The organism is Mongoliitalea lutea, assembly GCF_014652135.1.
Lineage (GTDB): Bacteria > Bacteroidota > Bacteroidia > Cytophagales > Cyclobacteriaceae > Mongoliitalea > Mongoliitalea lutea.
This window is the reverse complement of the sequence record NZ_BMYF01000012.1, coordinates 1-57,671: the sequence shown is the minus strand read 5'-3', so window position 1 is coordinate 57,671 and position 57,671 is coordinate 1. Positions and strand designations below refer to the sequence as shown.

The 57,671-nt window shown below is 39.8% G+C and carries 52 protein-coding genes and 2 pseudogenes (1 of these 54 running past the window's edge); 38 read left to right on the top strand and 16 right to left on the bottom strand.

Features of this window, described 5'->3' with window-relative positions; all coding sequences use genetic code 11:
• Together IE080_RS10825 and IE080_RS10820 are read right to left on the bottom strand one after the other, a co-directional pair.
• On the bottom strand, window positions 1-2,136 hold the 5' portion of the coding sequence (locus tag IE080_RS10825; RefSeq protein ID WP_189582020.1) for a S9 family peptidase. It extends 288 nt beyond the left edge of the window; 2,136 of the gene's 2,424 nt are visible here — the first part of the coding sequence; the start codon lies at window positions 2,134-2,136; its stop codon lies off the left edge, out of view.
• 155 nt (window positions 2,137-2,291) lie between these two features.
• A complete protein-coding gene (locus IE080_RS10820) occupies window positions 2,292-2,489 on the bottom strand; it encodes a CsbD family protein (RefSeq protein ID WP_189582017.1) in 198 nt (65 codons plus the stop codon).
• Window positions 2,490-2,711: 222 nt separating this feature from the next.
• Here IE080_RS10820 and recQ point away from each other — a divergent pair, with 222 nt between their 5' ends.
• Complete coding sequence (gene recQ / locus IE080_RS10815) at window positions 2,712-4,850, top strand: DNA helicase RecQ (protein ID WP_189582015.1); 2,139 nt, start codon at window positions 2,712-2,714, stop codon at window positions 4,848-4,850.
• Window positions 4,851-4,901: 51 nt separating this feature from the next.
• On the opposite strand, the gene gldJ is transcribed toward recQ, so the two are convergent.
• Entirely contained in the window at window positions 4,902-6,125 is a 1,224-nt protein-coding gene (gldJ, locus tag IE080_RS10810) for a gliding motility lipoprotein GldJ (RefSeq protein ID WP_189582012.1), read from the bottom strand.
• 172 nt (window positions 6,126-6,297) lie between these two features.
• A complete protein-coding gene (gene mfd / locus IE080_RS10805) occupies window positions 6,298-9,579 on the bottom strand; it encodes a transcription-repair coupling factor (RefSeq protein WP_189582009.1) in 3,282 nt (1,093 codons plus the stop codon).
• 132 nt (window positions 9,580-9,711) lie between these two features.
• On the opposite strand from mfd, the gene IE080_RS10800 reads away from it, so the two are divergent.
• Together IE080_RS10800 and IE080_RS10795 are read left to right on the top strand one after the other, a co-directional pair.
• A complete protein-coding gene (locus IE080_RS10800) occupies window positions 9,712-10,320 on the top strand; it encodes a cytochrome c oxidase subunit 3 (protein WP_189582006.1) in 609 nt (202 codons plus the stop codon).
• Window positions 10,321-10,327: 7 nt separating this feature from the next.
• Window positions 10,328-10,771, top strand: coding sequence for an SRPBCC family protein (locus IE080_RS10795; protein WP_189582003.1), 444 nt, complete (start codon window positions 10,328-10,330; stop codon window positions 10,769-10,771).
• Between the two features lie 13 nt (window positions 10,772-10,784).
• On the opposite strand, the gene IE080_RS10790 is transcribed toward IE080_RS10795, so the two are convergent.
• Window positions 10,785-11,255, bottom strand: coding sequence for a Fur family transcriptional regulator (locus IE080_RS10790; protein WP_189582000.1), 471 nt, complete (start codon window positions 11,253-11,255; stop codon window positions 10,785-10,787).
• Between the two features lie 198 nt (window positions 11,256-11,453).
• Here IE080_RS10790 and IE080_RS10785 point away from each other — a divergent pair, with 198 nt between their 5' ends.
• From IE080_RS10785 to IE080_RS10770, 4 genes are all read left to right on the top strand, one after another.
• The gene (locus IE080_RS10785; RefSeq protein WP_189581997.1) at window positions 11,454-12,701 is read left to right on the top strand and encodes an aspartyl protease family protein; all 1,248 of its coding nucleotides are present in this window, start codon (window positions 11,454-11,456) and stop codon (window positions 12,699-12,701) included.
• A 179-nt stretch (window positions 12,702-12,880) separates the two neighbouring features.
• A complete protein-coding gene (locus IE080_RS10780; protein WP_189581994.1) occupies window positions 12,881-13,471 on the top strand; it encodes a LemA family protein in 591 nt (196 codons plus the stop codon).
• A 9-nt stretch (window positions 13,472-13,480) separates the two neighbouring features.
• The gene (locus IE080_RS10775; RefSeq protein WP_189581991.1) at window positions 13,481-13,915 is read left to right on the top strand and encodes a TPM domain-containing protein; all 435 of its coding nucleotides are present in this window, start codon (window positions 13,481-13,483) and stop codon (window positions 13,913-13,915) included.
• Window positions 13,916-13,922: 7 nt separating this feature from the next.
• Complete coding sequence (locus IE080_RS10770; RefSeq protein WP_229800597.1) at window positions 13,923-14,726, top strand: TPM domain-containing protein; 804 nt, start codon at window positions 13,923-13,925, stop codon at window positions 14,724-14,726.
• Here the strand turns inward: IE080_RS10770 and IE080_RS10765 are convergent, their stop codons facing one another.
• A complete protein-coding gene (locus IE080_RS10765) occupies window positions 14,727-15,419 on the bottom strand; it encodes a ComF family protein (RefSeq protein ID WP_189581988.1) in 693 nt (230 codons plus the stop codon). It abuts the gene before it with no gap.
• Between the two features lie 79 nt (window positions 15,420-15,498).
• On the opposite strand from IE080_RS10765, the gene IE080_RS10760 reads away from it, so the two are divergent.
• The 17 genes and pseudogenes from IE080_RS10760 to IE080_RS10680 all read left to right on the top strand — a co-directional run bounded on the left by IE080_RS10760 (window position 15,499) and on the right by IE080_RS10680 (window position 34,887).
• Entirely contained in the window at window positions 15,499-15,849 is a 351-nt protein-coding gene (locus tag IE080_RS10760) for a carboxymuconolactone decarboxylase family protein (protein ID WP_189581985.1), read from the top strand.
• Window positions 15,850-15,851: 2 nt separating this feature from the next.
• On the top strand, window positions 15,852-16,214 hold the full coding sequence (locus IE080_RS10755) for a hypothetical protein (protein WP_189581982.1): 363 nt from the start codon (window positions 15,852-15,854) through the stop codon (window positions 16,212-16,214).
• A gap of 27 nt (window positions 16,215-16,241) precedes the next feature.
• On the top strand, window positions 16,242-17,003 hold the full coding sequence (locus IE080_RS10750; protein WP_189581979.1) for an exodeoxyribonuclease III: 762 nt from the start codon (window positions 16,242-16,244) through the stop codon (window positions 17,001-17,003).
• 35 nt (window positions 17,004-17,038) lie between these two features.
• Window positions 17,039-17,437 (top strand): ATP-binding protein, encoded by a 399-nt coding sequence (locus IE080_RS10745; protein WP_189581976.1) that lies wholly within the window; start codon window positions 17,039-17,041, stop codon window positions 17,435-17,437.
• Between the two features lie 4 nt (window positions 17,438-17,441).
• A complete protein-coding gene (gene ybeY, locus IE080_RS10740; protein WP_189581973.1) occupies window positions 17,442-17,873 on the top strand; it encodes an rRNA maturation RNase YbeY in 432 nt (143 codons plus the stop codon).
• 68 nt (window positions 17,874-17,941) lie between these two features.
• Entirely contained in the window at window positions 17,942-19,807 is a 1,866-nt protein-coding gene (gene mnmG, locus IE080_RS10735; RefSeq protein ID WP_189581970.1) for a tRNA uridine-5-carboxymethylaminomethyl(34) synthesis enzyme MnmG, read from the top strand.
• On the top strand, window positions 19,807-20,697 hold the full coding sequence (locus tag IE080_RS10730; RefSeq protein WP_189581967.1) for a class I SAM-dependent methyltransferase: 891 nt from the start codon (window positions 19,807-19,809) through the stop codon (window positions 20,695-20,697). Before mnmG ends, IE080_RS10730 begins: the two co-directional genes overlap by 1 nt.
• On the top strand, window positions 20,694-22,403 hold the full coding sequence (locus IE080_RS10725; RefSeq protein WP_189581964.1) for an Ig-like domain-containing domain: 1,710 nt from the start codon (window positions 20,694-20,696) through the stop codon (window positions 22,401-22,403). The genes IE080_RS10730 and IE080_RS10725 overlap by 4 nt, the downstream gene beginning before the upstream one ends.
• 609 nt (window positions 22,404-23,012) lie before the next feature.
• Window positions 23,013-24,770, top strand: coding sequence for an AMP-dependent synthetase/ligase (locus tag IE080_RS10720; RefSeq protein ID WP_189581961.1), 1,758 nt, complete (start codon window positions 23,013-23,015; stop codon window positions 24,768-24,770).
• Between the two features lie 563 nt (window positions 24,771-25,333).
• Window positions 25,334-25,810 (top strand): MarR family winged helix-turn-helix transcriptional regulator, encoded by a 477-nt coding sequence (locus tag IE080_RS10715; RefSeq protein ID WP_189581958.1) that lies wholly within the window; start codon window positions 25,334-25,336, stop codon window positions 25,808-25,810.
• A gap of 15 nt (window positions 25,811-25,825) precedes the next feature.
• Complete coding sequence (locus IE080_RS10710) at window positions 25,826-28,231, top strand: 3-hydroxyacyl-CoA dehydrogenase/enoyl-CoA hydratase family protein (RefSeq protein ID WP_189581954.1); 2,406 nt, start codon at window positions 25,826-25,828, stop codon at window positions 28,229-28,231.
• Between the two features lie 98 nt (window positions 28,232-28,329).
• Complete coding sequence (locus IE080_RS10705) at window positions 28,330-28,701, top strand: four helix bundle protein (protein WP_189581952.1); 372 nt, start codon at window positions 28,330-28,332, stop codon at window positions 28,699-28,701.
• A gap of 94 nt (window positions 28,702-28,795) precedes the next feature.
• Window positions 28,796-29,971: an acetyl-CoA C-acyltransferase gene (locus IE080_RS10700; protein WP_189581948.1), complete on the top strand. Its 1,176-nt coding sequence runs from the start codon at window positions 28,796-28,798 to the stop codon at window positions 29,969-29,971.
• A 194-nt stretch (window positions 29,972-30,165) separates the two neighbouring features.
• Window positions 30,166-31,965, top strand: coding sequence for an acyl-CoA dehydrogenase FadE (locus IE080_RS10695; RefSeq protein WP_189581945.1), 1,800 nt, complete (start codon window positions 30,166-30,168; stop codon window positions 31,963-31,965).
• A gap of 288 nt (window positions 31,966-32,253) precedes the next feature.
• Window positions 32,254-32,490: pseudogene (locus IE080_RS10690) on the top strand (tyrosine-type recombinase/integrase); the annotation flags it as partial.
• Window positions 32,490-33,682 (top strand): annotated as a pseudogene (locus tag IE080_RS19770) (IS91 family transposase). The pseudogenes IE080_RS10690 and IE080_RS19770, both read left to right, overlap by 1 nt.
• 344 nt (window positions 33,683-34,026) lie before the next feature.
• Window positions 34,027-34,887, top strand: a complete 861-nt coding sequence (locus IE080_RS10680) for a KilA-N domain-containing protein (RefSeq protein WP_189581942.1) — start codon at window positions 34,027-34,029, stop codon at window positions 34,885-34,887.
• A 347-nt stretch (window positions 34,888-35,234) separates the two neighbouring features.
• Here the strand turns inward: IE080_RS10680 and IE080_RS10675 are convergent, their stop codons facing one another.
• Window positions 35,235-35,729, bottom strand: a complete 495-nt coding sequence (locus tag IE080_RS10675; RefSeq protein ID WP_189581939.1) for a cupin domain-containing protein — start codon at window positions 35,727-35,729, stop codon at window positions 35,235-35,237.
• Window positions 35,730-36,002: 273 nt separating this feature from the next.
• Here IE080_RS10675 and IE080_RS10670 point away from each other — a divergent pair, with 273 nt between their 5' ends.
• From IE080_RS10670 to IE080_RS10625, 10 genes are all read left to right on the top strand, one after another.
• Entirely contained in the window at window positions 36,003-37,076 is a 1,074-nt protein-coding gene (locus tag IE080_RS10670) for a methyltransferase (protein WP_189581937.1), read from the top strand.
• A gap of 90 nt (window positions 37,077-37,166) precedes the next feature.
• Window positions 37,167-37,976 (top strand): hypothetical protein, encoded by an 810-nt coding sequence (locus IE080_RS10665; protein WP_189581933.1) that lies wholly within the window; start codon window positions 37,167-37,169, stop codon window positions 37,974-37,976.
• Between the two features lie 252 nt (window positions 37,977-38,228).
• A complete protein-coding gene (locus IE080_RS10660; RefSeq protein ID WP_189581930.1) occupies window positions 38,229-39,113 on the top strand; it encodes a pirin family protein in 885 nt (294 codons plus the stop codon).
• A gap of 296 nt (window positions 39,114-39,409) precedes the next feature.
• Window positions 39,410-39,667: a DUF6364 family protein gene (locus tag IE080_RS10655; RefSeq protein WP_189581927.1), complete on the top strand. Its 258-nt coding sequence runs from the start codon at window positions 39,410-39,412 to the stop codon at window positions 39,665-39,667.
• Window positions 39,667-40,080 (top strand): type II toxin-antitoxin system VapC family toxin, encoded by a 414-nt coding sequence (locus tag IE080_RS10650; protein WP_229800585.1) that lies wholly within the window; start codon window positions 39,667-39,669, stop codon window positions 40,078-40,080. Before IE080_RS10655 ends, IE080_RS10650 begins: the two co-directional genes overlap by 1 nt.
• Window positions 40,081-40,091: 11 nt before the next feature.
• Complete coding sequence (locus IE080_RS10645; protein ID WP_189581921.1) at window positions 40,092-41,420, top strand: flavin monoamine oxidase family protein; 1,329 nt, start codon at window positions 40,092-40,094, stop codon at window positions 41,418-41,420.
• A gap of 137 nt (window positions 41,421-41,557) precedes the next feature.
• Window positions 41,558-42,388, top strand: coding sequence for a hypothetical protein (locus IE080_RS10640; protein WP_189581918.1), 831 nt, complete (start codon window positions 41,558-41,560; stop codon window positions 42,386-42,388).
• Window positions 42,389-42,460: 72 nt separating this feature from the next.
• Window positions 42,461-42,640: a hypothetical protein gene (locus tag IE080_RS10635; protein ID WP_189581915.1), complete on the top strand. Its 180-nt coding sequence runs from the start codon at window positions 42,461-42,463 to the stop codon at window positions 42,638-42,640.
• A 161-nt stretch (window positions 42,641-42,801) separates the two neighbouring features.
• Window positions 42,802-43,638, top strand: coding sequence for a DUF6671 family protein (locus tag IE080_RS10630; protein WP_189581912.1), 837 nt, complete (start codon window positions 42,802-42,804; stop codon window positions 43,636-43,638).
• 85 nt (window positions 43,639-43,723) lie between these two features.
• Complete coding sequence (locus IE080_RS10625; protein ID WP_189581909.1) at window positions 43,724-44,104, top strand: PH domain-containing protein; 381 nt, start codon at window positions 43,724-43,726, stop codon at window positions 44,102-44,104.
• 142 nt (window positions 44,105-44,246) lie between these two features.
• On the opposite strand, the gene IE080_RS10620 is transcribed toward IE080_RS10625, so the two are convergent.
• The 3 genes from IE080_RS10620 to IE080_RS10610 all read right to left on the bottom strand — a co-directional run bounded on the left by IE080_RS10620 (window position 44,247) and on the right by IE080_RS10610 (window position 46,669).
• On the bottom strand, window positions 44,247-44,528 hold the full coding sequence (locus tag IE080_RS10620; RefSeq protein ID WP_229800584.1) for a type II toxin-antitoxin system RelE/ParE family toxin: 282 nt from the start codon (window positions 44,526-44,528) through the stop codon (window positions 44,247-44,249).
• A 26-nt stretch (window positions 44,529-44,554) separates the two neighbouring features.
• Window positions 44,555-44,797: a hypothetical protein gene (locus tag IE080_RS10615; RefSeq protein ID WP_189581903.1), complete on the bottom strand. Its 243-nt coding sequence runs from the start codon at window positions 44,795-44,797 to the stop codon at window positions 44,555-44,557.
• Window positions 44,798-44,968: 171 nt separating this feature from the next.
• Window positions 44,969-46,669, bottom strand: coding sequence for an amidohydrolase (locus tag IE080_RS10610; protein ID WP_189581900.1), 1,701 nt, complete (start codon window positions 46,667-46,669; stop codon window positions 44,969-44,971).
• A 176-nt stretch (window positions 46,670-46,845) separates the two neighbouring features.
• On the opposite strand from IE080_RS10610, the gene IE080_RS10605 reads away from it, so the two are divergent.
• Window positions 46,846-47,487 (top strand): YdeI/OmpD-associated family protein, encoded by a 642-nt coding sequence (locus tag IE080_RS10605; RefSeq protein ID WP_189581897.1) that lies wholly within the window; start codon window positions 46,846-46,848, stop codon window positions 47,485-47,487.
• An 11-nt stretch (window positions 47,488-47,498) separates the two neighbouring features.
• Entirely contained in the window at window positions 47,499-47,864 is a 366-nt protein-coding gene (locus IE080_RS10600) for a DUF2200 domain-containing protein (RefSeq protein WP_189581894.1), read from the top strand.
• Window positions 47,865-47,878: 14 nt separating this feature from the next.
• On the opposite strand, the gene IE080_RS10595 is transcribed toward IE080_RS10600, so the two are convergent.
• From IE080_RS10595 to IE080_RS10585, 3 genes are all read right to left on the bottom strand, one after another.
• Window positions 47,879-48,688, bottom strand: coding sequence for a hypothetical protein (locus IE080_RS10595; protein ID WP_189581891.1), 810 nt, complete (start codon window positions 48,686-48,688; stop codon window positions 47,879-47,881).
• A 438-nt stretch (window positions 48,689-49,126) separates the two neighbouring features.
• On the bottom strand, window positions 49,127-51,322 hold the full coding sequence (locus IE080_RS10590) for an alpha/beta hydrolase family protein (RefSeq protein WP_189581888.1): 2,196 nt from the start codon (window positions 51,320-51,322) through the stop codon (window positions 49,127-49,129).
• Window positions 51,323-51,479: 157 nt separating this feature from the next.
• Entirely contained in the window at window positions 51,480-51,737 is a 258-nt protein-coding gene (locus tag IE080_RS10585) for a Kazal-type serine protease inhibitor family protein (protein WP_189581884.1), read from the bottom strand.
• Window positions 51,738-51,886: 149 nt separating this feature from the next.
• Here IE080_RS10585 and IE080_RS10580 point away from each other — a divergent pair, with 149 nt between their 5' ends.
• Both IE080_RS10580 and IE080_RS10575 read left to right on the top strand, forming a co-directional pair.
• Window positions 51,887-52,948, top strand: coding sequence for an HNH endonuclease domain-containing protein (locus IE080_RS10580; RefSeq protein ID WP_189581881.1), 1,062 nt, complete (start codon window positions 51,887-51,889; stop codon window positions 52,946-52,948).
• Entirely contained in the window at window positions 52,945-53,799 is an 855-nt protein-coding gene (locus IE080_RS10575; RefSeq protein ID WP_229800583.1) for an HIT family protein, read from the top strand. The genes IE080_RS10580 and IE080_RS10575 overlap by 4 nt, the downstream gene beginning before the upstream one ends.
• A gap of 3 nt (window positions 53,800-53,802) precedes the next feature.
• Here the strand turns inward: IE080_RS10575 and IE080_RS10570 are convergent, their stop codons facing one another.
• The 3 genes from IE080_RS10570 to IE080_RS10560 all read right to left on the bottom strand — a co-directional run bounded on the left by IE080_RS10570 (window position 53,803) and on the right by IE080_RS10560 (window position 57,265).
• Window positions 53,803-54,228, bottom strand: coding sequence for a MarR family winged helix-turn-helix transcriptional regulator (locus IE080_RS10570; protein ID WP_189581878.1), 426 nt, complete (start codon window positions 54,226-54,228; stop codon window positions 53,803-53,805).
• Between the two features lie 1,122 nt (window positions 54,229-55,350).
• Window positions 55,351-56,403 carry an agmatine deiminase family protein gene (locus IE080_RS10565; protein WP_189581876.1) on the bottom strand — a complete coding sequence of 351 codons (1,053 nt, stop codon included), beginning with the start codon at window positions 56,401-56,403 and terminating at the stop codon, window positions 55,351-55,353.
• Window positions 56,393-57,265: a carbon-nitrogen hydrolase gene (locus IE080_RS10560; protein WP_308428169.1), complete on the bottom strand. Its 873-nt coding sequence runs from the start codon at window positions 57,263-57,265 to the stop codon at window positions 56,393-56,395. The genes IE080_RS10565 and IE080_RS10560 overlap by 11 nt, the downstream gene beginning before the upstream one ends.
• Window positions 57,266-57,671: the final 406 nt, after the last annotated feature.

The window sequence follows — 57,671 nt, the reverse complement described above, 5'->3', positions numbered from 1 at the left end:
CTGCTCATACTGGAACCCGAATGGAGTCAAGGTTCTATTATACGCACCACTTCGGGCAATTCCTGCTGCAAACAGATCAGAGTGGGAAAGCAAATTAGCTGTCATGAATGCACCATAAGAGTGACCACCTACGCCAATTCTGTTTCTATCTCCGATACCTGTACTCGCAATATAATCAATAGCTGCCTCTGCATTAGCCACCAATTGCTCTAAGAAGAAATCGTTTGGTTCATCGTCGCCTTCACCTACGATCGGCATTTCAGTTTGATCCATGATTGCATAGCCTTGGGTCACCCAATAGATCGGAGAACCCCAGCTCAAACGTGTAAACGTATACTGAGAGCCTCTCACTTGAGCTGCCACTGCGGCTGATTTGTATTCACGCGGATATGCCCACATCACCACAGGAAGGGGACCATCAGTAGCTGGATCATAACCTTCAGGCGTGTACACAATAGCCGAAAGATCTAAGCCATCTTTTCTCTTATACTTCACCAATTGCTTATTGATCCCTTTGATAGACTCAAATGGATGTGCAAATTGGGTAATTTGTCTAGGGGCAATTCTCCTTCTTGTATTGACTAACCAGTAATTTGGTTGAATATCTGTGCTTTCTTTCAAGGTAATAAACTCCGTTGCATCAGCGTTCAATACCTTAGTTACACGCTCATAGAATGGGGCCTGAGACCTCCACAAGATTCGTTCTGTTTTGGTTTTTACATTATATGCAGAAAGGTAAGGCATGCTTCCTTGTGGAGATCCACCTTCTGAAGTCATGAAGACATCATCTCCTTTTCTTAACAATACACTTCTTCCAAAATCATTCGTCGTGAATACAGGACTTCCTGGATCATTGTAAATATCATCTGAAGAACGCTCGATGATAACCGTGCCTTTTTGACCTGGCTTGGATGGATTGATCAAACTTACACGCTGCTGACGGGTAGCAGACCAACGCTCACTAAGCAAAGCAAAGTTGTCATCAGACCATGAAATACCTCCAAATCTGTATCCGATTTTTGCCAACACAACTGGCGTGGAGTTGAATGGTGCATCTTGCATGTAGACGATTTCTCTATCTTCCATTTTCACACGTCCATCACCTCCATCTTGTGCTTCTACCCATACTAAGGTAGCTGGCTTATCTGCTCTCCAGCTAATCGCTCTCTTTCCGGTAGATACTGCATCGAAACCAGTTGGCCTTACTTCTGCCAAAGGAATCTCAGCAATTGTAGTTATTTTCTTGCCTTGGATATCCCAAATTTCCACATCATATGGGAAGGCACTGACAGGCACCAAATACGAGAATGGCTTTTTCACATAATTGATCCGGATATACTTCCCATCGGGAGACAGGTTCATATTAGAGATTAAGCCTGGGTTGGCAACGGGAGTAGCATTACCATTCAGATCCAAAATCATCAATTGAGAATTCATAAAATACTCAAATACATCCTCATCATGTGCATTGGTCAATAGATCCTGATAGGTTCTGGAAGGAGCAGCATTGCCACTTGTCTCCTGAACGGTTGGACCGGATGGAGCCAATGGTGCTTGAGGCAGATTACCTCTTCTTGGATTGATTGCTCTATATACAATCTTATTATCTGGAGTCCAAGACATATCCACACCACCTACGCCGTTGACACTTTCTTGCGTTAGCTGCTTAGCTTCCATGGTGGATAAGTCCACGACCCAAAGCGCAATCCCTGTATTGGTAGTATTGGTCAAGGCTATGAATTTTTCATCATTTGATAAAGAAAATGAACCTAATCGAGGGTTCTCAGGTAGGCCATTGATTCTTCGCTCTTCTCCCGAACGTGTGTTTTTGATAACCACATTTTCAAAAGAGCCTGAGCGGCTTGGACCATTGGTTGCAGGGTTGATTCGGATACCTGCCAAACGTAATTCAGGTTGCGCCAAATCTTCAATGGAAGGATTTCCCGAGCGCTCCAGCACCATCATAAATTCTCCCGAACGGCTAAAACTGACGGAAGGAGTAGGTGAGGCATTGACTAAGTCTGCTATTTCTTTTGGCGGAGTTTGATAGGTCAATGCTTGCTGTGCCTGTGCAAGCCCCATGGCTAGAAAGCAAAAACATGCGATCGAAAGCCCAATTCGATAAATTTTCTTCATGGTAAAATGATAGAATTCTAGTTTGGCATGAATATACTGAATTTAAAAAAACGGTGTTCATTCATTTATTTGGAACTCCCTGATAGCTGTTTAAATGGAAAAAGCCAGGCAAAACCTGGCTTAATTCTTATTAAGATATCCTACAGAAGTCTATATTACTCTTCTTCCTTTCCAAATAAAAACTTCGATAATTCTTCTTTTGCTGCTCCGGTTTTCTGTTGGAGCTTTCCAAGCAATTGATCCTCCTGACCCTCTGCATACATAAGATCATCATCTGTTAAATCTGCATACTTCTCCTTTAATTTTCCCTTCAACTCGTTCCAATTTCCTTTAATTTTCAATTCTAAAGACATGCTAGTAATTGTTTAAGTTTAAAATAATTTTTATAATACAATTGCAAATACTTTGCCAGAAATAAAAAAATTATTGTTTTTTTGATTTTTGTTATTAAAAAATATAATAATTGCCCTTTTTTAACCCCTCAACTAATTAAACGCTTAATTAGTCGACTAGCTGCATTTTTATTAGTTGATTGATTAATTTTAAGTCTTGATTTTGGTTAAACTTTTGATGATATGGAGGCAATTATTCAGACAAATGCACGGGATGTTTTACATCAATACTTTGGCTATCTAAGCTTTAGGGGAAATCAGGAGTCCATTATTTCCTCTATTTTAGCCAAAAAAGATACCATCGTCCTGATGCCCACAGGCGGGGGAAAATCCATTTGCTACCAAGTTCCTGCGCTCCTTTCAGAGGGTTTGACCTTGGTGATTTCTCCGTTAATTTCCCTTATGAAAGATCAGGTGGACACCTTGAATGCCAATGGTATCCCTGCTGTATTTCTCAACTCTTCCCAAAGCATCTCCGAACAGCGCCATATATCGGAGCAACTAAAAAAATCAGCCATCAAGCTCCTCTATGTTGCCCCCGAACGCTTATTTGGGGGTTCCAATCCGCTGATAGAGTTTTTACAAGAAGTACCCCTCAGTCTAGTGGCAGTGGATGAGGCGCATTGTGTATCTCAGTGGGGACATGATTTCAGACCGGAATATCTCAAAATAGGAACACTTCGAAAGAAATTTCCCAAAGTTCCCTTCATTGCACTGACAGCTACTGCCGATAAGCGAACAAGGGCTGATATTGCAGATAAATTAGAATTGATCAAGCCTCAATGGTTTATTTCCTCTTTTGACAGAAGCAACATCACTTATCGGGTAACCCCCAAGCTCAATGCTATGGACAAGTTGATGGAATTTTTAGATTTCCATCGCAAAGACTCGGGAATCATATACTGCCTATCCCGTCGCAATGTGGAAGAAACTGCCGAGCAATTGAGCGCTGTGGGACTCTCTGTATTACCATACCACGCAGGGCTTCCAAGAGAAACCCGTGAAAAAAATCAAGAGCTCTTTATCAAAGATGAGGTAAAAATCATCGTAGCTACGATAGCCTTTGGTATGGGAATCGATAAACCCAATGTCCGCTTTGTGGTACACATGAACATGCCGCAAAATATCGAAGGCTACTACCAAGAAACGGGTAGGGCAGGACGGGATGGTCTTCCAAGTGAAGCTTTACTCTTTTATTCTTATCAGGATTACATGACGCTTAGCCGCATGCTCGATCAAGCAGAAAACAAAGACTTTGTCGAAATCATGCAGGAAAAGTTGCAGCGAATGAGTTCCTTCTCTCAAAGCAATGTGTGTAGAAGAAAATACCTCCTCAATTATTTTGGGGAAACTCATCCTGATGAATGCGGAAATTGTGATGTGTGCTTCCAAAAAGGAAAGCAACAGGATATGACCATTCCTTCTCAAATGCTCCTTTCCACAGTCGCACGTCTAGGGGAAGTTTATGGGTTGGGTTATGCAATTTTAGTCTTGCGTGGTTCCAAATCAAGTAAGATAAAAGCAGAACATCAAGAATTGAGTGTGTATGGAATAGGGAAGGATAGACCTGAAGATTTTTGGAAAAAACTAGGCAACAAACTCCAGCAACATGGATATCTTGCAGAGGCAGGAAGTCAATATCCTACATTGAAACTAACTGAACTAGCATGGGAAAAACTGAAAGGAAAAGAAAAAATTCTCCTACCCATGGAGGAAAGCTTCAGTGAAGGAAAAGAGCGAAAACTGGAGTATCATGAAGGTTTATTGGATGAATTAAAATCTCTCCGCGCTTCCATCGCAAGAGATGCCAATGTACCTCCCTATGTGATTTTTGGAGATAATAGCTTACAGGAAATGGCAACCTTCCTGCCTGTGGAAAAAGATGCGTTAATGGCCATTTCTGGTGTGGGACATATGAAAGCCACTAACTATGGATCACAATTTATGAAATTAATTCAGTCCTATGCTACCAAATATCAATTGCATCCCAAGCGCAAACTTGCAGCGAATACGAGTAAACCAAAAGGCAGTGGTGCTTCGGGAACAGAATTAGTAACCTTAAAAATGTACCAAGGAGGTAAAAATATTTTTCAAATAGCCCAAGAGCGAAGCCTAAGTCCTGCCACCGTAGAAGAACATCTCATTCGAATGATGGAAGCGGGTAAACTGAGTGTGGAAGAATTACTACCAAAGGATGACTTGCTGACCATCCGGCTTGCGTACAGAAGGCAAGGATCTCACTACCTCAAACCATTAAAGGAGCATTTTGGAAACCGCTTTTCTTATTTTCAGTTAAAAGCGGCTTTGGTTGGAGAACGATAAAACAAAAAAGGAGCTTCTTATAGCTCCTTTTTTGTTTTGATTTTGAATAAATTATTTTCCTCTACCTCCTATGGATATCATTGCACATCTAAAACCAATGTGATTAGTAGCTGAATCTTGATGCATAAATCTACGAGTTCCTGGAGACATCCAATATGCAACATCTCTCCAAGACCCTCCTTTATAAACTCTAAATTCATCTGTGATTAAAGTGGTAGTATAGCTTTCCTGCTCATCATATATACCATCCTTTCTTAAAGGGTTTAAGTCATCAAAATCTTGAAAAGAAAGTGGGCGATATACGTCATTAACCCATTCGTTCATATTTCCAGCCATATGATACAGCCCAAAATCATTAGGTGGCATATCATATACATTGGTAGGTAGAATTTCACCATCATTTACTTTTGATCCTGCAATACCAGCATAATCACCCCTACCCCTTTTAAAATTAACCAAGAAGTCTCCCTGTTTTCCTTTCCTTTTTATATTGTATGGATTTCTTAAACCTCTTCCATCCCAAGGATAAATTCTACCTTGCTCTTGGTTTTCATCCATATACTGGGTACCAATCATAGCTTTAGCAGCATATTCCCACTCTCCTTCATTTGGTAGTCTATATTCAGCAATAGCAACCCCTCTTTCTATTAGTTGCTTTTTACTCAATGTACTATCTACTTTATTTTTTTCACGGATTAGATTACTTACAAACTCAGTTCTCCATTTTGAATAAGCATTAGCTTGAGTCCATGATACGCCTGCCACAGGATAAAAATTAAAGCCCGGAAATCTAAAGTAATAAGTGTCATATAAATCATTATAAGACATAGCTCCTGCCCACACTTGATCTTTAGGTTCTAGTTTTTGAATAGAATCAGCACTTACTTTTCTACCCATGTAAAATAAGAATTCCCTATAATCAACATTGGTTACTTCCGTTTCATCCAAATAGAAAGATGCAATTGTTACTGTTCTTTCTAAATTATCTCTAAAGGCCATTATATCTTGTTCTTGAGATCCAAGAACAGTCCTACCACCTTGTATGTACTTCAACCGTGGACCAATTTTTTGCTCTGCAAATTTGGCCACAAAAAATTTAGAAGAGTCATTTGCATCAAAGCTGAAGGCTCCTCCTGTAGAAGCACTGGTTTTCCCAGGCTTATTGGCTGTTCTACGACCATATCCCGTCTGTTTATTACAAGACGAGAGAATAAGACCTCCTAATAAAAGGAAGGAAGCCACGGTCAGTCCCCAATTTCTTTTTCCAAAAACCATTGTCAAATATTGTTTTTTGTGCACAATTAAAACGCTAATATATAATCTATAATATCTGATTCAAATAATATTTTTCAGTTAAGGCTGTCCGAAAAACATGTTTTTATTGAATTAGGATGAAATCCTACATAAATTTTACCAAATATAGCAATTATCGGGCCATTAAAATTATTTAAGAATTTAGAATATTCATCCATTTTTGAGCAACTGAAATATGTTTGACATCCTCAATTGTAAGGATTAGTCTGGTTTTTACTTCTTTTATTTTGCATCGTTTCCCATGGCTTTGTATATTTTTGAGTATAGTTCCAAAAGTTGAGGACTTATAGTACTTATCCTTAGAAGATGGGACAAAATAACATTTCATTTGATTATTTTTCAAGACCAATTTTTCAAAGCCTAAATTCTCAGCTTGCCACCTCAATCGGACTGTTTCAAATAAATCTTCAACTACTCTAGGTACAGGACCAAAGCGATCCCTAATAGAATTGAAGTATTTCTGCAACTCTTCTTCTTCTTTGATTCCATCTAACTTAGAATATAACTGTAATCGCTCGGAAATATTGCTTACATACTCTTCAGGTATAAGTAATTCAAAGTCCGTTTCAATCACACAATCCTGTACAAGGACTTCTACCTTTTCTTTCAAATCCACTTCGAAGAGTGCCGCAAATTCATTTTCCTTCAATTCCTGTACAGCCTCATCCAAGATTTTGTGATACATATCAAACCCTAGGTCCGTTATAAAACCACTTTGCTCAGCACCCAATAGATTGCCCGCCCCACGTATATCCAAATCACGCATAGCCACTTTGAAGCCATCCCCTAAATCAGAAAATTCTTCCAGCGTTTGTAAACGCTTCCTAGCCTCAGGAGTCAGATGCGTAGGATGTGCCGTCAACAAATAACAGAAGGCCTTTTTATTGCTACGACCAACACGACCTCGCATCTGATGCAGGTCACTCAAGCCAAACATGTGTGCCCGATTGATAATGATGGTATTGGCATTGGGAATATCCAAGCCAGACTCGATGATATTGGTAGAAACTAGGATGTCGTATTCTCCTTCGATAAACTTCACCATGATCTTCTCCAACTGCTTACCATCCATCTGCCCATGGGCAGCAGCAATTCGGGCATCCGGCACCAATCGGAGAATCAAATTGGCGATGGAGTCAATTTCACCAACACGATTATGCACAAAAAATACCTGTCCCCCCCTCCGAAGCTCATAAGCTATCGCGTCCCGGATGACTTCCTCCTGAAATGCATGAATTTCGGTGGTTACAGGCTGCCTATTTGGCGGAGGAGTCGCAATCACTGACAAATCGCGGGCACCCATTAAGGAAAAATGAAGTGTTCGGGGAATGGGCGTTGCTGTCAATGTCAACACATCCACATTGACTTTCATCTCCTTAAGTTGATCTTTTACCTTTACCCCAAACTTTTGCTCTTCGTCAATAATCAGCAAACCTAAGTCCTTGAACTTAACATCTTTATTGACAATGCGGTGTGTTCCTACGAGGATATCTATTTCCCCGGAAGCTACTTGCTTGGTAATTTCTTTGATTTCTTTGGCTGTGCGGAAACGGTTAATGTATTCCACTTTGACCGGAAAATTACCCAATCGCTCGCTAAATGTGCGGTAATGCTGCATTGCCAAAATAGTGGTAGGAACCAAAACGGCAACCTGCTTTCGGTCATTTACTGCCTTAAATGCTGCACGGATAGCAACCTCTGTTTTTCCAAAGCCCACATCTCCGCAGACCAAACGGTCCATTGGATGCGGTTTTTCCATATCAGCTTTGACATCACCCGTGGCTAAAGCCTGGTCTGGGGTATCTTCAAATACAAAGGAACTTTCCAATTCCACTTGTAGGACAGAATCTGGATGAAATTGGTAGCCTGGAGCAGTCCTTCTCTTGGCATAGAGTGCAATTAATTCTTTTGCAATATCCTTTACCTGACTTTTGACTTTGCGCTTTTTGTTTTCCCATTCTGGGCTTCCCAATTTGGACATAGAAGGGATTGTACCCTCCTGACCAGAATACTTTGAAATCTTGTGTAGAGAATGAATATTTACATAAAGCAAATCATCATCTCTGAATATCAGGCGCACAGCTTCCTGTTGCTTTCCATTGACATCTACCTTTTCCAATCCTGCAAATCTTCCCACTCCATAATCCACGTGCACTACAAAATCTCCTGGATGTAGGGTTTTGAGCTCTCTTAAGGTGAGCGCCTTGGATTTGCTGGTTTTATTTTTGGATTTGTAGCGGTGAAATCGCTCGAAAATCTGATGATCCGTGTAACAGGCAATCTTTTGTTTTTTATCCACAAAGCCTTCCCGGATACCCATTTGCAAAGTCTGATAGCGTAGAGTAGGGTCCAATTCCTGAAAAATATTCTCCAAGCGGGTCAATTGCTTCTCACTTTCTGAGCAAATGATATTCACCCACCCCTCTTTTTCATTGGTAGCTAAATTTTCCACCAACAAATCAAAGTTTTTGTTGAAGGAGGGCTGAGGTTGTGATTGGAAATCCTGTTTGGTAGCACCCTTCCTATGAAACCTATGTCCAAACTCTAACAAGGTAAATTGCTCTGTTTTCGCCTCAAAACTTTGTGAATTGTCAAAAAGATCGGTAGGCTTGAGGAGTAATTTATCGTTTTGGATATTGCTAACAATCTGATAGAACTGGTTTTCGGCTTTTGTGAAATTCTCATCAATGGTGTCCAACGTAAAAGACACATCCTTCATCCACACACAGGTCTGCTCTGGCAGAAACTCCAAAAATGACTGCCGCTGCTCCTGNGGGTCAAAGGTCCGAATACTTTCAATTTCTCTTCCAAAAAGCTCTATCCGAAAAGGTAGTTCATTGGCATAGGAAAACACATCCAAGATACCCCCACGAATGGAAAACTGACCCGGTTCATATACAAAATCAGTTTTTTCAAAATCATAGGTCATCAATAGCTCAGATATAAATGCAATATCCACCTTCTCACCTACTTTGGCAGTGAAGGTATGATCTCTCAAGGAGCGTTTGTTGATTACTTTTTCGTACAGGGCTTCCGCATACGTGACCACAATCGTACTTTCCCCAGGATTATCCAATATTTTGTTGAGGATCTCTGCCCTCATCAGGATATTGGCATTTTCTATTTCATCAAATTGATACGGACGCTTATAGCTAGAAGGAAATAGAAGCACTTCTTGATTTTCCACCAATTCCTGTAAATCATTGGTCAAGTAAGCAGCCTCTTCCTTATCATGCGCTATGATCAGATGGAAGCCTCCGACTTGTTTGCGGATGGACAAAAAAACAATCATGTCCAAACTGCCGGACAATCCCTTTAGCTGAAATTTTTTTTCTTGCTTGTTCTGAATGCTTTCGGATAAGCTTAGGATAAAAGGATCATTCTCGTAAAGCGAGAGAAATGCTGACTTTTCCAAGATAGCGGTTGTTGATTTGAAGGCTCAAAGGTATGAAATTGATTTCTTTTTAACCTTTGCAGATGAATAATGTGATGTAAATCCTGAACCTCCTACCCTTTAAAATGTTTATGCATAAAAGAAGTATTCCATATGCCAGAAACGAAAGAAGGTTGGTTTCAACGAATAGAAAAAATGCATCCCTATCAGACACTCATGTATTTGGGTATGTTTGGCAGCGGGCTGATTTTTTTATTTATGACCACTGCATTCTTGGCATCCGACACAAGTATGGTGGAAGCCACTAAGTTCAAGATGCCCAAATCATTCATCCTCAGTACCTTTATCTTGCTTATCAGCGGTTACACTGTAAGTAAACTGCTGTTGCACTACAAGGAAGATAGTGTGCAAAAACTCAAAAATAGCCTTTTGATCACTTTCTTCCTAGGACTGATATTCACAGCTTTGCAATTTATAGGGTGGAAGGAATTGACCTTATCGGGCGTAGATTTCAGGGGACTGCCTACTGGAAGCTTTCTGTACGTATTGACAGGGATTCATATTTTTCACTTGATTGGGGCGATGACATTTGCTTTGATTATGGTGTACCAATACAGCCGCGTCGAAAAAGATGAAGTAAAAAATTTAGTCCTCTTGACAAACCCCTATGAGCGCATGCGGATAGAATTATTTACCACCTATTGGCATTTCATGGACTTTATTTGGCTTACTTTATTTATGATTTTTGTCTTTGTATTCTAAGAAACGTATGAAAATTGTCATAGAAACTACCGTAGAACAAGATTATCTTACAGTAAAAGAAGGCTTTAATGAAAGCCTTTTCAAAAAATTAGCTCCACCGTTTCCTCCGGTTAAGCTGTTGCGCTTTGATGGTTCCACTACAGGAGATGTAGTATCCTTGGAATTAAACTTTTTCTTTTTCAAGCAACGATGGACAAGTGATATTGTGGCCGATGAAACTACTGAAAAGGAGTTTTATTTCATTGATAAAGGAGTAGAGTTACCTTTTTTCCTAAAAGCGTGGGAGCATAAGCACCGGATTATCAAGAATGGTGAAGGAAGTATCATTCGTGATGAAATCAGCTACCAAGGACCTTTTGGTTTGATGACTTTCTTACTATATCCTGCACTTTACCTGCAGTTTCTTTACAGAAAGCCCATTTACAGAAAAATATTTCGATCCAAAGCATAAAAAAAGCTTGCCATCAGGCAAGCTTTAAGTTTTCACAAGCTGGAATCTGACAATCCCCATACAGTACTAGGGAATGGGAAGTAATGCCAGACATAAACTCTTTGCCCATTGCTTCCTTGATAGCATTTAAGCGTTCATCTGAAAATTCACGGATTTTTCTACATTGATTGCACACATGGTGATCATGGTGTTTATAAGTAAGCGCTTGTTCATACAAAGCCACTTTATCTTTAAATTGATGCTTCACTGCCAAGCCGCACTCCACCAATAAATCCAGGGTATTGTAAATGGTCGCTCTGCTGATGCTATACCCTTTATTCCGCATCATCAGAAAAAGACCTTCCACGTCGATATGTTCATCCTGGGGCAAGGCATATAACTCATCGATCACAGAAAAACGTTCAGGAGTTTTCCTACTTCCTTGTCTCAACAGATAGTTTTCAAATATTTTTTTAGCTTTTTCTACTAAAGATTTCTCGGCCATACGTAAGGATTAAAAAATAAAGATGCAGGATTTTTTAGACTTTATCAAGTTTGATAGTTTTTGACTATCAATATTGAAGAAAGATGATTAATCGTAAAAACTTCATTTTAATCGACAAACAAAACAATTGTTACTTCCGTTTTTATTGGATAATATTAAATTGTACTACTAAAGTAACCAGTTTGTCACCTCTTTCACATGAATATTCGAATCCTTGGTTCTATAATTTTCTTTTTGATCCACATTGGTGCAAAAGGACAGGTCCCCGGATTCTTTATGAAAAAGGAAGCAAAAAAAGTAGAGCTTCCGTTTATTTCGTCTGGAAATCTTATAATCATTCCTATTTCGATTAATGGTTCTGAGCCAATTAACTTTTTATTGGATACTGGTGTAAAAACCAACATCCTATTCAGTAAAAGTATTGGTGATGCAATCGGGCTTTTTTATACTAGGAAGTTGGAATTAGTAGGGGCAGATGGAAAAGCTGTACTGACCGCATCTGTATCACCAAATAATCCTATGGATTTAGGGCCTTTAGAAGGAGTTCTGCAAACATTACTAGTACTTGAAGAAGATTTTTTTGAGCTAGAAGCAGTTTTAGGGATTCCGGTTTATGGAGTTATCGGCTATGAATTTTTCAAATACAATCCAGTGAAAATTGATTATGATCGATCATTAATTACTTTTTATGAGTCAAATAGAGTGCGTTGGAGACCTTTGGGCTATAAAAAGCTGGATATCACCATGGATAATTCCAAACCTTATATCCGTGGAAAAGTGAAGCAATTCTTTGGAGAAGAAGTAGATGCAAAACTATTAGTTGATTTGGGTGCCAATCATGGGCTATTACTCAATTTAGAAACATCTAAAGAGCTTCAAATGCCTCCTAGGTATTTAGAAAGCGAATTAGGTAGATCTCTTGGTGGAGATTTGGTGGGCTATGTTGGAAGAGTAAAATCACTAAAATTATCAAATATTCGTTTCACTGATATATTAACTTCATATCCAGAAGAAACAGAGTTTAGTTATGTTATCAAAGAAAGTGGAAGGAATGGTAGTATTGGTTCTGAAATATGGGGACGAACTCGTATAATCATAGATTATAGAAGAGATCGCATTTTATTTAAAAGAGGTAATTCATTCGGCAATCCTTTTGAGTTTGATATGAGTGGGATTTCAGCCAAAATGCTTTCGCTTGAAGCAAAGCGTTTTTTTATAACAAATGTACGATATGGATCCTCAAGTTATATGGCAGGAGTTAAGGCTGGTGATGAAATAGTAAGTATTAATAGGATACCTGTAGATTTTTGGGAACTCTCAGATTTGATTAAATTATTCCGATCAGAAGAAGGAAGAGATATATCTTTAGACCTTTTAAGGTACGATTCAGAAAAAAAAGAGCTTATTGACGTAAAAGTTAATTTTAAACTAAAAAGACAAATTTGAATGCTATATTTATTTCTCTTGAATAATTTTTTTGTTAATTCGTATATTTGAACTGAGGAAAGATTCAATAATTTCCAACAGAATAAAATTTTAAAAAGCTACATGCATTACCATTTAAATCAAAAATTACTTTAATCCGTATCAAATAACAAAATCTACCCTAAATTAAAGCACATTTTATGAAAAAAGCACTTATTCCTATTGTAGTCATTGCCATCTTGGGTCTGTTTTTATACACAAAGGCCGTTGGGGTGTACAATATGTTTGTTCAAAATGAAGAGACTGTAAATGGCACATGGGCGGAAGTCGAAACGCAATACCAACGAAGAGCGGATTTGATTCCAAATTTGGTGAATACGGTAAAAGGCTATGCAGATTTCGAACAGGAAACCTTAACTGGAGTAATTGAGGCTAGAGCCAAAGCAACAGGAATTACCTTACAAGCAGATGACTTAAGTCCAGAAAAAATCGCCCAATTTCAACAAGCACAAGACCAATTGAGTGGTGCATTAAGCCGTTTGTTAGTGAGCGTAGAGCGCTATCCGGATTTAAAAGCTAATCAAAATTTCCTAGAGCTTCAAGCTCAGCTGGAAGGAACTGAAAACAGAATAGCAGTTGCGAGAAGAAACTTTAACCAAAATGTACAAACGTACAATACTACCCTCCGAACATTTCCTAACAACATGTTTGCTGGATGGTACGGTTTTGAGCGTAAAGGCTTTTTTGAAGCATCTGAAGGAGCACAAAATGCACCTACAGTTCAATTTTAAGTAATCAACATGCCAAAGAGTTTATTTTCAGAAGAGGACAGAGGATTGATTGTCGGTAGCATACAGGCCGCAGAACAGTTGACTTCGGGTGAGATTCAGGTACACATCGAAAATAATTGTACCGATGCTGTCATGGACCGTGCCGCAGAAGTTTTTGAGCTGCTAAAAATGCATCAAACCCGGCAACGAAATGCTGTCCTTTTCTACTTAGCTGTAGAAGACCACAAATTTGCAGTCTTGGGAGACTGTGGCATCAATGCTGTAGTTCCTCCCAATTTCTGGGAAAGAATCAAAGAATTGATGATCGCCGAATTCAAACAAGGCAACTTCACCCAAGGCTTGGTAGCAGGCATTCAACAATGTGGCGAACAACTCCAAGCGCATTTTCCATTTGACAAAGAAACCGACACCAATGAATTGTCTGATGACATTTCATTTGGATAAATCTCCCATGCAGCGATACCTACTCACACTATTTCTCACCTATTTACTCAACTTTACTAGCTGGGCTCAAGGAGATTTTCCGCCTGTTCCCAATCCTCCTAAATTGGTAAATGATTTCAGTAATACACTGAATACAAATGAGTTGAATAGACTAGAGCAAAAACTTATTGCTTACAACGATAGCACTTCATCCGAAGTAAGTATTATCCTAATAAAATCCGTAGGACCATACGATATCAGTGATTATGCCTTCCAATTGGGAGATAAATGGGGAATCGGTCGCAAGGATAAAGACAACGGTATCTTGATATTAGCAGCGATGGATGACCGGAAAGTCTTTATCGCTACCGGGTATGGGATGGAAGGAGTAGTTCCCGATATTTTGGCTAAACGAATCGTGGAACAGTTGATTGTACCCAACTTCCGAATGGAACAATACTATGTGGGTTTGGATAAAGCCACAGATATGATTTTTAAGTTGGCAAGTGGGGAATACAAAGCGGATAAAGTTGCCTCCGGAGCTAATGATGGAGGAGCAATTATCTTTTTCTTGTTTTTGTTCTTACTGATCTTCATCATTGCTTCCAAAAACAAAAAAGATAACAACAACCACATGGGAGGCAGAGGAGGAAACATTGATTTGTTTACCACGATCATGTTGGCCAATATGCTAAAAGGTGGCAATAAAGGTAAATTTGGAGACTTTTCTTCGGGAAGAGGTTCCTTTGGAGGAGGCTTTGGAGGTGGTGGTTCGTTCGGTGGCTTTGGAGGAGGTTCCTTTGGTGGCGGAGGTGCTGGAGGAAGCTGGTAATTAAGCCATCTTTCCTGCCGCTATGACAGCCAAGTCCACAGAAGCAGCTCCATTTTGCAATAGGGTATTCGCACAAGCCACTAAGGTAGCTCCCGTGGTCATGACATCGTCTACCATTAAAATGCGTCTGTTTTCTATGGAGTCCACGACCTGAAAGACATTTTCTACGTTATCCAATCGTTGCATGCGGGATTTTTTGGTTTGGGTTTCGGTGTTGACCGATCGAATCAAGGAGTTTTTCAAAGGAATTTGTAAACTTTCGGATAGGCCCTTAGCAAACTGCTCGCTTTGATTGTAGCCCCTTCTTCTCAACTTATGGGCATGCAAGGGTACAGGTGTAATTTGATCCCAAGTTCCAGCAAAGGCATGGTTCATAAGCAACTGCCCGTAAAGTTTACCCAAGGCATGCCCAATCTCGGGCTTATTTTTATATTTCAACTGATGCAATAAGTGCTGACTCATTCCTTTTTTGGTAAACCTCAAAAAGGACATCACGCGATAGACAGGCATTAAACCGGTCACTTTTACTACCAAATCATTATTTTGTGGACGGAGGTGATAATCGGTAATGGGTAGAGCTGCTTCACATAACTTACAGAGTACTTGTTCAAATTCAAAGAGGCTTCTGCTACAACCTGCACAGGTTCTAGGAAAGACCAAAGACAAAAAATCTTCCAGGATGTTGAAACGCATTCTCAAAAAGGCTTGTTAGAACTGATTGACAGCAAAATACCTGTTATATTTGTCACAGATAATTGATACCTAAAAATTAATGAATTTAATAGAAGAATTCAACAGCTACAGAGCCCAAATGAATGAGAAAATTATGGACTCTGACAATAAAGTGATCAAGCGTTTTTTCAACCTTGATACCAATACCTATGCTGAAGGTGCCTTGGACGTCAAAACCAAGGAAATGATTGGTTTGGCTTGTTCTATGGTATTACGCTGCGATGACTGTATCAAGTATCACCTGGGAAAATGCCACGAAGTAGGATTAACCAAAACTGAGATTTTCGAAGTATTTTCTATTGCAACTCTCATCGGTGGTTCGATTGTCATTCCACATTTGAGAAGGGCCGTTGAATATTGGGAATTGTTGGAACAAGAAGGAGGTAAATAAGCATGTTGAAAAGAGACCTGGAGCTTGAAAAAAGATGGAGTAAGCTGTTGATGGGTTTGGAAGAGCTGATAGGCAAAAAACCAAAAGACCTCAATGGTGTTTTATTCCTGATTGGTGTACAGGAATTAGGGCAGGGAAATAAAACCTTTTCCAAAGAAGAAAAGCAGGATCTGATGCATATTGCAATCTGCAAAGTTCTAAGCTTAGCGGGTTTTTATGAGTTGGACTACATCGATCAAGAAGGTTGGCCCCATTGGAAATTGCTCAAAAAACTTCCTCACTTTGATATTTTGGAACAAGAGAAGCTGTTGAAAATACAGGTATTGGAATACTTCGAACAAGAATTCCAGATTGAAATCAAATAAAATTAGTCAATCATAGCACTTTCAGCAATGAAAATCGTATCCTACAATGTCAATGGTATTCGTGCAGCACTCAATAAAGGTTTTGCAGACTGGTTAACGTCTGTGAATCCTGATATTATTGGCTTGCAGGAAATCAAGGCAGAAATCCATCAATTTGACCGCAGCATATTCGAAGATATGGGCTATGAGCTCATTTGGTATCCCGCAGTCAAAAAAGGATATTCTGGAGTGGCGATCTTAACGAAGATCAAACCAACATCTGTAGTGTATGGAATGGATATGGGAGTATATGATGATGAGGGTAGGATGGTACGGGCGGATTTCGAAGATTTCTCTTTTATTTCAGCTTATTTTCCATCAGGCACTACCGGAGATGCGCGTCAAGACTTTAAATACAAGTTTTTAGATGACATCTACGGATATACGCAGGATTTAAAGAAAAATATTCCTAATTTGATCATCAGTGGGGATTACAACATTTGTCATAAGGCAATTGATATCCATAATCCTATCTCCAACAAGAATTCATCAGGCTTTTTGCCGGAAGAACGCGCTTGGATAGACAAGTTTACAAAGAATGGTTTTATTGATACTTTCCGAAGCTTCAATGAAGAACCACATCAGTACACTTGGTGGAGTTATCGAGCTAATTCAAGGTCTAAAAACCTCGGATGGAGAATTGATTACCACATGGCCACAGCTGGTGCAATGGAACGAGTAAAGGGTGCAAGTATTCTTGCAGATGCTCATCATTCGGATCATTGTCCTATCATGATAGAGTTAGAATAGGAAAAAATTATCTAAGTAAAATTAATTTAAGCTTGATGAAATCTATTAAAATTTCAATCCCTTCTCTGATCGACAATATTAAGATCGTAGAAAGTTTCATTGATAATGCACGTGAACAGTTTCCAATAGATGAAGATATCTATGGTAACATCATGATTTCCGTAACCGAATGCGTTACCAATGCAATTCTACATGGCAATCAGAAAAACAAGGATAAAACTGTGGATTTGGAACTTCAATTTGATGAAGAGCAAGTCACCTTTATTATCAAGGATCAGGGTCCGGGATTTGACTATGAACATCTAGAAGATCCTACATCACCGGAAAATCTTGAAAAATCAGGAGGTAGAGGAATCTATATCATCAAGCATTTATGCGATGAAGTAAAGTTTGAAGATCAAGGAAGTAAAGCACTCTTAACATTTTACATGTAAAGTAATGGCAGTTAACTTTTTTGAAGAAAGCATCCGTTTTAGCCTGAAACCTAAAACCGTTTACAAAAAATGGTTAAAGGAAATTGCTTTGGCTCATGGAAAAAAGATAGGGGAGTTAAATTATATCTTTTGTTCGGATGAATACCTGTACAACATCAATGTAGAATACCTCAATCATCATACGTATACAGATATCATTACCTTTGATAACTCCGAAGAGGAAAAACTGATAGAAGGGGATATTTTCATCAGCATTGACAGAGTTAAAGAAAATGCAGCCAAGTTGAGTACTTCGTTTGAAAGCGAACTTCAACGAGTCATAAGCCACGGCTTACTGCACTTACTGGGGTACAAAGATAAAAAAGAAGAAGAAAAGCAATTGATGCGAACCATGGAAGAGAAATCCATTGCTCAATTTCAGACATGTTCCACGTGAAACAGTGGAGCACATATAATTGAAAATAACAAACTGTTCCACGTGGAACACCAAACAAAATAGACACTATGTTTCCACAATATGATGTGATTGTAGTTGGAGCAGGGCATGCAGGTTGTGAAGCTGCACATGCCGCTGCAAAGATGGGAGCAAAGGTACTTCTCTGTACCATGAATATGAATACTATTGCACAGATGTCCTGTAACCCTGCTATGGGGGGAGTTGCCAAAGGACAAATTGTGCGAGAGATTGATGCCTTAGGGGGGATGTCAGGAATCATTTCTGACAAATCCATGATTCAATTCAGAATGTTGAATCGATCCAAGGGTCCCGCTATGTGGTCCCCACGTACGCAAAATGACCGCATGAGATTTGCAGAAGAATGGAGATTAGCATTAGAGCAAACTCCAAATGTAGATTTCTGGCAGGAAATGATTGCTGGTTTAGTGGTTAAAGATGGAAGAGTTACCGGTGTTCGCACAGGTATTGGAATCGAAATCGAAGGTAAATCTGTCGTTCTTACGAATGGAACATTTCTAAATGGGTTGATCCATATCGGTGAAAAACAATTTGGAGGTGGTAGGACAGGAGAGTCAGCAGCTAAAGGAATCACAGAACAATTGGTTCAACTAGGCTTCGAAGCTGGACGCATGAAAACAGGTACTCCTCCGCGTGTAGACGGAAGAAGCTTGGATTACTCCGAAATGGAAATTCAATATGGAGACGAAAACCCGGAAAAGTTCTCCTATTCAGATGAAACAAAACCACTCACACATCAACACAACTGCTGGATAACCTATACCAATAAAACCGTACACGAAACATTAGAGACTGGATTTGATCGTTCTCCTATGTTTAATGGACGTATCCAAGGTTTGGGACCACGCTATTGTCCTTCAATCGAAGATAAAATCAATCGCTTTGCAGAAAGGGAAAGACATCAAATATTTGTAGAACCTGAAGGTTGGAATACTGTAGAAATCTATGTGAATGGATTCTCTACGTCCCTACCTGAAGATGTTCAGTACAAAGCAATCAGACAAATACCTGGATTTGAAAATGCAAAAATGTTCAGACCAGGATACGCTATTGAATACGATTTCTTCCCACCTACTCAATTGAGACTAACATTAGAAACACAACTGATAGAAAATCTCTACTTTGCTGGTCAGATCAATGGTACCACAGGTTATGAAGAAGCTGCATCCCAAGGACTAATTGCGGGTATCAATGCAGCCCTAAAGGTAAAAGAGGAGGAACCATTTATTCTCAAAAGATCAGATGCCTACATTGGTGTATTAATTGATGACTTAATAAATAAAGGTACTGAAGAACCTTATCGAATGTTTACGTCAAGAGCTGAATTTAGATTGCTTTTGAGACAGGATAATGCTGATTTACGATTGACCGAACATGGATACAAGATCGGTCTAGCAGATGAGGTACGTTATCAAAAAATGCTTCATAAAAAATCAGAGACTGCTAAACTCATCAATGATCTCCAACAAAAAAGAGTTGCTCCGGATGATGTAAATATGGCCTTAGAAACTGTAGGTTCGGCTACTATCAAGGAGAAAATCACAGCAGAAAAATTATTGAAACGTCCGCAAATCGGTATGGAGGAATTAAAAAGCTTGCATGAAGATTTGAAGAGCTACCTCAATAAATATCCAAAAGAGATACTGGAACAAGCAGAAGTACAAATAAAGTACGATAGCTATATAGAAAAGGAACAGCAAATGGTGGACAAATTGAATAATATGGAAAACTTCCGTATTCCACTGCAATTTGACTACATGAAGATTCCAGCCTTATCTGCTGAAGGCAAACAAAAATTACATAAAATCAAACCAGAAACATTGGGTCAGGCTTCTCGTATTTCGGGAGTATCACCAGCTGATCTTTCCATATTGACCGTTTACTTAGGTAGATAATGAGTTTAGAACGATTAAATAAATGCCCGCTTTGTAAGAGTGGGCTTTTTCTTAATCATAAAGAAATAAAAGACCATAGCATTACCCAAGAATCTTTTATCCTTTGTGAATGTGCCTCCTGCAAATTGGTATTCACCAATCCAAGACCATCAAAGAAGGATATAAATACCTACTATCAATCTGATGCCTATATTTCCCATCAAGATAAAATAACTGGTTTTACTGACCTTCTCTATAAATTGGTCAGAACTTACACTATCTATAAAAAGGTTCAATTACTCCATTACCTCAAACCAAGTAAAGGACAGCTACTGGATATTGGATGTGGTACTGGTTATTTAATGCAAGCAGCTAAGAAAAAAAGTTGGCAAGTAGAGGGTATGGAACCAGGGAAAACTGCTAGAAAACTTGCTAAAAAGAAAGGCTTGACTGTCCATAAAAGTATGGATGATTTAGAAAATAAAAGTTTTGATTGCATCACATTATTTCATGTATTAGAACATATACATGACTTACGAAAAAGCAGCAAAGCTATTCTTAAATTATTGAAACAAGATGGATACCTTATTATAGGAGTCCCTAATAGAGATTCATGGGATGCAAGATACTATGAAAGCAATTGGGCTGCTTGGGATGTACCGAGACATTTGTATCATTTCAATCAGGGAAGCTTTCAAAGATTCCTTGATGAATTTAAACTGGAGTTAGTTGAAAAAAAACCAATGATATTTGATAGCTATTACGTGTCCATGCTATCTGAAAAGATCAAAGGAACCTCAGGAATCCCAGCTCTATTCAATGGAATGATCAATGGTTTCAAATCCAATCAATGGGCAAAAAAGAATGGTGGTAATTATTCAAGCATTTTATTCATTTTAAAGAAAAAATGAGATTCATAGTATCAATTTTATCAATTTTATTGTTTTTAGCAGTTTTATCCTGTGCAAAACAAAGTACACCTATGGGTGGTCCAAAAGATGAGGAGCCACCTATCTTACTTTCTATGAATCCAGAAAATGAAAGTAGAAATGTCAGTCCAAGCATTATTGAATTGGTATTTAATGAATTTATTGCACTTGACAATCCAAATAAAAATATCCTCATAACTCCAAGGATCGATAAAGATGAAATGGAGGTAATCGCTAATAAAAGAACAGTAACCATCAAACTCAATCAAGATCTGGAAGAGAATACAACTTATGTGTTCAACTTTCAGAAATCAATTCAGGATATTACAGAAAAGAATACACCAGAAAACCTCAAACTTGTCTTCTCAACCGGACCCGATATTGACAGCTTAAGATTCAGCGGAAATGTCCGATATATTTTCCCACAAAAAGAAAGGAACATCAAGGATGTCTTGGTAGGACTCTATGAGGTTGGTGACACAACTAATGTATTGACAGCACCTCCTTATTACACCATACAAACAGACAGCGCTGGTAATTTTAGATTCAGCAATCTAAAGGGTGGCAAGTACTTTACTTATGCATGGTTTGATGGTAACAATACACTAAAAGCAGAGGATAAAACAGAACCCTATGGATTTATCCTGGATACGCTAGTCTTGGACAAGGATATATCAGGAGCACAACTATACTTAAGTTTGGCAGACCTATCCGAATTAAAGATAAACCGAGCTTCATCCACAGGATCAAATTTCGATGTAGTACTTAGTAAAAATCCAGCTGAATTAACCGTAGAACATCCCGATTTGAATCAAGAGCTCTATTATCGATTAAATGAAAAGAACATACGATTTTATTCTAAAAAGCATGTAAACGATAGTACAGCCATCCGACTAACCGTAAAGGATTCCGTTGGATTTTCAATTGATACTACATTTTACGCAAAATTTGTAGAAAGTGATCGAGCAAAAGAAAAACTAGAAGTTACCACGAGTAATAAACCTTTTATTCGAAGAATTCACGGAGAATTTAATTTCAACAAACCTTTACTACATGTAAAGTTTGATTCATTGTATCTAGCGTATGATTCAGCATCTGTAATTCCTATAGATCAAAGTATGCTGACATTCCAAGATAGTTTGACTAGAAGAAAGTTAATCGTTTCTTATACACCTGTAGATACCATGCAGATAGAAAGTTTTCGATTAATTGCTAAAGATTCTACTTTTTTTGACATCGATGGGATGACCAATGACAAAGAACTTACCATCAACTTTAGAAAAGTTAAGGCTGATGTGCTAGCCGACGGATTTACAATCACAGTGAAGACAGAAGAATTACCCATTATTCTACAGATTTTAAGTACAAGAGGAGAGGTCATACATGAACGCTATTTGGAAGAAACTAATAAAACAACCTTTACTGAAATAGAAGCAGGTACTTACCAAATCAGAGCTATCATAGACAGGAACAAAAATAGACGTTGGGATACCTCTAATTATCTGGAAAGGAGACAAGCCGAACCAGTTTATTACATGAAGTCCACAGATCCAGAAAAACCATTGGACATTTTAATTAAAGCGGGATGGGAACTTGATTTACCAATAGAACCAATAAAAGAGGTTGGCTTAGGTAAAGAAACAAAGACCGAAGAGAAGGAAGAAGAAACATCGGAAGAAGGGCAATAGGAGTGTAGAATGTAAAATTTAGAATGAGGAATGAGAATCAAGAAACAAGACTTGATTCCTCTAGACCGAAAATTTCGAGTGAATTCCGTGTTAACCACTGTAACAAAATCTAAAATCTACCTTCTAAAATCATAAATTCATGTAGACAAGTATCCAAATAACTGTGGATAATTATTGACTAACATGAGGACAAGTAAGGAATTTTCCCCACAATAAATTCAAGAAATAAAAACAAAGGATTGAGCAGGGGATAACAGCTGAATGATACACAGTAATCCACAATTACACACACAGAAACTTGTAGACATTTATCACAATTCTTTTACACACATTAAAAAAGCTTTAAACAACGATCATCTTATTAATCAACATCTTAAATAAATTAGCTAGGTGGATAAACGGTGGATAAGAAAGGGAAAAAGTATAGCAAGCGTGTGAAGAAATAAAATCGATTTTTTTGTCCACAAATCCACAGCATAATAGAGACAATAAAAACTTTTTAAAAAATTAAACTGATTTTAATACTAGAATGTGGGTAAAGTATTTGCTCCTCAGTTGCAATCATAAAAGCTTTTATTTATTTTCAACGGCTATTAAACCCAATGAACCATGCAAATTAACAGACTATTTGACTTAATACCCCATCAGATTGCTACGTACGACAAGGAGGTTGCCCTCGCCCAAAAGTTAAGCGGGCAATGGGTTACCTATTCTTCCAGGAAACTCAAAGAAATTGTCGATAACTTGAGTTTGGCCTTTTTGGCTACCGGCATTGATAAAGATGACAAAGTAGCGATCATTTCTAATAACAGACCTGAATGGAATTTTATTGATTTGGCTTTACAGCAAATTGGCGCTATTTCAGTACCTATGTATCCTACCATATCTGCGGATGATTATAAATACATTTTTGAACATGCGGGTGTAAAAAAGGCTTTTGTAGGAGATGCTGAAATCTATGGAAAGGCTATGGAAGGTTCTAAAGGAATGGATATCCAAATCGTCTCATTCGATAAAATAGATGGATGTGACTATTGGGAAGATTTCATGGCTAAAGGTGAATCAGGAGATGTTGCCTTGCTGGATGAAAAGAAGGAAAAGGTCAACATGTCCGATCTGTTTACCATTATCTATACTTCCGGTACCACAGGTCGACCAAAAGGGGTGATGTTGACACATGGCAATGTAATTCATAATTTATTTGCCGTAGAAGATAGAATTGTAGCAGATAAAGGAATTAGCAAAGCGTTAAGTTTTCTGCCTCTCTGCCATATTTATGAGCGTACTGGTTCTTTTTGTTTTATGTATATGGGTATTTCTATCTACTATGCAGAAAGTATGGAAACCATTGGAGATAACCTAAAAGAAATACAGCCGCATATTTTCAATACGGTTCCACGATTGTTGGAAAAAGTATATGATAAAATTGTGTCTAAAGGCTATGAATTAACAGGAGTTAAAAAGTCCTTGTTCTTTTGGGCCTTGAATTTGGGTTTGAAATATGAACCTACCAAGGATCAGGGCTTCTGGTATAACTTCCAATTAAAATTGGCTAACAAAATCATCTTCAGTAAATGGAGAGAAGCCTTGGGTGGGAATATTATGCAAATCAATTCAGGTGCATCAGCACTACAGGCTAGATTAGCAAGAGTATTTTGGTCCGCACAGATTCCTGTATGTGAAGGTTACGGATTAACGGAGACATCTCCTGTGGTGTCAGCATCAGTCTGTAATCATCAAGATATCCGCATAGGAATGGTAGGTAAGATTGTGAAGGAGGTAGAAGTGAAAATTGCTGAAGATGGGGAAGTATTGGTGAAAGGTCCGAATGTGATGCAGGGTTACTACAAACAACCGGATTTAACCGCAGAAGTAATTGATGCAGATGGTTGGTTCCATACCGGTGATATTGGGGAGCTCCATGAGAAGCATTACCTGAAAATCACGGACCGTAAGAAGGAGATGTTTAAAACATCCGGAGGTAAGTACATCGCTCCGCAACCAATGGAAAATAAATTCAAAGAATCGCCATTAATTGAGCAAATTATCGTGGTGGGAGAAAATAAGAATTATCCAGCTGCTTTGATTGTACCTAGTTTGACTGGTTTAGCTGATTGGTGTAAGCATAAGGATATTCCTTATACTACCGATGCAGAGATGTTGGCCAAGCCGGAAATCATTGAAAAATTCCAAAAAGAGATGGATAATCTCAATAAGTATTTTGGTAAGTGGGAGCAGGTGAAGCGATTCAAAGTATTAAATACCCAATGGGGTATCGAAACAGGTGAACTGACTCCAACAATGAAGCTAAAGAGAAAAGTAGTTCACACGAAGTTTGCGAAGGAAATAGAAGAGCTATATTCCTGATATTTTTTTGCAGAAGACTCAGAATCCATTGAAAATAGGACAAAAAAACCTTTGAGGTCTTTCAGATCTCGAAGGTTTGGTTTTCCACAATGACACGAATGGTCACGAAAGTTTATGTTTTTAAGGTTGGATAGTAACCTATAAGCATAGGAAATTTTTCAAGTTAATGCTAAGTTCTCGCAACGATCGCAACGGTAAAGCGCAACGAACGCAAAGTTGGATTCACTTCAGATTGAAAGTAGATTGTTCTAGGGGATTGCAAATACCTTTTTATCACCATACCGAGATTGCAAATCTCGGACAGCCAACTATTTTTCTGTGCTTTCTACGTTTTCTGCGAGAAACAAAAATCTAACTTCCCTTCCAAAATATTCTTTCATAAAATCCGCGTTAAATCCGAATAAATCTCCTAAATCTGCGAGAACACCTCCGTATTTGAAATAAAATTTTTTGTTTCTCTAGTATCCCAACTTTAAATTTCCTCTGCATGCATAACTTTTTTTAAAAATAGTATGCATGCATACAATCTTTTTATTAAATTGGGCGTACTAATTAATATGCCAATGAAGAGAGAAGATACAGTTGACTATCATATCAAGAGCGCTTGGCATGCGATCTCTCGGATGTACAACCAAAAAGCAGTGCTGGAAGACTTCACTACGGCTATTGGTTTTGTACTGATCAATATCAATTCCAAAGAAGGTACGCCGGCGACAAAAATTGCTCCTCTTATGGGATTGGAAGCAAGAAGCCTTACCCGTATGCTCAAAAGCATGGAGGAAAAAGGATTCATCTACCGAAAAGCTGATACCCAAGATAAGAGAAGTGTTCGCATTTATCTCACTGCCGAGGGAAAGCGCAAAAAAGAAATTTCCGTAGGCACGATCAAAGATTTCAATCTCCAAGTGCGAGAACTGGTGAGTGAAGAAGAGTTGGATACCTTTTTCACTGTATTCAAGAAAATTAATCAAGTTATAGATCACATAAATTCAGAAACTGTAAACCCGGATACGTACGAGGATCAATTGTACGAACTCTAAAAACCAAAAAACTTTATGAACAGAACAATCAAAAAAGTTGCCATTTTGGGTTCAGGGGTCATGGGATCGAGGATTGCCTGCCATTTTGCTAATATTGGCGTGCAGGTACTTTTACTCGATATTGTGCCATCAGAACCAACCGAAGATGAGAAAAAGAAAGGATTGACCTTGGAGAGTAAACAGGTACGTAATAGACCTGTCAATACTGCCTTGGAAAACACGTTGAAATCCAAGCCTGCATCTTTGTACGATGCTGCTTCGATTGCACGCATTACTACGGGTAACTTTGACGACGATTTACCAAAAATCAAAGACTACGACTGGATCATGGAAGTCGTGGTGGAGCGATTGGACATCAAAAAGTCATTGTTTGACAAGGTGGAAAAATACCGTAAACCCGGTACTTTGATTACTTCCAACACTTCTGGTATTCCTATGCATTTGATGTGCGAAGGAAGATCAGAAGATTTCCAAACACATTTTGTAGGAACTCACTTTTTCAACCCACCAAGATATTTGCGTCTATTGGAAATTATCCCTGGTCCCAAAACCAATCCAGAGATAGTCGACTTTTTGATGGATTACGGAGATAGATTCTTGGGTAAAGAAACCGTCTTATGTAAAGATACTCCAGCATTCATCGCTAATAGAATTGGTGTCTATGCCATCATCTCAGGGATGCATGCTATCGAGAAAATGGGTATGGGTGTATCTGAGGTAGATAAATTGACGGGTACCATCATCGGTCGTGCTAAGTCTGCCACCTTCCGTACCATGGATGTGGTAGGTTTGGATACCACCGTCAATGTATCTAATAACCTTTACAAAACACTGACCCACGACGAATCTCGTGATAAATTCCAATTACCGAATATCGTCAAGGTATTGTATGACAATAAATGGTGGGGAGATAAAACAGGTCAAGGGTACTTCAAAATGATCCGTCATAAGGATGGCAGCAAAGAGTTGAAGGAATTGGATCTGAAAACTTTTGAATACAAGGATGTAGAAAAACCAAAATTCAAGGCTTTAGAGGCTTCCAAGGAAATTGATGATCTGAAAAAGAGAATCAAGTTCTTGGTAAACTTCGATGACAGAGCTGGTGAATTCTACAGAGCTTCTTTTTACGATTTATTCAAATACTGCTCTAACCGTATTCCAGAGATTGCAGACGAATTATACAGAATCGATCAGGCAGTTTCTGCTGGTTTTGGTTGGGAACTCGGTCCTTTTGAGACTTGGGACGTGCTAGGTGTCAAAGAAACGGTGGAAAAAATGGAAGCAGCAGGCGAAAAAGCAGCAGCCTGGGTGCATGAAATGTTGGCAGCTGGACATGAGTCATTCTACAAGGTAGAGGGCGGCGTTCGCAAGTACTACGACATTCCATCCAAATCCTACCAAGCTATTCCAGGTACAGATGAATTCATTTTGTTGGATACCTTAAAAGGTGCGAATAAGAAATTGTGGGGCAATGCAGGTACGACCATCTACGATTTGGGAGATGATGTGATTGGTTTGGAATTCCATACCAAGATGAATTCCATCGGTCAGGAAGTGATCGAAGGAATCAACACGGCAATTGCCATGGCTGAAAAATCTTACAAAGGTTTGGTCATTGGTAACGAAGGAGGCAACTTCTCCGCCGGTGCTAACCTAGCCATGTTGTTCATGTTTGCTGGTGATCAGGAATTTGATGAGATCAACCTGATGATTGCAGGCTTCCAAAACACCATGATGCGTGCTCGTTACTCTTCTGTTCCGGTAGTAGTGGCTCCACACAACATGGCTTTAGGTGGTGGTTGCGAGCTTTCCTTGCATGCAGATGCTGTACAGGCACATGCTGAACTGTATATGGGATTGGTGGAATTCGGTGTAGGATTGATTCCTGCCGGAGGTGGTACCAAAGAAATGACCTTGAGATTCTCCAATGAAATCAAAAATGGTGATGTGGAATTGAACCGCTTGCAGGAGTACTTTATGAATATCGCTACTGCCAAAGTTTCTATGTCCGCAGCTGAGGCGAAAGGATTGGGTTACTTACAGGAAAAAGATTCCATCTCCTTGAATAGAAAACGTGTGTTGGCAGATGCTAAAGCGAAAGTATTGGCCTTGCATGAAGCAGGTTATACCCAGCCAGTGCAGCAGACCAATATCAAAGTTTTGGGTAAAACATCTTTGGCCTTGTTCGAGGCAGGCATCACAGGCATGTTGTATGGAAACTATATTTCCCAGCATGACGCTAAGATTGCCCGCAAGTTAGCTTGGGTGATGTCCGGTGGTGACCTTTCTTCTGCCACAGAAGTCAGTGAGCAATATCTACTCGATCTTGAGCGCGAAGCCTTCTTGAGTCTCACCGGTGAGAAAAAGACCTTGGAGAGAATACATAGTATTTTGTTTAAAGGAAAACCGCTTAGGAATTAGAGGCGAGAGATTAGAAACGAGAAACGAGAAGCGAGAATTTAGAGATTAGAAAAATGAAAGATTAAGAGATTATAGAACTTTAAAAAGACTGAAAGACTATGAAGTTGAGACATAATTTTAAAAACCTGAATGTATGGAATAAGGCAGTTGATTTGGCAGTAAAAGTTTATGAAACTACCGCTTTATTTCCTTCAGAAGAAAAGTTTGGCATGACTTCCCAGATGAGAAGATCGAGTGTATCTATACCCTCCAACATCGCAGAAGGTACGGCCAGAAATTCTTCAAAGGCTTTTACAAATTGTCTTGATATCAGTCTAGGTGAAAGTTTTGAATTAGAAACTCAATCTATCATTGCTAGAAGAGTGGGGCTTCTCAATCAGGATTCCTTTGATTCAATCAATCAGGATCTTGATGAAATTCAAAAAATGCTCATAGGTCTTAAATCTAACGTGGAATCAAATCCCTACTAGAATCGAGTCTAATCTCTAATCTCTCGCATCTCGCTTCTTCTCTCAAAAAGCGAGAAACTCAAAATAACAGTAAAATCTAAATAGAAATTCAACAATGGAAGCATACATCATAAACGGATATAGATCAGCGGTGGGGAAGGCCAAAAAAGGAGGCTTTCGATTCTATCGCCCGGATGACTTGGCAGCGGATGTCATCAAACACTTAGTAGCAAGTACGCCTGGACTAGAGGCGAAGATGGTGGACGATTTGATCGTCGGAAATGCCATTCCCGAAGCGGAACAAGGCATGCAAATGGGAAGAATGATTTCACTTTTGGCTTTGGGCATTGATAATCCGGGCTTTATCATCAACCGTTACTGTGGCTCTGGCTTGGAAGCCATTGCGCTAGCAGTAGGTAAAATCAAGGCAGGTATGGCGGATTGTATCATCGCTGGTGGTACAGAGTCCATGTCCATGTTGCCAATGATGGGCTACAAGACTGTCCTTAACTGGAAAATTGCCTCCCAAACACCTGATTATTACTTAAGCATGGGTTTGACTGCAGAAGAGCTTGCCAAAGAATATGAAATCACCCGTGAGCAAGCGGATCAGTTTTCTGTACGAAGTCACGAGAAAGCTTTGGCAGCTATTGCAGCCGGCAAGTTTAAGGATGAAATCGTGCCTGTAGAAGTAGAGGAAACCTACTTGGATGAGAAAGGGAAAAGAAAAACCAGAAAATACATAGTAGATACAGACGAAGGACCTCGAGCAGGTACTTCCTTGGAAGGCTTGTCCAACTTGAAAGCTGCGTTTAAAATGGGTGGTCAAGTAACTGCTGGTAACTCTTCCCAAACATCCGATGGAGCTGCCTTTGTGGTGGTGATGTCTGAGCGTTTGGTCAAAGAATTGAATTTGGAGCCGATAGCACGCATGATGTCCTATTCCGTAGCTGGTGTGGAGCCGCGTATCATGGGTATAGGTCCTAAGGAAGCCGTGCCAAAAGCGTTGAAGCAAGCAGGTTTGACCTTGGATAAAATCGATTTGATCGAGCTGAATGAGGCCTTTGCGGCCCAGGGTTTGGCTGTGATGAAGTCCTTGGATATGAATCCGGATATTGTCAATGTCAATGGTGGTGCCGTGGCCCTAGGTCACCCACTGGGATGTACTGGGGCAAAACTATCTGTGCAGCTCTTCAACGAGCTTCGCAGACAGAACAAGAAGTACGGTATGGTAACAGCCTGCGTCGGTGGAGGACAAGGCGTAGCGGGAGTATTTGAACTATTAAAGTAGAGGCGAGAGATTAGAAACGAGAAACGAGAGTTGGGCAAAGATTTTGGATTCATTAGGAGTTTATTCTTTGAGTTCTTCCAGAGCTCTAAGGTTCTCTAAAAAGAAAAAGCGTAAATTCTTTACTAGAATCGAGTCTAAACTCTCGTCTCTCGCTTCTCGCCTCTTACAAATAAAGTATTTAAACATTACACAATATGTCAACAATCACAAAACAATCAATCAACGGGGGTGAGTTTCTGATCAAGGAAACAGAAGCCCAGGATATCTTCATCTTTGAAGAATTCAATGAAGAGCAGAAAATGATGGCTCAGGCTTGTCAGGATTTTATCGATACGGAGATCCATCCAAATATCGAGGAAATCGACAGCATGAAGCATCCGGAATTGGTACCTTCTATTTTTAAGAAAGCTGGTGAACTAGGCTTGTTGGGTATCTCTGTACCGGAAGAGTTTGGGGGAATGGGTATGAGTTTCAATACTTCCATGTTGATCGCTGATATTATCGGTGGTGCAGGTTCCTTCTCTACTACGTATGGTGCACATACAGGTATCGGTACTTTGCCAATTTTGTACTACGGTAATGAAGATCAAAAAGCAAAATACCTTCCAAAATTGGCTACTGGCGAATGGGCAGCTTGCTATTGCTTGACTGAGCCAGATGCAGGTTCGGATGCCAACAGCGGAAAAACTAAGGCTGTATTGACAGAAGATGGAAAGCACTACATCATTAATGGTCAGAAGATGTGGATATCCAATGCGGGTTTTGCAGATATCTTCATTGTCTTTGCCAAGATTGAAGATGACAAAAACCTGACTGCATTTATTGTGGAAAAAGGCTTTGGTGGTATCACCATGAATGAAGAAGAAAAGAAAATGGGTATCAAAGGTTCTTCCACCCGTCAAGTATTCTTTAACGACTGCAAAGTTCCTGTAGAAAACATGCTATCTGACCGTCAAAACGGTTTCAAGATCGCGGTGAATATCCTGAACATTGGCCGTATTAAATTAGGTGCAGGTGTATTGGGTGGTTGTAGAACGGTTGCTTCTTATGCGATCAAGTATTCTTCCGAGCGTAAGCAGTTTGGTACTTCTATCAACACTTTTGGAGCGATCAAGCAGAAGTTGGCTGAGATGGCTGTACGTGTATATGCTTGCGAGGCATTGTGCTACAGAGCGGGTCAGGATATTGAAGATAGAATGAATGCCTTAGCAGCTGAGGGCATGGATGATACCGAAGCTAAATTGAAAGCATTGGAGCAGTTTGCGATTGAGGCAGCAATTGCCAAGATTCATGGTTCTGAGGTGTTAGATTATGTGGTTGATCAAGGTGTGCAGGTGTATGGTGGTATGGGTTATTCTGCCGATGCGCCTATGGAAAGAGCATATCGTGATGCCCGTATTTCTAGAATCTACGAAGGTACCAACGAGATCAACCGTATGTTGATGGTAGGTATGTTGTTGAAACGTGCGATGAAAGGTGAGATTGACTTGTTTGAGCCGGCGATGGCTGTAGCCAATGAACTGACTTCTGTACCTAGCTTTGAGACAATTGATACTTCAGAGTTGTTTGCAGCAGAGAAAGAGGTGATCAAAAAGTTGAAGAAAGTATTCTTGATGGTCGGTGGTAAAGCTGCGATGGCTTTGGCCGACAAAATCGAGTCTGAGCAAGAGGTGATGATGAACTTGGCGGATGTGATGATCGAAATCTACGCAGCAGAGTCAGCGATCTTGAGAACCGAGAAATTGGTATCCATGAGAGGTGAGGAAGCTTGTGCGCAGCAGATTGCCATGACACAAGTGTATTTGTTTGAGGCGGTAGAAAAAATCCAGACAGCTGCCAAAGAAGCAATTGCTGCCTTTACCAAGGGTGATGAGCAGAAGGTAATGTTGATGGGCTTGAAGCGCTTCACTAAAGCTGACTTGGTCAACACCAAAGAATTGAGAAGACAGATTGCTGATTATATGATTGAGAAAGGCAAGTATCCGTTTTCTTGATAATTAAGCTGTAAAGGCGCTAAGTTTATTTTAACACAGATTGAAAAATTGATTTTCACGGATTGAAGCAGATGTGTTTGCTGAGGCAAATCGCTCTCGCGGAAATCACGGAATACGCGGAAAAGTAGGGTAAAAAACCTTCGAGATCTGAAAGACCTCAAAGGTTTTTACTTGTAAATCTGTAAATTGATTTCATTTTGATACTAATTAGCCCCTGAGGAATCGGGGGCTTTTTGTTTTGCCGGTTTTGAATTGGAAATATAAAGGGTTGAACCAAGTAAACCTTACAGTGCAACTAGTGCCCGAAATATACTTAAAAAGGCGATGCATAAGGCCGGTGTGAAAAAGAAAGCCTGCTTTCATACATTGCGCCATTCCTTTGCAACGCATCTGCTTGAGCATGGGACAAACTTAAGGTATATCCAAGAGCTTCTTGGACACCAGTCTCTTAAAACTACGACGGTTTATCTTCATGTGAGCAACTTGAATCCATCACTGGTAAAAAGTCCATATGATGCATTGTGATGGAAACTATAAATAAAAGAAATCAAGGAGATGAGTTATCGACAATACTTGATTACCAAAAGGAGTTCATTTTGGAGGGCAAGACTCTCAGTAGTAATCAAAAGAAAGCATAAAGGGATATTCTTAACTGCCGAACGTCAAAAATGGGTTCACACAGTCTTAGCTGTGATTCCTGCGGGACAGTCAAAGTATGCTACAATAGCTGCCGTAACAGGCACTGCCCAAAATGCCAGTATATCAAGCAGCATTTGTGGGTTGAAAAGCTAAAGTACAGATTACTTCCTGTAAGATACTTCCACGTGGTTTTTACCATTCCAGAGTTTCTCAGGCCTCTATTTTATATCAATCAGAGGTTTTGTTACAATATCCTGTTTGAGTGTTCGGCCAAGGCGATAAAGAAGACAGCAATCAATCCATCGTTTTTGGGAGTAGAAAGCGGATGTCTATCGGTTTTACATACTTGGGGACAGTCATTGAATTACCATCCTCATAACCTGTCCCGACCCTCGGGATCCATATGTTAGTTCCGGCAGGTGGTCTTGACAGTGAGGGGATGGAATGGATACATGCCAACAAAAAGTTCTTTGTGCCGATCAAGGCTCTGTCTGCGATTTTCAGGGGAGTATTTATGGAAAAGCTGATGGAAGGATTGGCATCAAACCAGTTGATGATACCAGAAAAACAAAAAGAATTCTTCAATGACACCAAAGGCCTGAAAAATAGGGCTTATGAGAAACAATGGAATGTCTATGTCAAAAAAACGTTCAAGGGTGCCAATCAAGTGGTTTCGTATCTGGGAAGATATACCCACAGGGTTGCCATAAGTAACAGCAGGATTTTGGATACTGATGGGCAAATGGTCAGTTTTCGGTGGAAGGATTATCGTGACAATAAGAGCAAGACGCTGACACTTGGCTATGCTGAGTTTGTCAGAAGGTTTATGCAACATATACTTCCATCAGGTTTTTACAAAATCAGATATTATGGCATAATGGCTTCTACAAACAGTGCTGTAAAAATGGATGAATGTTTTCGACTCTTAGGGAAGACTAGGTTAATACCATTTTACCAGGGTTTGAGTACCTATGAAATAATGTCGGAAATCTTTGGGGAGGATATGTTCAAATGTCCCTGCTGCAAATCTGGAAAGATGGTTTTTGTTATCCCTGAAGAAAAAGGGGAAGGTCCCTAAATAGAATTAGGCGGGTAAAGTTCTTTGAAAGGATGTATTGAAAAAAAAGCAGAAAGTCTGTTAAGTGGATAAGTATGCCTAATTGAAAATGAATCAAACTCAGTAGATGATAAATCAGAAACTATTCATTCAGTGTGAAAGATATTTTGGAAATATAAAGCTATAGGAAAGATTATAAATACCCATAGTCCGGCTTAGTCCAACTATGTTTTTAACGCAATCTTGATATATCCAATTATAATAGTTATTTTTTGGTTGAATTGCGTCAAAAACACTTTACGTTGCGTTTATTGTAAAACCACCTAGCATCCAAAATTTTGTTATTTTTAGAAAAAACTTTTTGTATGGCCAAAACATCTAAAATAGAAGTAGATAAGAAATCAATTTCCATAATTGAACAGAATAGTGAAGATTACATCTGCCTAACAGATATGGTAAGGGGTGAGGAAGGTGAAGACCATATTAGAAACTGGATGCGCAACAGAAATACAGTTGAGTTTATTGGTCTTTGGGAAACTTTACACAACCCTGATTTTAAACCTGTCGAATTCGACACCTTTAGAAAACAGGCAGGACTCAACAGTTTTAACTTAACACCTAGAAAGTGGATTGAAGCGACTAATGCTATTGGCATTTTTTCAAAGTCAGGCAGATATGGGGGAACTTATGCCCATAAAGACATAGCTTTTGAATTTGGCTCATGGATAAGTCCCATGTTCAAACTACTAATTATCAAGGAGTTTCAACGACTAAAAGAAATTGAGACAAATCAATACAACTTGGAATGGAATGTGAAAAGAATCTTAACAAAAACCAATTATCACATCCATACTGAAGCAATCAAAAATCACATTATTCCTGATAAAAACTATTTGAAAGATAAGGAGTGGTTGGTTTATGCAGAAGAAGCAGACTTATTAAATGTAGCCCTTTTTGGTTGTACAGCAAAAGATTGGAGGGAAGTGAATAAGGAACATTCGGACAAGGGGTTAAACATTAGAGATTTTGCAGGCATCAATGAATTGGTTGTCTTATCAAATCTTGAAAATGTGAATGCTATCTTGATTGAGAGAAAAGAGAACAAGGAAGACAGGTTTATTCAACTAAGGAAAATAGCAAAATCGCAATTAGCTACCCTAGATAGCAAAGATTTCATAAAATCGATAAAAAAGCTTTCTGAGACTACCTATTTAGATGCAGGTTAGAAGAAATAAACAACAAAACGCTAACATCACCTTGGAAGACAGCGGGCGGTTCAAGGTAAATAGAATGTTTGGTATCTTTAAGAAGTTTGGTGTAGGCTGGAAGAGAACGTTTCCAAAAGCCCGCCGTCTCCAAGCTGAATCCCGTTATAGTGTAATTTATAGCTTTTCTCATTCGATTTTCTGATAGTCCTTTTGTTTTTTGTAATGACGCAGACGACCAAGTTCCCATGTTAAGAATGCAAACTTATAAGTACAGTTCCAGCTCCTTCCAAGAAATGCTGTTCAAAATGAATCACCCTCTAAATAAATGGCCTCATACTTTTCAAATCTTTTATTTCATTGTTTTTTTACCTTCCAAAATCATCTTGAAGACGTACAATATCATTTTCGTCCGAAGGATGGGAGGCATCAGTATGCTGCCAGATCTCGGCAACCATTCCCCAATCTGATTTCCCGATCAACCGATGACGTTCGCCCTGTTGCAACTTGATTTTGTCTCCTTCTTTCAAGTGTTTGATTTCGGATTCTTCATCAGTAAGGCTGGTAGCCACAGCGATTTCTCCATCGATGCATTTCCATATTTCAGCTCTTCTGAAGTGATATTGCCAACTGAGTCGTTTATTGGGCGCTACTAGTAGTATTTTAGGGCTTAATTTTTTCGAGATTTTTAGGCTCTCGAAATCTTCCTCAGGAAAAAATTGATGGGCAAATGCCGGTGCTTGGGCCTCATCAATAACCAAAAAACCACCCCAAGGCCTGTCTCGATCTTCTTTGATAACAATAAAGCCTAATTGCTTCATCAATTTTTCAGCAAGGGCAAAAACCTCTTTTTTTTGTCTCATAATCCTTTTTCTTTAAGATCCTTTACATTGAATGCAAAAATACCAATCATTTTAGTCACAAACGCGTTTAGTGTGATAATTGGAACTGACTTTCGCAATTCTTCTGGGATGATTCACATTTACCTCATATTTACAAAGAATATTTCTTTTGCACGCTTCGATTTCTCTGCTTTTTTCCGCTGACGAATTATTTCAATATATTTGATTCCTTGTTGTCCTTTTCTAGGCTTGTAAACAGCCGCTAACGATCTAAAAGATCGCAAAATTTACCAAATGTCCCAAAATCTCTTACAAGCCCATAGACCTGAACCCATCCAAGTGGAAGGAGATATTCTATCATTTTCTAGAAAATCTGACATTCAAGAGACCATTCAGGCGTTGGTTTCTGGTAAGCAGGTATTGGTGGAGGAATATTATAGCAATGGCTTGGATTTGCTTAAAGAGCTATCAGGATTTTTGAAAAACAAGCACCCTAAGCAATCATTTCTCGAACAGCGAGCGTATCGCACGGAATTTAGAAACCTGTCCAACCGTATCTTGCTCAGCATAAAAGGACATCAATTACAAGTAAAAAAAGCCCCTGAGATAGGCTGGTTGGCTAAATTATATCCCGAATTGAGCGAATTTCTCCTGCCTTTTCCACAAGTGCAAGGTTTAAATAGTGCCTGGCAATGGTATAAAAACGGTATTCAGATTCCAGGACTTCGCAATAAAATTCACCCGTATTACGGGGTATATTTTCCTACCCGGTTTGAGCATGTAACGTTATTTGATAACTGGCTCAAACGTTACCAAGGTCCAAAAAAATCGGCTATCGATGTAGGCGTTGGCAGTGGCATACTTTCCTTGCTGATGGTGCAGCATGGTTTTCAGAAAGTTTTTGCGACAGATATCAATGCCAATGCAATCATTGGTCTGACCGAATTCATGGGCAACACGAAGTTATCTAGGAAAATAGAGCTTGATTTTGGGCATTTATTCGGAAAATGGGTCAAGCCAACAGAACTGATTGTCTTCAATCCACCTTGGCTTCCAACGGCTAAGGAATCCAACAAACTTGATGAAGCGATTTATTATAACGAAGCGTTGTTCCCAGACTTTTTTGAAGGAGCTCATCAACGCTTATTACCTGAGGGTCGTTTGCTGATTATTTTCTCCAATCTAGCCCAAATCACCGGAGTTACTGATACGCATCCGATAGAGCAAGAATTACTGATGGGTGGGCGCTTTGAATTGGAAAGATGTCTGAAAAAATCTGTCAAAGAAGCCTCCCAAAAGACTCAACGCAATCAACATTGGCGAGGTGAAGAAGTCGTGGAGTTGTGGGAATTAAAGCTTAACTTATGATGAGTTGTAACTTGACAGGTTTGATATTGCTTCAAATCAAAAATGAAACCTTAATTGATAAAAAAAGAAGTGTCTCTTAGCTCCTAAACGATGAAAAAAATGCTCGTAACACTACTAGTTTTATTTTTCGCAGGAGGTGGCCTCCTATTTTTCCAAATGAATGAGCATAAAGTTCAAAATGCGATGAGGGAAAAATGGAACTTTCCTTATCTTAATGAAATCAATCATACACGCACTTTTGAGATCGCAGGATATGAATTTATCAAATTGTCCGATCAAGATTTGGGTATGCAAAGCAGAATACTTTTATATCCTGAGGAAGCTTGGTTCTCAGAAAAAATAAGTGATGAACCACACTATTGGACACAACAATCGAGGGTATTTTACAACAAAGAGAAAGCTCTTTTCGGAGTTGGATTACAATTTGCCAGCGAATGGATTTTTTTTGATGCTGACGGAGAACTCTTAGAAGACTTAGGAGAAGAAGAGATGCCTCATGGCAATCATCACTCATGGATTATGGTCGATAATTCGCAAAAGTATTACCGCTTTGATGACCAAAAGGCAGCTATCTATGTGGTCTATTTTGCCAAAGAGCGCTACAATTGGTCTAGGCATAATCCATTGGCAAATATAGGTAGCCCTACAGCAGGCCACGGGAGCTATTGGTGGTGGTTTGGCAATGCTTTTATGAAAATCCAACTATGTAAGGGTGAGTTTATATTTAAAGCTGACGGACAAATGGATGGAATAACTTCAGATACGCCTCAATACAAAGTTCTGATCGACTATTATAATATTCCAAAGGAGTTTACCAATGGCAAGGAAGTGGTCTTGATATATCAAGATCGGTCTTTTACCAATATGGATTATGGTCTATATATGGTTAGAGAAAAATAACTTGGGCACGGGTGATCAGTTTGCTTGGTGAAATAAAGGTCATTTCAAGCCTTTATAACAAATCAACCAAATGGAAGGTAAGGAAGGTGATAAGGAAGTTTTCTTTACGGACATGTATTTTAATTACAGCTAAGATTTGTTGGTCAAAGATAAATGTGCCTTTTAATAGTTTACCTAAACAATGAATTAGAAAATGGATTTATAATCAAACGCTTGAAATAAAGAACTATTCACCACTAACTTATCCAAGACATGTCAAACATCGATTTAATCATAGAAGAACGCGCAGCTGATATCGGAAAATTTCTGGTGGGAAGGCTGCTTCCTTTTCGCCAAAAACGAATGGTAGGACCATTTATCTATATTGATCATATGGGACCGGTCAAGTTGAATGAGCGAAGCAATTTTGATATTCTCCCACATCCCCATATAGGCTTATCCACACTCACCTTTTTGTTTGAAGGAAGCATCACCCATCGGGATACGTTGGGAAATGAAGTCGATATCAATCCCGGTGCGGTCAATTGGATGACGGCAGGAAAAGGCATCGTGCACAGTGAGCGAACACCCGAACACCTACGCAATTCTGAGCTTTTGATGCATGGATTGCAGATTTGGGTTGCGCTGCCCAAGCACTTGGAGCAAATGGATCCTGAATTTTTTCATGTAACTGCGGAGGAAATACCCGCTTGGGAACAGGATGGTATCCAATTTAGATTAGTGGCAGGAGAAGCATTTGACCGCAAGTCTCCTGTACCTGTATATAGCAAGTTGTATATGCTGGAAATTAAGAGTTCTTCCCATCAGCAAGTAACAATTGGAGAGCATTTGTACGGTGAGTCGGGTTTATACATTTTGGATGGAGGCGTGGAAAGCGATGGTAATGAATACGGACCCAAGCAAATGTTGGTGACCAAGGATAGTACCCTTTGTGAGTTTACCATACAGGCTGATAGTATTATTTACATTTTTGGAGGTGAACCACTTCCAGAACAACGATTCATTGATTGGAATTTTGTAGCATCCGATAAAGCCTTAATTGCTGAAGCCAGACAAAAATGGATAGATCAGAAATTTGAAAAGATTAAAGGTGAGGAGGATGAGTTTGTACCTTATCCTTCTTTTCCTAAAAAGTGAAATATGATTATCCGCAATTACCCCAGAGTAAAAAATATACCGCGTATTGCGGATAATCGAACACAGTCAACAGAAGCCTTGCCTCCTCATGAAATTGGTTGACAGGTCATTGACCGATGACCGAATCATATCGATAATCAGAAAATGAAATCTTTTTTACTCGCAAACGACCATCCTTCGTTAATAAATTTAAGAGTTCAAGAAAAGGTGTTTGATTTGGCTATTACTATACCAAAAATCAATTTTTTTATTTGTACGCCCAAAATTTTTATATTTGTACGTGTAAAGGTATTGCTATGGACAAAAAACTAACATTGAAACTGGATAGTCATGTGATTGAGAAGGCTAAGGAGTATGCCGCTTCACAAAACAGGAGTTTGTCAGGATTGATTGAATCTTATCTGATGAAATTAATTTCTGAAGGCAGTTCAGATACCAGCAAAAAAATAGAGATTTCTCCCTTTGTAAAGAGTCTGAGAACTGGAGTAAAGGTTCCTTTGGATTATGATTACAAAAAAGCACACCTTGATTTTTTAGAGGAAAAGTACAAATGATGGACAAATTATTCCTTGACACCAATGTAGTTATTGATTTATTAGGTGAACGTGAACCGTTTTATGAATCTATAGCTCAGATTGCGACGCTTTCAGACAAAGAAGAACTTTGTATAGTTGTATCAGCTTTAACTTATTCCACAGTTTTCTACATTCTTTCAAGATTTGAAGGCTCTGAAATTGTTAAAGAAAAAATCAGAAAGTTTAAGGTTATTTCCGAAACCTCAGATTTGACAAATCAAGTAATTGATAAAGCGCTAACTTCAAACTTTAGAGATTTTGAAGATGCCTTACAGTATTTTTGTGCATTAAATTCAGGAGCTGGTGTAATCATTACTAGAAATGGTAAGGATTTTAAAGATTCGGAATTACCAGTGATGAGTCCAGATGAATACCTTAGTAGCTTAAAATAAAAAGTTCTCCCATGAAGCGACGTGATTTTTTGATTCAAACGGGAATAGTCTCTTTGGGCACAGGGTTGCTTTGTCCTGAAGTTTTTGCTCAACAATCCATGCATGCCAAGCGTAATGAATTCATGGACGAGAAAGTTTTAATCATTGGTGCAGGGGTGGCAGGTCTTTATGCTGCATATATTTTGAAAGCTAAGGGGGTCGATGTGCAATTGCTCGAGGCAACAGATACCTATGGCGGTCGCCTAGCTAAATTATCTGGATTTGCAGATTATTCTCTGGATTTGGGAGCACAGTGGCTGCATGGGAAAAAGAACTTGATTGGCGAATGGATAAAAAAATCATCGACCAAAATCGTCCAAGACGCCATGTCCCCTCAGTATTGGTTCAAAGATCAATTGTTGACCAAATTGCCGAAGTCTTTGGATATTTTTCAAGGGAAACAATTACCGGATGTTTCCTATGCAGCATTTGCCCGCATGAAGGGATATGGCCAGAAGTACGCTCAGATTGTTGAAGGGATTGCAGGGGATTACGGAGCAGCAGCCGATAGACTTTCGGTCTATTATACAAACAAGGAGTTTGAAACCTGGACTTCGGGAGAGCAGGATTATAGATTTCGGGAAACATTTTTTGATTTTATTGATCAGGAGATTGCCTCCAAAGTCAAGGACAATATCACAGTCAATGCTCCTGTCGCCTCCATTGATTATTCTGGTAAAGATATTCGGGTGATGACCAAGGACAATCAGGTCTTTGATGCGCAAAAAGTAATCATCACAGTACCGATTACAATTCTTCAATCAGGGGATATCCAATTTTATCCCCCACTTCCACAAGAAAAAGTAGGAGCCTTTCAGAAAATTGGCATGGATGCGGGGATGAAGGTTTTCCTTAAGTTTTCGAAGAAATTTTATGGGCAATACATCTTGGGTGGTAAGATAAGTGCTGCATACATCGATGATAGTGTTGCCAAAAATACCCAAGAACATGTGCTCTTTGCTTTTGTCATGGGAAAGCAAGCAGAATATCTGACTAACCTTGGGACTGATGATGCGATCGTGCGGGAGTTACTCGTCGACTTAGATAGCATGTATCAGGGTCAAGCCTCTGCCAACTTTATTCAAGCCTATGTTCAAAATTGGAGTACTCAACCTTTTATTAGAGGCGCCTATTCTTATAGTACTGTTGGTATGGGCAATGCCAGAAATTTGGCAGCAGTACCGATTGAAAATAGGCTGTTCTTCGCTGGTGAGGCTATGAATACTAACGGGCATCATCAATCCGTTCATGGAGCTGCAGAAACAGGTTTGCAGGCAGCAGAAGCAATCATGTATAAGTAAATCTATTTATTGGCATTTACCTTTGGCACAGTCGATTGGTTAGTAGCGGCTATTGACCCTACTCAATTACCGATTGTTCGATCATATTTCCTTGAAATGGCTATCTTTAAATCTGGATTGTAACAGATGTATCATATATGAAATTCAGTTTGTTTTTTTTATTTCTGTTATCGGGTACTTTGTGGGCGCAGCAGATACCTTCACTATTTACGCAGGAAAGAGTTGATTTTTGTGAAGCAAACTTGTCCGTTGAAGAAGCCCTCAAATTACGTCAGGAGTTAGTAGCTCTAGAAGATTATTTTATTGAAAGAGGATTGTTATTTGATAAGTCAGGAGCTGCTTACAAAGTTGCTTTTCAGAAAATAGTCCATGAAAATGATTTAACCTTCTCCATGGACACTACTTTTCAGCTACTGAGTTCTGTGGATATGGAGGTTTTTCTATCGTGTTATTATAAAATGTTAACACCTCAAGAACTTTCTCAAGCTACTATTCAACATTACGAAGCTTTCACCCTTATCTCAGAGAATGTTGGTGCTGAGATCACCCCTCGTATTGTTGCCCAACGCATCATAGATAATTTATCAGAAGAAGATTTTGAATTGGAGTTTTTAAAGATATCTAGTCTTTACGCGTTTTATAAAATTTCTTCCCCAGCTATTCCGAATGTGTTTGGTGAGTTAGGTTCTGATGTGATTAAAGACATCAAAACAATTACAGTTTCTTTAACCGAAGATGATCAGATTTTGCTCGACAATCAGCCTTTGAAAACAAAGTATTTGGAGCAAAACTTGTACGACTTCCTATTGAAGGATCCTGAACGCCGTGGAATTGAATTTAGCACTAATCGAAATACCTCGTATCAATTTTATCTCGAAATAAACAAGATCTTTGACAAAGTTTATGAAAGATTGAAGAGTGATCGTGGAGTCGTTCGAAAACACATATTTTATCAAGAACCAGATTAAGCATTTACATAACATAGGCTACTAATTTCAACATTTCTAATCCGACTGAAGTTATTAGAAAAAGTACTCGCTATGCCTAAGAGAACATCCATCAACGATATCCAAGAAATGGAGGACCTCAATGATTTGGATAATATAGTCAAAGATAAACGCAATCATAAGCGTGCAGATGCCAAGAAGGAGCGTAGAAACAGGCATTACGTCAAGCTACTGATCAAACAGCAATTGAGAGGGAGTGATCTGGATGAGTAGGCTGATGCCATTTTTCTTCTAGTGGTTAAGATTAGAAGAACTTTTCCAAAGTTTAGCTAAGAATTGCTATTTCATTTAGATTTTTGACAACTTTGAAGAAGTTTGGGAATACTATACGCCTCGACTATTCCAAATTTCATTTCTAGTGCTTATCCACGTTTATGTTTGAAGGAAGAAAGCTACTCATCGTAACCAAACACGGCAAAGAACAGGTCATTGCTTCTGTGTTTGAAAAGGCTTTGGGTGTTAGGTGTGTACTTGACAATAGTTTTGATACTGACCAACTGGGTACTTTTTCTGGAGAAGTTGATCGCACCTTGGATCCAATGAGTGCGGCTAAACAGAAGTGTTTGGAAGGAATGTGGCAATCAGGATGCGACTTGGCCATTGCCAATGAAGGTTCCTTTGGTCCTCACCCTACACTATTTTTTGTTCCAGCAGATGAAGAATTGTTGGTATTGATTGATTCTAAAAATAAGCTTGAGCTTGTCGTGCGTGAACTCAGTACAGCTACCAATTTTGATGCGCGAGAGATTACCACTGTGGAGGAATTAGTAGCCTTTACCAAGCATGCCCAATTTCCTTCCCATGCACTCATCCTTCGTCCAGCCAAAGACAACTTCCATGGCATGGTCAAAGGAATTCATGAAGAAGCTCAATTAATTGAGGTATTTGAATCCTTGAAATCTCAGCATCCATCCGTCTATATCGAAACAGATATGCGGGCAATGCATAACCCAAGCCGGATGCAGGTGATTGCAGCTGCCGCTGAAAAAATGCTTTCTTTGATTCATTCCACTTGCCCACAATGCCAGACTCCTGGATTTAGCGTTTCAGATTACATTCGTGGGCTCCCTTGCAGTCTTTGCGGAAGACCCACACGCTCGGTATTAGCTCAAATTTATACCTGTAAGCATTGCCAATACCAAGAGGAAAAACCTAATCCCGATAGTAAAGATTTTGAGGATCCCATGTATTGTGATTATTGCAACCCCTGATTGGATTCGGCGTTTCAATGATGATTCAATAGAGGAGTTTTGACCTCATCGAATTTTGTATGAACTTTAGAAAAAAAGGGAAACTATGGGATTATTTTCAGCACTCTTGGGCAATGCAGGCATGGTTGGTCCTGAAGAATTAAACAAAAAATTTGGCAAATTACTGATTGAAGGAGAGACCATCGATCTTGGGTTTAAACTCCTTCGGGATACGTTTATCTTCACCAACAAGCGTTTAATCCTGATAGATATACAGGGTATCACAGGAAGCAAAACCGAATATAAGTCCATTCTATACAAATCCATCAGCAGGTTTAGCGTGGAGACTGCCGGCACCTTTGATTTGGATGCAGAGTTAAAGATTTGGATTTCATCAGAGACCCACCCCAGCATCGTCAAGCAATTTAACAAGTCCGTGAATGTCTACGAAGTCCAAAAAGTATTGGCTTTCCATGTTTTGAAATAGGCTAATAGTTTATGTATACTAGCAAAAAAGACTTTCAGGGAAATCTGAAAGTCTTTTTAACTATAGGATAAATACCATGCCATTGGTCATGATATAGAATTTTAAACTATAAATTGCTTTTAGTTTACTAAATTTGAAAACATTAATTTTTATTCTTATCCAAGCTCTGAAGAATTTCTAATAGTTTTTTTGGGTCTTGCCTAGTGTCCCAAAATGCTGTGATAATGATGGAATTTTCCTTTGTTTTAAACAAAATCTTAAAATTTTCTAGAATAGCCATACGAGTCTCCGGAAAATCAGCGTATTGAAACATTTCTGGGGTTTTGGCAATTTGTTGTGTTTTTTGCAGCACCATCTTTAAAAGTTTTTTGGAATAAGTAGTAGATTTATTTCTATTTACCCAGTATTCCAAAGTTCCTAACAACTGTAAATCAGCTGTTTTGGTCCATATTACTTCCCTTCGAGCCACTCTAAATTTCTTTTTTCAAGTGCTTCTTGCGATATCAAGCGACCTTCATTGATATCCGCCTCACTCATTTCCATCATTACTTTTTGTTCAAGACTTAGCTTTTGAAATGGTGTTTGAGCTGTGTTAGAAGATATTAGAACATCTATCGCTTGAAGAAAATCCTTATCCTCAATCAAGCTAATTTTACCAATTAAATCACTTTTTATCTTTTCAATCGTTGGCATACAACAATAGGTTTAATTTCTATTCCTTTTTCTAACAGCTTTAACACTACAATTGATTACTAATATAGCAAATTTAATTGATCGCAAAAAGACGAGGCAGGTTTTCAAAACCTGCCTCTTTTACATTACCCCACTTCCTACTTGGTACTTAGTACATGGTACAACAAAAGACTATTTCCTAAACACAACCTTCCCTCCCACTACAGTCATCGTCACTTGAGTGTCCAATAACTGATTTTCAGGCACCTGCATCAAGTTTTGGTTAAAGACCGTAAAGTCGGCTGCCTTCCCCACTTGGATCGAGCCCTTGAAGTTTTCTTCGAACTCTGCGTACGCACCATCTAAGGTATAGGATTTCAACGCCTGCTCACGGGTCATTTTTTGATCGGGTTCGTAGCCACCCTCGGGTGTCATTTTCAGGGTTTTTCTAGTCACAGAGGCATAGAAAGAAGGGATTGGATCCAAAGGCTCTACAGGAGCATCTGTTCCATTGGAAATGACTGCACCTGATTGCAACAGTTTTTGCCATACATATGCACCATCTTTGATGCGCTTAGCACCTAACCGGCCAATCGCCCAAGGTCTATCTGAACTCAAATGGATTGCCTGGATAGCAGCAATCACACCCAAGTTTCCAAAGCGATCAATATCGTCCGGATGTAAGTGTTGCGCATGTTCTATTCTAAATCGGTGGTCCGTTACACCAGGGAATTTGGCAAAAGCAGCTTCGTATCTATCCAATACCTCCCGATTGGTACGGTCTCCGATGGCATGGGAACAAACTTGAAAGCCTAGCTCCAGGCCTTTTTCTGAAACTTGTGATACTAAATCAATCGGCATAGTCTCATGACCTCTATGGCCCGGTTTGTCTTCATAATCTTCCAACAACCATGCACCCCAAGGACCCAAAGCTCCATCCATATTCAACTTAATCGAGCGAACGGTCACCATGTGGTCAGGGTCAATGTGGGGACCCTTTTTGTACCAAGCTTCCAATAACTCGGGTTGACGGCTTGTCAACATCACGTACATACGGGAAGTCAACCTGCCTTCTGCTTTGAATTTTTCCAATAAATCAATTACATCTTGTCCGCTCCCTGCATCATGGAAGGAGGTAATTCCCTTTTCTGCTAATTCTTGCAAAGCCAATTCCATGGCTTTTTCAGCTCGCTCAGGGGTATCCTGTGGGATCATTTTGCTGACCAAATAAGAAGCTCTTTCCACCAATACTCCGGTAGGATTTCCCAATTCATCGCGTATGATTTCACCGCCCTCAACCTCCTGCTGTGGTTTTTCACCTCCCAAAGGAGTAATGCCAGCCAATTCCATAGCTTTTTGGTTCACAAAAGAAGCATGTCCGGATGCATGAGCTAGGTATACAGGATTATTTGGAGTGATGGCACTGAGGGCATCATGAGTTTGAAAGCCTTTGATAGTATTTGCAGGCATTTCTATCCATTTATCTTGGTGCCATCCTCTGCCAGTAATCCACTCTCCCGGTTCGGCAGTGCTCGCAGCTTCGGCTACTTTTTCGACTAGCTCATCAAAGGTTTTGACATACATCAAGTCAATATCAAGCTTGTTGTAGCCAATACCCATGATATGTGCATGAGACTCGATAAACCCGGGAGTCATCGTCATGCCTTCTAGGTCAATAGTTTCGGTGTATTTGCCGGCAAATGCCATGATTTCTTCTGTTGTGCCTACAGCAATGATGAGTCCATCTTTGATGGCTACGGCTTCTACTTGAGGATTGCTTTCATCCACCGTATACACGATGCCATTGATGAAGATTTTGTCTGCGGTAGGATTACTGCCCCCACATGCGGCAAACAGAAATACCACTAAACTGAATAGTAAAATTTTTTTCATACGTATAGTCTTCTTGTTCAAAACTAAGGATTTCCAATCGCTTTCGCCAAACCATCCTTGTAAATCCTCTTAAAAAGTACTTGTGGAAACCCAATTTTTTAGAATAATCTTCTTAATTTCCATCTCTATTTATCCGAATCAAAAATATCATTTGGTCATTAGTCCCAAGCAATCAAATGGATCAACCTACAATTATCAATCCCGAAGTAGATACTTACCTGATTCAAGGCTGTATGCGCTGTCCATATGGTGCAACTGAGCGCTGCAAAGTCATTCCTTGGAGGGCTGTGTTGGAGGAATTACGACAGTTGCTTTTGGAGTCTGGATTGGTGGAAGAAGTCAAATGGGGAGTGCCTTGTTATACCAGAAATGGCAAAAATGTGGTGATTGTGGCTGCTTTCAAGTCTTATGCAGCGTTGAGTTTTTTCAAGGGGTCTTTGCTGGAAGATAAGCATCAGGTATTGGAAAAAGCAGGACAGGCAGGTAGGTCCTGGAAGTTTACCGAGGTGGAGGAAGTTTGGGAGCAAAAAGAACTGATCAAGGATTACATTCAGGAAGCCATAGGGATCGAGGATTCTGGGGAAAAAATCGTTTTTGAGAAAGTACCCGAACCTATTCCCGAAGAGTTATTAGATGCATTTGCAGAAGACGAGACCTTGGAGCGTGCTTTTTTCAAACTTACGCTTGGTCGGCAGCGTGCTTACATCATCCATTTTTCTCAAGCGAAACAATCCCAAACCCGAAAATCAAGAATTACCAAATTGGCTGATCAAATCAAATTAGGAATTGGATTGCATGACCATTACAAGAAACAATAAGTATTAAACCGATGACCGACACGAGCAAACACGATGAACGCATGGCCCAAATGACGGTCGCCTCTGTTTTTCCTCATTACATCACCAAAGTGGAAAAAAAAGGCAGAACCCAAGGGGAGCTGATACAGGTAATAGAATGGCTTACAGGGTACAATGAAGCTCAATTACAGGAATTGTTGGAAAAGAAGGTGACATTTCAGGAATTCTTTGAGAACTGCCAACTCAATCCCCATGCACATTTGATCACAGGTGTGATATGTGGGTATCGAGTGGAGGAAATTACTAATCCATTGACGCAGCAAGTACGGTATTTGGATAAGTTAGTGGATGAATTGGCGAAAGGAAGAAAAATGGAGAAGATCCTCAGAACTGCATGAGGTCATACAACCTATTAATCCCCAAGAATCATTTTTTCCATCAGTCCTTTGAACTGTGTAATTCTAGGGGCTGGGTATAAGAGTTCCCCTTTGATTAGCTGTACATAAGCCTCATCAAAAGAGCCCATTTCAAATTTTCTTACAGCATCATTGTAATATTGCAACCCGGCCAGTTCTTTCAGGCCGATTTCTGCGATTTTTAGTTGCTTCCTAGCATGGGTACGGTAACCTATGCGTTCGTTGAGAGGCTCAAACAAAGGTTCAGTGTTTTCTTCACTGATTTTCTTTTCAAAATTTCTGACTTTTCGCTCTCCGACGAGTAGCCCATTGACAGGTTGGGTGCTTTCGATGATAAATGGAATATTTTCCACAAATCCTCGAATGTAAACATGCCCTTCCAGTTCGATGATCTGATAGTCCAGGTCATAGCGATCCAAAAGCAGGCCCATAACAGCAGTTCCCGTTACACAATCATAATTTCCTGTGCTGAGTGTACCGGCAAAGGAGGCAAAGGTTGTGTAGTTTTTGAGAATGCGGTTATGGGTATAAAAGAAAATGTCCGACAGCAATTGAACATTTGATTTCTTTTTTTCAGCGAGTTTATCCAGCTGAAGCACCAAATTTTCCCAATTGTCATGGTAAATGTTGGTGCCCGGGTCCAATGATTGTAAAAGGAAAAATGGCTGAGACTCAAATTGGGTGATGAGTTGTCGTTCGAGTTTGCTTTGGAAGATGGGGAGCACTTTGACATCAGAGGAATCCTGTGCTTGGACTTGAAATCCAATCAGTACGAATGCGATCCATATGATGCATGCAGTTCTCAAAGCCTTGTTTGTTTCCCGTGTTAATATTGAGGTGATATAAAGTTAACAATTTGTTAACATAAAAACCAATAAAAAGTTTCACCCGTAACATTGGCTTAACACAAAATCGGAAGTACAACCCCTTCACCAATATTTCAAAATACTAGTTCACGCCACGTCCGCTACGATTATCGCAACGAGCGCAAGGTTTTTTTTGGAACTCCCCTCCAATATCCCATTATCCACCACTATCCATTAAAACCACAGATGAACACAGATATCCACAGACGTTTTGCTGACGCAAATTGGGAGTACACCCCCTTCACCAATATTTCAATTTATATCAACCTTATTTCCACTTTATTTCAAAATACTAGTTCACGCCACGTCCGCTACGATTATCGCAACGAGCGCAAGGTTTTTTTTGGCACTCCCCTCCAATATCCCATTATCCAAGTATCAATCAATATCCTTTTCCTTATTAAAATGCTTCTCGTAAAACTCAAACACCCGATTCCAATGATCGTAGAAGTCACTTTCATTGCTTGCTGCACCAGCGCCGTGTCCACCGTTGAGGTAATTCACCCAGGTGACGTCTTTGCCGAGTCTGCGCATGGCATAGAAGAGTTCACGGGAATTGGTGCCCGGGACATTCCAGTCACCTTCGCCTGTTAAGATGAGGTGCGGAGTTTCGATGCGGTCGGCATAAAGCACGGCCGTGGTCGCTAAGTATTTTAAAGGTTCATCCCAAAGTGTTCCACCAATGCGGTCTTGTCCATACTCTGCGGCGGTATAGTTTCTCGTACCGATTTTTGGGCTGTCGCCTAAGAAACTGATGATATTAACTTTTCCAGAGATGTTGATAGCTGCTGCAAAGCGGTCAGTTTGGGTGATTAAGAGAGAGGTTGCATAGCCACCATAACTTCCTCCCTGTACCCCAACTTTATCATTGTCAACCTTCCCTTCATCGACCAATTTGTTGATAGCCGCTGTAATGCCTTTGACCCATGCTTCTCCAGGATAGCCCATTTCCAAATCCACCGAAGGACGCAATGCAAAATAGCCCTGATTGGCAAAGAGGTTCATGTTACGGTTATAGCCGTTGGCAAAGAAGCTTTCGTACACTTCACATACCAGAGGATACTTTTTCCCTTCTTCGTAATCCACCGGATAGTAGAGAATTCCTTGCAATTCTTTTCCATCTACATTGCGGTAACTGATCAATTCAGAGCGAGTCATTTTCTTTTCTGATAACCATGGATTGAGGTTGGTCAATGGCTGCATAGTTGCAAATGACCAGTCCGTAGCTACCAAATCCGAAGGCATATCTCCGTCGGACAGATTCAGGACTATTCTATCAGAATTTTTGGCTTTCTGAATGCCCGTATATAAGCGCTCATCAACAATGATGTCTTTCATTTCACGGGTATTCACGTCAAATCGAACAAAACCTCTCCTCCAACGCTCTTTTTCACTGTAGGAGAAAAAGAGTGTTTGCTCGTCTGAAGACCAATGTGCTAAACTAAGGTTCGGGGCTTTTTCTTTGTCTTTGGGGAATTCATATACCATTTCCAAGGACTCCCCTTTGGCATCTACCAACCAATAGCCTTTATCCGAACTTAAAAGCAACTGGTTTTCCGAAGGGGACCAGGATGTGATGGAAAACTTCACCTCTTTTTTCTTTTCTTCATCCGAATAGGCTTTTCCTTTGGTCAGGTTGTGGATAACTGTGTCTCCCAAACTTTGAATAAATACATATCCTGAATCTACCCAAGCAAATTTGGCTTTGGAATCGGACCAATTGTAGTTTCTCCGTTGCTTGTTGCGTTTGTAAAGAATATGAGTCGAATCCGCCTTGGACAGTTTTTTGTAGGATACTTGGTATTCGGTTCCTTCATTGCGCACGTAGGAGGTTTTCAAAGGGAAAGTTTCATTGAAAATCAGGTATTGATTATCTTCTGAAAGGTACACTCCTCCATAATTTCCCTCAGGAAGCAATTCTGTAGACGCACCTTTGGATAATTCAACCCTCAACACTCGGGTCAGCGCATTGGTATTGCGGATTTCATCCCAATTGAGAAAAGGTTTGCTCCCATCGTACACGACCACGGGGCCTTTGGTAGCTGCATTGTACAGTTCCATCGCTCTATCCATCCAATCCACTGCACGTGCATGAAGCAAGATGGCCTGTCCATCCGCGGTCCAAGTCAGGGTGGAATTTGCCAATAAAGGATTGCCTACAATTTTGATTTCCCGTACACGCTTTCGGTTGGTATCATAGATCATCAAGTGCAGTTTCTCACCCTTTTGTTCCAAAAATGCCAATTCCCGTGAGTTGGGAGACCAAGTAAAGGAGGTTACCCGAGAAGGGTTGTCGTAAGGAAAGCTCATCGCCCCGGACTCTGTATCAATGATAACAAACTGCCCGGGGAATACATTGATATAAGATGGGTCCTGAAACCTAAAATGATCCACCCCAAACCGAGATCGTCCATCCGTAATTACTCCTGCCAGCAATTTCCCATCATCGGATAAGGTTGTGCTGCCAATTGATCGAACATTGATGGCATCTTCGACTGTGAAGTTGGTTTTTTGGGCAACAGCCAGGTTGCTTAGCAAAAAGCTGATGAGGACGAAGTAGAAGCGTGTTTTCATAGGAAGCTCATTTGTATGGTATTCATAGTCAAATACCAAAACAAAAAAGCGTATTTCTACGGCCTTAAGCTAACCGTTAGCAAAAAAATCAACCTTCCTATAAAAAAGGTAGTAGGTTCACGCTAATTAAGAATAAAGCAAAGTCCTCACAACGCTATTATTGGCACTCCCCTTCTGTAAACTTCAGGATTCCTCTGGCTGTCGCTTCGCAGGCATTTCCATAGGTTTTCCCATCACATCCGCATACCGGTTGATAAATAGCCGGACATACAGCATTGGTATTTACCTTCGATTTGTCATAGCAGTCTCTTGCCAATTGATCTTCCCCATCGAGTACCGGGTCAATGGCATCACATTGAAATGCTGTTGCAAAAATGAAGACAAGCAGGAATAGTAGGCTAGCAAGTTGTTTCATGGTTTTGGTTTTTTTAGAGAAGACGGAGGAAAGGAGGAATGTGCTACAAAGGAAGTGAAATTTTTTGGTGGAATTTAAACGTTTAAAATCGGTTGAAGAGTTGGGGAATGGGGAGTCAATTAGTATTTTCAACAAAAAGAAAATGAACTATGGAATTTCCAAAGGATTCAAACCTTCCTACTCAACTTTTAGCATCTTGTTTTGATAGTACATCTGCTACCTACAAGTATTATTGGTTTTTGAGTATTCTTGAATCAATGAGTGCAGATAGGATCGTTATTTCAAAGACAGAGCTTTTTTCTTATATGGTTGCTATTCCATGGTACACTGTGAACTACTTTCAAGTTTCTTTTGGAAAACAGGATGTGATTCATCGAGAGATTGAGAATATCAAAACTTTTGAGAAAATTTCAATTGATGAAAATAAAGAAGTCATCGTATCAAAGTTATCACAATCCCAAAATTTACAAACTCAAAAAGCTCTTTACCATTTTGATAATCAGGTGCCTCATTGGTTTCTTTCACCGTGGTTTGGAAGCAATAAAAGCAAAAAAGATATTTACGCAGGCTCAAGAAATTTTGAGAATGAATGTTTATACGCTTTGTATCATGATCGAATAGAGTTAAATCCAAATTGGGTTGCCTATCTGATTGAAAATATTCGATTTTTGAAAGATTTTTGCTATTGGAATCTTGCTGTGTTTTTACAAAAACGTAACCCCGGTATACCTGAAATACCAAGTAAACTCATAAAACCAGCTGTAAGAAACGCCTTAATCGGTCAAAGAAGAAATTTTTGGAATGTAGTGTTTGATGAGTTGGGAGAAATTGATTGCATATATACTGGTGAGAAGCTTAACAAATCAAATTATGCAGTCGAGCATTTTATCCCTTATAGCTATGTCTGCCATGACTTAATGTGGAACCTTGTTCCCGCTGATCCTCGGTTTAATTCTCATAAAAGCAATAAACTGCCGAGTTTAGACGACTATTTTGATGGATTTTATAGAATACAAAAGGAAGCGGTTGAAATCGTATTAAGTAAAAAACCAAGTTCCAATTATCTTTTTGATTATTTGTACCTATTTAAAAACCTTGATGGAATAGAAGATCTACCAAATGTCTTTGAAGAGAAAAGATTTAAGGATGTTTTCCATCCTTTGATAATTATGGCTCATAATAGCGGCTTTCAATATTTATCCAAACCATGAAAAATGAATTCTCACACCTAACAGCCAAAGAGCGAGACAAAATCTCGTTTCCTGCCAGATTTCTTGAGGAAAGAGGTTTATTGAAGGGGAAAATATTGGATTTTGGTTGTGGGTTTGGAAAAGATGTGGAAGTAATGCAATCCAAAGGCTATCAAATTGAAGGGTATGATAAACATTACATGCCTTCGTATCCACAAGGGAAGTTTGACACTATTATCTGTTTATATGTCTTAAATGTGCTCCAACAGGAAGACCAAACACGAGTTTTAATTGAAATCTCAAAATTACTTCTGCCTACAGGAAAAGCATATTTTGCAGTTAGAAGGGATTTGACCTATCAAGGGTTTCGAACACATAAAATCCACCAAAAACCAACCTTTCAATGCAATGTTATCCTTCCTTTTGCTTCTATTTTTATAAATGACAGTTGTGAGATTTATGAGTATACGCCGATCAATCAACTTGCTCATTCCACAGGTTTGGATTGTATTTTTTGCTGTCCAACCAAAGAAATGGAATTAATTGCTGAGACTGCTTCTGCGTATGCTATTTATGACAAATATCCTGTTAACCCTGGTCATGCATTGATAATTCCCAAAAGGCATGTGGACAACTATTTTGATTTAAGCTTACGAGAGCAAACAGCTATGACGTTTCTGCTGAATGAAGTGAAAAAGGAGATTGACACTAAATTTCATCCAATGGGCTTTAATATTGGTGTCAATGTGGGAAAAGTTGCTGGGCAATCTGTTGGGCATGTGCATATGCATTTGATTCCTCGCTATCAAGACGATGTGGAGGACCCTTTCGGTGGCGTGCGGGGAGTCATCCCCTCCAAAAGAATATACTAATTTCTACTCCCTCCCCAACTCCCCAATAAGTCTGTCCATCAATTCTACCAATTTCTCTCGGTCTTTTTCTTTCCATCCGCTGAGGGTTTGTTCCATTGATTGGGAAATGGGGATGGCTTTGGATTGGAGGCTTTTGCCAGGATAGGTGAGTTGGATTTCTACTCGGCGCTCATCGGATTCGGAACGAACTCTTCTGACCAAGTTCATGGCTTCTAGGCGTTTGAGTAAGGGGGTCAAGGTGCCTGAATCCAAGGAAAGCTGTTTTCCAATCTGTGAAACTATCAAGCCATCCTTTTCCCACAAACAAAGCATGACCAAGTATTGTGGATAAGTTAGGCCTAAGCTGTCTAATAGGTCTCTATACTGTTGTGAAAACAATCGGGAAGCTACATAAAAACGGAAGCCGAGTTCTTGTTGAAGGAGTGACATAAAAGGGCATCTTGAATTGTGAACAATTAAATCTAACAAAATTGGCTCACGGAAAGCACGGAATTCGCAGAAAATTTTTGAAAGGGTCTACGAATGGCAGGAATGGGCACAAAAAAAGCGGCTAATTGCCGCTAGTTATCCTAATTGATTGAAAAGGAATAATTTAGTCTCTCCTCTTCTTTTCTTCTTGCTTTGCCTTTTTATCTGCCCTTTTCTCTTTCAGATTTTTTTCGGGCTTTTTCTTTTCAGCCTTTTTCGCATGTTGTTCTTTTGCCATGATCGTCAAATTTGTAAGGAAGATACTATTTTTTATTCATGGATTTTCTTAGAACGTTGAAAATATTATTTTCTGATCCAATGGTATCACTAGCAAAAGACTGCTCGCAGAAAGCGTTGAAGTCGTAGAATATTTTTGAAACTGTCCACGAATGGTACGAATGGACACGAATGTTTGATTATTGGAAATTCGGTTTTAGTTCACGCAAAGACGCCAGGGCGCAAAGTTTTGAGGTTTTTTTAAAAATGTCCGTCCATAATCCGCGATGTCAGCACCCGTTTGATCTGCGTTCCCATCCCTTCTCTACATCATTCGACATGTTGGTTTCACGCAACGGGCGCAACGAATGGTCGCCACGGCCGCAATGAAAATATTGACCGAAATCAAATCTAAAATGTCCACAGATTGCTCAGATTTACACAAAAGGTTTTTGCTTTGGTAGCCCATGAGATTATGCTCAATAGCATGGTTTTTAATTTGACGCAAGGCTTGAGGATTTTCACAAATGCCTTCTTTACTATTCTGTACAGGGCCTATTTCTCGCAACGAGCGCCACGATTTGTCGCTACGTTCGCAACGAGTGCGTTTTGTTTATAAAAAAAATCCGTCCATAATCCGCGTTGCTTGCACCCACCTCATCTGGGTTAATATGACTCTTTCTAAAAACACTTGATACTTTTTTAAGGACTATTTTCTTTTTTACAATCCCCTCTTATATCGCCGCTAGGCATATATCAAGTTACATCGCGTAAGCATATATCACACGCTATCCCTCAGAATCTTTCTATCAAAGCAGTCTCGTTTCTCGCTCCTGATTGCAGCAGGCAAGTCTAAAATCTCGCTTCTCAAGCAGGTTCTTGCTGACTTAGACAATGGAAGCTTCCCAATCCCCAGATCAAATCCCAAGAATCTACACCTACGACTTTCCGATCAGGGAAGCAGGATTGGAGTATGGATAGGGCTTTGTCGTCGTTGCTGTCTCGAAAGGTGGGGACGATGACGGATGTGTTGGCTATGTAGAAATTGGCATAGGAAGCTGGCAAGCGCATATCTTCAAAGATGACTGCCTTTGGCATGGGGAGCTCGACGATGTTGAGGGATTTTCCGCTTTCTAAGGTCATCTGTTCCAGCAATTCCACATTTTCTTTGAGCACCTCGTAGTTTTCATCGGCCTTATCCTCCTCCACTACTGTTACAACGGTGTCTTCATTGACAAAACGGGTCAGGTCATCGATGTGCCCATCCGTATCATCACCAACGATTCCGTCTTTCAGCCATAAAATGTGGTCTACTCCGTAATATTCTTTCAAAAAAACTTCAATCTCGGGTTTGGAGAGATGTGGGTTTCTGTTGGGGTTGAGCAGGCAGGCTTCTGTGGTCATCAGCGTGCCTTTGCCATTGACTTCAATCGAACCACCTTCCATGATGATGCCCGGACTAAATGTGGGGATGTTTCTGTACCGTGCAATATGGTAAGGGATTTCATTGTCCAAGTCAAAGGGCGGGTATTTTCCTCCCCAAGCATTGTAATTCCATTTGACCAAGGCCTTGCGCTGCTCGGCTTGATCATTGACCAAAAAAGCAGGTCCATGGTCTCTGCACCAAGCATCGTTGGTAGGAAAGTAATGGAAACATACCTGATCCATAGTTGCTCCTGCCGCTTCTATATGCTTTCTGGCAAAGGCTTCCATGGAGGGATTGGCAACATTGATATGGACCTCTTCTCCTTCGCTTAGCAATTGGATAAATTTGGCATAAGCAGGAAAGATGCTGTCAATTTTACCTGGCCAAGAGGCTTCTTTATGTGGCCAACTCAACCAAGTTGCTGCATGGGGCTCAAATTCTGCCGGAAAGCGATAGCCTAACGCTTTGGGGCTTTTGCCTGTATCAATCTTCATCGATGAATCGCTTTAAGATCGGGGAGTAGGTTTCGATGCGGCGATCTCTCAAGAATGGCCAATGGGTTCGGTATCTGTCCGACTGAGCCATGTCAATTGCTTCTACATGTACCAACTCCTGTTCGTGATCCGCTTGATAGGTCACCCACCCAAAGGCATTTGTCACGAAGGACCCTCCCCAAAACTTCATATCTCCTTCCACTCCTACGCGGTTGACAGCAATTACTGGTACACCATTGGCTACAGCATGGGATTTTTGAACGGTTTGCCAGGCATGGTACTGTTCACGATTCGTGATCTCATCTTGGTCTTTGTGCCAACCAATGGCAGTTGGGTAGAATAAGAGTTCAGCCCCCATCAGCGAAGTGATGCGAGCAGCTTCGGGATACCACTGATCCCAGCAGATCAATACGCCAATCGTGGCAAATTTTGTTTGGAAAACTTTATATCCCAAATCTCCTGGGGTGAAGTAGAACTTCTCATAGTAGCCCGGGTCGTCTGGGATATGCATCTTTCTGTATTTGCCGAGATAGCTTCCGTCGGCATCCAATACCGCAGTGGTGTTGTGGTACAAGCCTTCGGCCCGCTTTTCAAACAAGGAGGCAATGATGACTACTCCGAGTTCTTTGGCAAGTTTGCTGAATTGTTCGGTGGACTGTCCGGGTATTTTTTCGGCAAGCTTAAAGTTTTCATGGTCTTCTACATCGCAGAAGTAAAGGGAACCAAAGAGTTCTTGTAAGCAAATTATCTGTGCGCCTTTGGCTGCGGCTTCACGGATGCCTTGTGCTGCTTTTTGGAAGTTGGATGCGAGGTCAGCACTGCAAGAGTTTTGAACCAAGCCTACATTTACGATTCGTTTCAAGATAAAATCTGTAAAAAGGTGAAATACTAGTTCAAAAATAAACCAAAAAATCGGTAATGGTTTGCAGAATGCGTAGAATCCGCTAAAAATATTTGAGGGAGTCCACGAATGGCACGAATGAACACGAATGTTTGATCATTGGAAATTCGGTTTTAGTTCACGCAAAGACACCAGGGCGCAAAGTCATTCTACATTCTCAATTCCTAATTATATCTCCTTCTGCCTTCCTCCTTTTCTTTTAATCCACAGATTTCGCAGATTTTTTGCCAAGTAGTCTTGATAATTTTTGAGAGCGAAAATTTCTTCGCAAAGCTTAGGGATTCGATTCTGATAGTAATTACTTGTTAAAGTTAGTTATTCCTCCTATCTCGAGCTGAATCAAAAACTGTGGGAATGTGTCTATTGG

Excerpts from the sequence above, each read along its gene's own strand:
- IE080_RS10565 (WP_189581876.1), bottom strand. The coding sequence starts at position 56,403 with ATGAAGATTGATACAGGCAAAAGCCCCAAAGCGTTAGGCTATCGCTTT.
- IE080_RS10775 (WP_189581991.1), top strand. The coding sequence starts at position 13,481 with ATGCCAAAGAGTTTATTTTCAGAAGAGGACAGAGGATTGATTGTCGGT.
- IE080_RS10600 (WP_189581894.1), top strand. The coding sequence starts at position 47,499 with ATGACCGACACGAGCAAACACGATGAACGCATGGCCCAAATGACGGTC.
- IE080_RS10580 (WP_189581881.1), top strand. The coding sequence starts at position 51,887 with ATGGAATTTCCAAAGGATTCAAACCTTCCTACTCAACTTTTAGCATCT.
- IE080_RS10710 (WP_189581954.1), top strand. The coding sequence starts at position 25,826 with ATGAACAGAACAATCAAAAAAGTTGCCATTTTGGGTTCAGGGGTCATG.
- IE080_RS10605 (WP_189581897.1), top strand. The coding sequence starts at position 46,846 with ATGGATCAACCTACAATTATCAATCCCGAAGTAGATACTTACCTGATT.
- IE080_RS10670 (WP_189581937.1), top strand. The coding sequence starts at position 36,003 with ATGTCCCAAAATCTCTTACAAGCCCATAGACCTGAACCCATCCAAGTG.
- IE080_RS10665 (WP_189581933.1), top strand. The coding sequence starts at position 37,167 with ATGAAAAAAATGCTCGTAACACTACTAGTTTTATTTTTCGCAGGAGGT.
- IE080_RS10765 (WP_189581988.1), bottom strand. The coding sequence starts at position 15,419 with ATGCGTTTCAACATCCTGGAAGATTTTTTGTCTTTGGTCTTTCCTAGA.
- gldJ (WP_189582012.1), bottom strand. The coding sequence starts at position 6,125 with ATGGTTTTTGGAAAAAGAAATTGGGGACTGACCGTGGCTTCCTTCCTT.
- IE080_RS10705 (WP_189581952.1), top strand. The coding sequence starts at position 28,330 with ATGAAGTTGAGACATAATTTTAAAAACCTGAATGTATGGAATAAGGCA.
- IE080_RS10575 (WP_229800583.1), top strand. The coding sequence starts at position 52,945 with ATGAAAAATGAATTCTCACACCTAACAGCCAAAGAGCGAGACAAAATC.
- IE080_RS10570 (WP_189581878.1), bottom strand. The coding sequence starts at position 54,228 with ATGTCACTCCTTCAACAAGAACTCGGCTTCCGTTTTTATGTAGCTTCC.
- IE080_RS10755 (WP_189581982.1), top strand. The coding sequence starts at position 15,852 with ATGTTGAAAAGAGACCTGGAGCTTGAAAAAAGATGGAGTAAGCTGTTG.
- IE080_RS10655 (WP_189581927.1), top strand. The coding sequence starts at position 39,410 with ATGGACAAAAAACTAACATTGAAACTGGATAGTCATGTGATTGAGAAG.
- IE080_RS10660 (WP_189581930.1), top strand. The coding sequence starts at position 38,229 with ATGTCAAACATCGATTTAATCATAGAAGAACGCGCAGCTGATATCGGA.
- IE080_RS10720 (WP_189581961.1), top strand. The coding sequence starts at position 23,013 with ATGCAAATTAACAGACTATTTGACTTAATACCCCATCAGATTGCTACG.
- ybeY (WP_189581973.1), top strand. The coding sequence starts at position 17,442 with ATGGCAGTTAACTTTTTTGAAGAAAGCATCCGTTTTAGCCTGAAACCT.
- IE080_RS10750 (WP_189581979.1), top strand. The coding sequence starts at position 16,242 with ATGAAAATCGTATCCTACAATGTCAATGGTATTCGTGCAGCACTCAAT.
- IE080_RS10770 (WP_229800597.1), top strand. The coding sequence starts at position 13,923 with ATGCAGCGATACCTACTCACACTATTTCTCACCTATTTACTCAACTTT.
- IE080_RS10780 (WP_189581994.1), top strand. The coding sequence starts at position 12,881 with ATGAAAAAAGCACTTATTCCTATTGTAGTCATTGCCATCTTGGGTCTG.
- IE080_RS10800 (WP_189582006.1), top strand. The coding sequence starts at position 9,712 with ATGCCAGAAACGAAAGAAGGTTGGTTTCAACGAATAGAAAAAATGCAT.
- IE080_RS10785 (WP_189581997.1), top strand. The coding sequence starts at position 11,454 with ATGAATATTCGAATCCTTGGTTCTATAATTTTCTTTTTGATCCACATT.
- IE080_RS10625 (WP_189581909.1), top strand. The coding sequence starts at position 43,724 with ATGGGATTATTTTCAGCACTCTTGGGCAATGCAGGCATGGTTGGTCCT.
- IE080_RS10610 (WP_189581900.1), bottom strand. The coding sequence starts at position 46,669 with ATGAAAAAAATTTTACTATTCAGTTTAGTGGTATTTCTGTTTGCCGCA.
- IE080_RS10715 (WP_189581958.1), top strand. The coding sequence starts at position 25,334 with ATGAAGAGAGAAGATACAGTTGACTATCATATCAAGAGCGCTTGGCAT.
- IE080_RS10730 (WP_189581967.1), top strand. The coding sequence starts at position 19,807 with ATGAGTTTAGAACGATTAAATAAATGCCCGCTTTGTAAGAGTGGGCTT.
- IE080_RS10615 (WP_189581903.1), bottom strand. The coding sequence starts at position 44,797 with ATGCCAACGATTGAAAAGATAAAAAGTGATTTAATTGGTAAAATTAGC.
- IE080_RS10635 (WP_189581915.1), top strand. The coding sequence starts at position 42,461 with ATGCCTAAGAGAACATCCATCAACGATATCCAAGAAATGGAGGACCTC.
- IE080_RS10650 (WP_229800585.1), top strand. The coding sequence starts at position 39,667 with ATGGACAAATTATTCCTTGACACCAATGTAGTTATTGATTTATTAGGT.
- IE080_RS10585 (WP_189581884.1), bottom strand. The coding sequence starts at position 51,737 with ATGAAACAACTTGCTAGCCTACTATTCCTGCTTGTCTTCATTTTTGCA.
- IE080_RS10760 (WP_189581985.1), top strand. The coding sequence starts at position 15,499 with ATGAATTTAATAGAAGAATTCAACAGCTACAGAGCCCAAATGAATGAG.
- IE080_RS10630 (WP_189581912.1), top strand. The coding sequence starts at position 42,802 with ATGTTTGAAGGAAGAAAGCTACTCATCGTAACCAAACACGGCAAAGAA.
- IE080_RS10695 (WP_189581945.1), top strand. The coding sequence starts at position 30,166 with ATGTCAACAATCACAAAACAATCAATCAACGGGGGTGAGTTTCTGATC.
- recQ (WP_189582015.1), top strand. The coding sequence starts at position 2,712 with ATGGAGGCAATTATTCAGACAAATGCACGGGATGTTTTACATCAATAC.
- IE080_RS10590 (WP_189581888.1), bottom strand. The coding sequence starts at position 51,322 with ATGAAAACACGCTTCTACTTCGTCCTCATCAGCTTTTTGCTAAGCAAC.
- IE080_RS10700 (WP_189581948.1), top strand. The coding sequence starts at position 28,796 with ATGGAAGCATACATCATAAACGGATATAGATCAGCGGTGGGGAAGGCC.
- IE080_RS10680 (WP_189581942.1), top strand. The coding sequence starts at position 34,027 with ATGGCCAAAACATCTAAAATAGAAGTAGATAAGAAATCAATTTCCATA.
- IE080_RS10640 (WP_189581918.1), top strand. The coding sequence starts at position 41,558 with ATGAAATTCAGTTTGTTTTTTTTATTTCTGTTATCGGGTACTTTGTGG.
- IE080_RS10745 (WP_189581976.1), top strand. The coding sequence starts at position 17,039 with ATGAAATCTATTAAAATTTCAATCCCTTCTCTGATCGACAATATTAAG.
- IE080_RS10725 (WP_189581964.1), top strand. The coding sequence starts at position 20,694 with ATGAGATTCATAGTATCAATTTTATCAATTTTATTGTTTTTAGCAGTT.
- mnmG (WP_189581970.1), top strand. The coding sequence starts at position 17,942 with ATGTTTCCACAATATGATGTGATTGTAGTTGGAGCAGGGCATGCAGGT.
- IE080_RS10795 (WP_189582003.1), top strand. The coding sequence starts at position 10,328 with ATGAAAATTGTCATAGAAACTACCGTAGAACAAGATTATCTTACAGTA.
- IE080_RS10820 (WP_189582017.1), bottom strand. The coding sequence starts at position 2,489 with ATGTCTTTAGAATTGAAAATTAAAGGAAATTGGAACGAGTTGAAGGGA.
- IE080_RS10645 (WP_189581921.1), top strand. The coding sequence starts at position 40,092 with ATGAAGCGACGTGATTTTTTGATTCAAACGGGAATAGTCTCTTTGGGC.
- IE080_RS10790 (WP_189582000.1), bottom strand. The coding sequence starts at position 11,255 with ATGGCCGAGAAATCTTTAGTAGAAAAAGCTAAAAAAATATTTGAAAAC.
- IE080_RS10675 (WP_189581939.1), bottom strand. The coding sequence starts at position 35,729 with ATGAGACAAAAAAAAGAGGTTTTTGCCCTTGCTGAAAAATTGATGAAG.